Source organism: Thorsellia anophelis DSM 18579, assembly GCF_900111395.1.
GTDB lineage: Bacteria > Pseudomonadota > Gammaproteobacteria > Enterobacterales > Thorselliaceae > Thorsellia > Thorsellia anophelis.
Genome location: NZ_FOHV01000021.1, coordinates 1 through 47,064 on the forward strand (window position 1 = coordinate 1; position 47,064 = coordinate 47,064).

36 protein-coding genes are annotated in these 47,064 nt (G+C 35.9%); 9 read left to right on the top strand and 27 right to left on the bottom strand.

Going from position 1 to position 47,064, the window contains the following annotated elements:
• Nucleotides 1-381 precede the first annotated feature (381 nt).
• From BMW37_RS10820 to ilvD, 4 genes are all read right to left on the bottom strand, one after another.
• Nucleotides 382-1,125 carry an ABC transporter ATP-binding protein gene (locus tag BMW37_RS10820; RefSeq protein WP_093320884.1) on the bottom strand — a complete coding sequence of 248 codons (744 nt, stop codon included), beginning with the start codon at nucleotides 1,123-1,125 and terminating at the stop codon, nucleotides 382-384.
• Between the two features lie 5 nt (nucleotides 1,126-1,130).
• A complete protein-coding gene (locus BMW37_RS10825) occupies nucleotides 1,131-1,955 on the bottom strand; it encodes an ABC transporter permease (RefSeq protein WP_143047638.1) in 825 nt (274 codons plus the stop codon).
• A gap of 337 nt (nucleotides 1,956-2,292) precedes the next feature.
• Nucleotides 2,293-3,852, bottom strand: a complete 1,560-nt coding sequence (gene ilvA, locus BMW37_RS10830; protein ID WP_093320889.1) for a threonine ammonia-lyase, biosynthetic — start codon at nucleotides 3,850-3,852, stop codon at nucleotides 2,293-2,295.
• A gap of 5 nt (nucleotides 3,853-3,857) precedes the next feature.
• Nucleotides 3,858-5,708: a dihydroxy-acid dehydratase gene (ilvD, locus tag BMW37_RS10835; protein WP_093320892.1), complete on the bottom strand. Its 1,851-nt coding sequence runs from the start codon at nucleotides 5,706-5,708 to the stop codon at nucleotides 3,858-3,860.
• 768 nt (nucleotides 5,709-6,476) lie between these two features.
• On the opposite strand from ilvD, the gene BMW37_RS10840 reads away from it, so the two are divergent.
• Both BMW37_RS10840 and BMW37_RS10845 read left to right on the top strand, forming a co-directional pair.
• Nucleotides 6,477-7,622, top strand: coding sequence for a porin (locus BMW37_RS10840; protein ID WP_093320896.1), 1,146 nt, complete (start codon nucleotides 6,477-6,479; stop codon nucleotides 7,620-7,622).
• A gap of 239 nt (nucleotides 7,623-7,861) precedes the next feature.
• A complete protein-coding gene (locus tag BMW37_RS10845; protein ID WP_093320899.1) occupies nucleotides 7,862-8,206 on the top strand; it encodes a RidA family protein in 345 nt (114 codons plus the stop codon).
• 55 nt (nucleotides 8,207-8,261) lie between these two features.
• Here the strand turns inward: BMW37_RS10845 and zwf are convergent, their stop codons facing one another.
• Complete coding sequence (gene zwf, locus BMW37_RS10850) at nucleotides 8,262-9,731, bottom strand: glucose-6-phosphate dehydrogenase (protein WP_093320901.1); 1,470 nt, start codon at nucleotides 9,729-9,731, stop codon at nucleotides 8,262-8,264.
• Nucleotides 9,732-10,348: 617 nt separating this feature from the next.
• On the opposite strand from zwf, the gene BMW37_RS10855 reads away from it, so the two are divergent.
• Complete coding sequence (locus BMW37_RS10855; protein WP_093320904.1) at nucleotides 10,349-10,879, top strand: hypothetical protein; 531 nt, start codon at nucleotides 10,349-10,351, stop codon at nucleotides 10,877-10,879.
• Nucleotides 10,880-10,985: 106 nt separating this feature from the next.
• Complete coding sequence (gene secA, locus BMW37_RS10860) at nucleotides 10,986-13,706, top strand: preprotein translocase subunit SecA (RefSeq protein ID WP_093320906.1); 2,721 nt, start codon at nucleotides 10,986-10,988, stop codon at nucleotides 13,704-13,706.
• 180 nt (nucleotides 13,707-13,886) lie between these two features.
• Here the strand turns inward: secA and BMW37_RS10865 are convergent, their stop codons facing one another.
• Together BMW37_RS10865 and BMW37_RS10870 are read right to left on the bottom strand one after the other, a co-directional pair.
• On the bottom strand, nucleotides 13,887-14,960 hold the full coding sequence (locus BMW37_RS10865) for a glycosyltransferase family 4 protein (protein WP_093320910.1): 1,074 nt from the start codon (nucleotides 14,958-14,960) through the stop codon (nucleotides 13,887-13,889).
• A gap of 131 nt (nucleotides 14,961-15,091) precedes the next feature.
• Nucleotides 15,092-15,910 carry a purine-nucleoside phosphorylase gene (locus BMW37_RS10870; RefSeq protein WP_093320912.1) on the bottom strand — a complete coding sequence of 273 codons (819 nt, stop codon included), beginning with the start codon at nucleotides 15,908-15,910 and terminating at the stop codon, nucleotides 15,092-15,094.
• 512 nt (nucleotides 15,911-16,422) lie between these two features.
• Between BMW37_RS10870 and BMW37_RS10875 the strand changes: the two genes are divergently transcribed.
• The 4 genes from BMW37_RS10875 (at nucleotide 16,423) to BMW37_RS10890 (ending at nucleotide 20,179) form a co-directional block, all read left to right on the top strand.
• On the top strand, nucleotides 16,423-17,649 hold the full coding sequence (locus BMW37_RS10875; protein WP_093320915.1) for an MFS transporter: 1,227 nt from the start codon (nucleotides 16,423-16,425) through the stop codon (nucleotides 17,647-17,649).
• A 116-nt stretch (nucleotides 17,650-17,765) separates the two neighbouring features.
• Nucleotides 17,766-18,377 carry a YigZ family protein gene (locus tag BMW37_RS10880; RefSeq protein ID WP_177168651.1) on the top strand — a complete coding sequence of 204 codons (612 nt, stop codon included), beginning with the start codon at nucleotides 17,766-17,768 and terminating at the stop codon, nucleotides 18,375-18,377.
• Nucleotides 18,378-18,398: 21 nt separating this feature from the next.
• Nucleotides 18,399-19,379, top strand: a complete 981-nt coding sequence (locus BMW37_RS10885; RefSeq protein ID WP_093320921.1) for an NAD(P)/FAD-dependent oxidoreductase — start codon at nucleotides 18,399-18,401, stop codon at nucleotides 19,377-19,379.
• Between the two features lie 71 nt (nucleotides 19,380-19,450).
• On the top strand, nucleotides 19,451-20,179 hold the full coding sequence (locus BMW37_RS10890) for an SDR family NAD(P)-dependent oxidoreductase (RefSeq protein ID WP_093320925.1): 729 nt from the start codon (nucleotides 19,451-19,453) through the stop codon (nucleotides 20,177-20,179).
• 132 nt (nucleotides 20,180-20,311) lie between these two features.
• Here the strand turns inward: BMW37_RS10890 and BMW37_RS10895 are convergent, their stop codons facing one another.
• The 6 genes from BMW37_RS10895 to BMW37_RS10920 form a co-directional block, all read right to left on the bottom strand.
• On the bottom strand, nucleotides 20,312-21,442 hold the full coding sequence (locus tag BMW37_RS10895) for an ABC transporter ATP-binding protein (RefSeq protein ID WP_093320928.1): 1,131 nt from the start codon (nucleotides 21,440-21,442) through the stop codon (nucleotides 20,312-20,314).
• A 59-nt stretch (nucleotides 21,443-21,501) separates the two neighbouring features.
• Nucleotides 21,502-22,353 carry a carbohydrate ABC transporter permease gene (locus tag BMW37_RS10900; protein WP_093320931.1) on the bottom strand — a complete coding sequence of 284 codons (852 nt, stop codon included), beginning with the start codon at nucleotides 22,351-22,353 and terminating at the stop codon, nucleotides 21,502-21,504.
• Nucleotides 22,354-22,361: 8 nt separating this feature from the next.
• On the bottom strand, nucleotides 22,362-23,261 hold the full coding sequence (locus tag BMW37_RS10905) for a carbohydrate ABC transporter permease (protein WP_218139527.1): 900 nt from the start codon (nucleotides 23,259-23,261) through the stop codon (nucleotides 22,362-22,364).
• Nucleotides 23,262-23,324: 63 nt separating this feature from the next.
• Entirely contained in the window at nucleotides 23,325-26,390 is a 3,066-nt protein-coding gene (locus BMW37_RS10910) for an alpha-mannosidase (protein ID WP_093320934.1), read from the bottom strand.
• 76 nt (nucleotides 26,391-26,466) lie between these two features.
• Nucleotides 26,467-27,768, bottom strand: coding sequence for an extracellular solute-binding protein (locus BMW37_RS10915; protein WP_177168652.1), 1,302 nt, complete (start codon nucleotides 27,766-27,768; stop codon nucleotides 26,467-26,469).
• A gap of 74 nt (nucleotides 27,769-27,842) precedes the next feature.
• Nucleotides 27,843-29,156 (bottom strand): extracellular solute-binding protein, encoded by a 1,314-nt coding sequence (locus BMW37_RS10920; protein ID WP_093320939.1) that lies wholly within the window; start codon nucleotides 29,154-29,156, stop codon nucleotides 27,843-27,845.
• 822 nt (nucleotides 29,157-29,978) lie between these two features.
• Between BMW37_RS10920 and BMW37_RS10925 the strand changes: the two genes are divergently transcribed.
• Entirely contained in the window at nucleotides 29,979-31,463 is a 1,485-nt protein-coding gene (locus BMW37_RS10925; protein WP_143047639.1) for an OprD family outer membrane porin, read from the top strand.
• Between the two features lie 199 nt (nucleotides 31,464-31,662).
• Here BMW37_RS10925 and chbR read toward each other — a convergent pair whose 3' ends face one another.
• The 14 genes from chbR to tuf form a co-directional block, all read right to left on the bottom strand.
• Nucleotides 31,663-32,520, bottom strand: coding sequence for a transcriptional regulator ChbR (chbR, locus tag BMW37_RS10930; protein ID WP_093320941.1), 858 nt, complete (start codon nucleotides 32,518-32,520; stop codon nucleotides 31,663-31,665).
• Nucleotides 32,521-32,697: 177 nt separating this feature from the next.
• The gene (locus tag BMW37_RS10935; RefSeq protein ID WP_093320944.1) at nucleotides 32,698-33,966 is read right to left on the bottom strand and encodes a PTS sugar transporter subunit IIC; all 1,269 of its coding nucleotides are present in this window, start codon (nucleotides 33,964-33,966) and stop codon (nucleotides 32,698-32,700) included.
• Between the two features lie 306 nt (nucleotides 33,967-34,272).
• Nucleotides 34,273-35,637: a glycoside hydrolase family 1 protein gene (locus BMW37_RS10940; RefSeq protein WP_093320946.1), complete on the bottom strand. Its 1,365-nt coding sequence runs from the start codon at nucleotides 35,635-35,637 to the stop codon at nucleotides 34,273-34,275.
• Between the two features lie 250 nt (nucleotides 35,638-35,887).
• A complete protein-coding gene (locus BMW37_RS10945; RefSeq protein ID WP_093320949.1) occupies nucleotides 35,888-37,222 on the bottom strand; it encodes an MmgE/PrpD family protein in 1,335 nt (444 codons plus the stop codon).
• Nucleotides 37,223-37,231: 9 nt separating this feature from the next.
• Entirely contained in the window at nucleotides 37,232-38,380 is a 1,149-nt protein-coding gene (locus BMW37_RS10950) for an amidohydrolase (protein ID WP_093320952.1), read from the bottom strand.
• A 64-nt stretch (nucleotides 38,381-38,444) separates the two neighbouring features.
• The gene (locus BMW37_RS10955; RefSeq protein ID WP_093320954.1) at nucleotides 38,445-39,209 is read right to left on the bottom strand and encodes an amino acid ABC transporter ATP-binding protein; all 765 of its coding nucleotides are present in this window, start codon (nucleotides 39,207-39,209) and stop codon (nucleotides 38,445-38,447) included.
• Between the two features lie 8 nt (nucleotides 39,210-39,217).
• Nucleotides 39,218-39,889, bottom strand: a complete 672-nt coding sequence (locus BMW37_RS10960) for an amino acid ABC transporter permease (protein WP_093320957.1) — start codon at nucleotides 39,887-39,889, stop codon at nucleotides 39,218-39,220.
• A gap of 13 nt (nucleotides 39,890-39,902) precedes the next feature.
• Nucleotides 39,903-40,691 (bottom strand): amino acid ABC transporter substrate-binding protein, encoded by a 789-nt coding sequence (locus BMW37_RS10965; protein WP_093320959.1) that lies wholly within the window; start codon nucleotides 40,689-40,691, stop codon nucleotides 39,903-39,905.
• Between the two features lie 38 nt (nucleotides 40,692-40,729).
• Nucleotides 40,730-41,233, bottom strand: a complete 504-nt coding sequence (locus tag BMW37_RS10970) for a GNAT family N-acetyltransferase (protein WP_093320961.1) — start codon at nucleotides 41,231-41,233, stop codon at nucleotides 40,730-40,732.
• 29 nt (nucleotides 41,234-41,262) lie between these two features.
• Nucleotides 41,263-42,645, bottom strand: a complete 1,383-nt coding sequence (gene purB, locus BMW37_RS10975; RefSeq protein WP_093320964.1) for an adenylosuccinate lyase — start codon at nucleotides 42,643-42,645, stop codon at nucleotides 41,263-41,265.
• A gap of 443 nt (nucleotides 42,646-43,088) precedes the next feature.
• Complete coding sequence (locus BMW37_RS10980; protein WP_093320967.1) at nucleotides 43,089-44,447, bottom strand: L-serine ammonia-lyase; 1,359 nt, start codon at nucleotides 44,445-44,447, stop codon at nucleotides 43,089-43,091.
• 401 nt (nucleotides 44,448-44,848) lie between these two features.
• A complete protein-coding gene (nusG, locus tag BMW37_RS10985; RefSeq protein ID WP_093320968.1) occupies nucleotides 44,849-45,394 on the bottom strand; it encodes a transcription termination/antitermination protein NusG in 546 nt (181 codons plus the stop codon).
• A 2-nt stretch (nucleotides 45,395-45,396) separates the two neighbouring features.
• Nucleotides 45,397-45,813, bottom strand: coding sequence for a preprotein translocase subunit SecE (secE, locus tag BMW37_RS10990; protein WP_093320971.1), 417 nt, complete (start codon nucleotides 45,811-45,813; stop codon nucleotides 45,397-45,399).
• 157 nt (nucleotides 45,814-45,970) lie between these two features.
• Nucleotides 45,971-47,064 (bottom strand): elongation factor Tu (gene tuf / locus BMW37_RS10995; RefSeq protein ID WP_093320973.1); only part of this gene is annotated, 1,094 nt, incomplete at its 5' end.

A 47,064-nucleotide genomic window follows, 5' to 3' on the forward strand; every position in this document is an offset into this window, starting at 1 on the left:
GTCTTGTAATAAATTGTCCTCTAAAAAAAAGGATTCAGTGCCAGGCTTCCCCAGTTATTGTGCTGACGCCCTGTATATGACTCCATCCTCAAACACATAATAGATTTGACTAAGTATTGGGCTTTGCGCTATTTTGCACGCTTACCCATCTACTATGCCGAAGCAGGTTCACTTTCGTTATGTGCCATATACTTCCTATGACTTCCTTCAGACCCAACCGTTGGCCAGTTACGCCCTTGTCATTCGGATTTACTTCCCCTTAGTCAGGGTGTTTCCACTTTCTTTCAAGTGGACGGGTTTGCCAGCTTTGCTGGGCAAACAAAAACATATCTAATCTAATAAATTAGATATGCCTGCTGAGCAGTAACTTTTTTTACTTAATTAACCTTTAAAATAAATATCAGAGATTTCTTTTATTGGCCCAAAGTTTTTGACTTGCCCATGTTCTAAAATCATAGCTTTATTACAAACTTTTCTAACTAAACTTTCTGAATGTGATGCTAAAACGACTATATTACTTTCATATACAAGTTCAGTTAATTTATTTTGTGCTTTTATTTTAAATTCTTTATCCCCTACAGATAGCCATTCATCCATAAGCAATATATCTATTTTAAATGCTGTTGCTATTGAAAATGCTAATCTCATTTTCATTCCTGAAGAATATGTCCTAACAGGCTGCTCTATATGATGACCTAGTTCGCTAAATTCAATAATGTCTTTGATTTTTGACTTTACAGCTTCTTTACTTCTTCCCATTAATCTAGCTCTCAGATAAATATTATCTATCCCACTCACATCTTCATGTATCCCTAATGAGATGCTGATCAATGATGAGACTTGACCAACTTTAATAAATTCGCCTTCCGAAGGTTCATAGATGCCAGCCATGACTCTCAAAAGAGTAGTTTTCCCAGCTCCATTATGACCGAGTATTGCTACTCTATCTCCTTTTGTTATATCTAAACTTATGTTTGAAAGTATATTTTTACTGTCAATTACTCCATCACTCTCCTTCTTACCCAAAAGAGCAGACTTGATCAATGATAAAAACGATTTATTCTTGTTGCTACTTAGCGGGTATTTCAGAGATACGTTTTCTAATTTTATGAGCGTTTTTTCCATTATATTTATAACCAAAGAGAAATTTTCGCTCTATACTTGGAGAAAATTATTAAGGTCAAGATCCAGCCTAATATGAGCATTGATAGTGCTAATATAAGATGAATTATTTCTATTCGCCCTATGATTAGCGGCTGTCTAACTAATTCAATTAAATGATAAAATGGGTTTAAGTTTAGCACCAATGCAGGGAGTCTGTCTTTTATCATCCCTGGAATCCAAATAATTGGTGTAATATAATACCCTAGTTGTAGCATATTAGATGTAAATTGAACTATATCACGAAATTTTGTGCTGATTACTCCTAAAAAAAGAGCCATCCATAATAAGTTAAGGCTCAATAGTATTAACCCAATTGGTAAATACACGAATATACCAATCAATGAAACAGGAGAGCCTGTGATTACTAGAATTATCGGTATTAATAAAATACTATGTGCCAAAATAATAAGTTGCCGCAACAATACTTTTAGAGCATGTCCAAAAAGTGGCAATGGAATTTGTTTAATTAGAGGAGATGCTATAATGAACCCAACGCTCCCATCATTTAACATCCCAGTTATAAATCGCCAAAAAACTAAGCCTATCGTAATTGATATTATATATGCGTTTTTATCACCTACCAATATATTACTAAACACAAATCCAACAACTGTGATTAGAATACTTAGATTAATGGTAATCCAAAACACCCCTAAAAATGTTCGTCTATACTGTTGTTTCAAACTGTAATAAGCCAAGCTATAACTGATTTTATAATTTTTCACCGAGCTATAAATATCTATAAGTGCTTTATTCAAAGCGATTACATCAAACATAGTCTTTTTTCCCACGCTACCGCCCTTAGCTAACAGCAGCTACTTAATGCAGTTTATTTTTATTTTTTCACTTTACGCCTTATTTTAAGATTGCAAAGCAAATTTTTAATTCGATATTTAATAATGATTATTCACACTAATTTAATATTTACTTTGATATTACATTCAGAATACGGTTAACCTTTCAAGCAAATAACCCTTTGTTTAAAAAATTAATTTAAATTAATTAAGCGAATTGTTTTTTACTCAATTCGTTCGTCGTTTTCTATTGCAATTTCACTTATTAATTTAGCAAGGTTAATACTATGTGATAAAAAGTTTGTCACAATAATATTTGAGGTTTATAACATCATCAACCTCGTAGAAAAAAATCGAATGCTGGATTATCAGTTTCCTCACAGTATTCATATCCGAGTAAATCTAAATAACCTTTGAATTCTGAGATTGTTTTATCTAATTCAAATGCAGCCAATACTCTTCCATAATCAGTCCCATGGCTTCGATAATGAAATAGTGTGATATTAAGGCGCGTTCCTAAAGTTGCCAAAAATTTCAATAGTGCACCTGAAGTCTCTGGAAACTCAAAACTAAATAATCGTTCATTAAGGGATTTATTCGGTCTTCCACCGACCATGTAACGAACATGCATTTTTGCCATTTCGTCATCTGAAAGATCAACTACTGTTAACCCTTTATTTTTTAGTTGTTCTAAGATTTCTAGCCTTTCCTCTAAACCACGAGACAACCTGATTCCAACAAATACACTAGCTCCATTAATTTTACTTTTTTCTGTATCTGCATAACGATAGTTAAATTCAGTGACAGATCGTCCACCTAGCAATTCACAAAACGCTAAGAAGCTTCCTTTTTCCTCGGGGATCGTGACAGCAAAAAGCGCTTCCCGTTGTTCACCAAGCTCTGCTCTTTCAGATACATATCTAAGTGTATGAAAATTCATATTAGCACCGGACAGAATGTGTGCCAAATGTTCATTTTTAATATTATGTAACTGAATATATTTTTTAAGACCTGCTAGGGATAGCGCGCCTGAAGGTTCAGATACTGCACGTACATCATCAAAGATATCTTTTACTGCAGCACAGATTTCATCGCTGTCAACCAATATGAGGTCATCTAAGTATTCTTTGCATAACCTATAGGTTTCACTTCCTATTCTTTTAACAGCGACCCCTTCTGCAAATAAGCCAACTCTTGCTAAATCTACTGGCCCACTTGCATCAAATGCGGCAGCTAAACAGGCTGCATCTTCAGCTTCTACACCTATTACTTTAATATGAGGCATCAATTGTTTGATTAAAATAGCTACACCCGCAGCAAGCCCCCCCCCACCTATTGGGACAAATATTCTATCTAAATGAGCATGTTGCTGAATCAACTCTAAACCAACAGTTCCCTGTCCTGCTATAACTGCAGGGTGATCAAATGGTGGAATAAATGACATTAATTGTTCTGTTGATAGTTTTATGGCATGTGCTTTTGCTTCATCAAAATTATCACCAAATAACAAAACTTCACCACCAAATGATTTAACCGCTTCAATTTTAATATCAGGTGTGACAACTGGCATGACAATAATTGTTTTAATACCTAATTTTTTTCCTGCAAGGGCCACTCCTTGTGCATGATTACCCGCTGAAGCAGTAATAACGCCTTTTTTGCGTTCTTCCTCACTTAGCCCAGACATCATGGCATATGCACCACGAATCTTAAAACTATGTACTGGTTGATTATCTTCACGTTTAACTAATATGTAATTGCCTAATCGTTCTGATAGTTTAGGCATTGTTTGGAGCTCAGTTTTCTTTGCTACTTCATATATAGGGGCACACAGTATGGCTCTTAAATAAGACTGAGCATCAGGTTTATCAGTTAAAGGTTGTAACTTGGCCACGCTTACTAGCCCCCAAGCTTAGATTTATCACGTACAGCACCTTTATCAGCACTTGTTGCGAGAGATGCGTAAGCTTTTAGAGCAAAAGAAACAGAACGAGTACGGTCTTTAGGTGTCCAAGCCTTATCGCCTCGTAACTCTTCTTCTGTTCTTCTCTTTGTCAGTTCTTCATCTGAAACGGCAAGATTAATCGTACGATTTGGGATATCTATTTCAATTAAATCACCATCTTGTACTAAAGCAATAGTGCCCCCACTTGCTGCTTCAGGTGAAACATGTCCAATTGATAAACCAGATGTCCCACCAGAGAACCTACCATCAGTTATCAACGCACATGCTTTACCTAGTCCCATAGATTTTATGTAGGTAGTCGGATATAGCATCTCTTGCATACCTGGTCCACCTTTAGGACCTTCGTAGCGAATAATGACAACGTCACCAGCTTTAACTTCCTGTCCTAAAATAGCTTTGACAGCATCATCCTGGCTTTCATATACTTTCGCTGGACCTTTAAACTTTAGAATTTCTTCATCGACGCCAGCAGTTTTCACAATACACCCAGCTTCAGCTAAGTTGCCTGCTAATACCGCTAAACCGCCATCTTGACTATAAGCATGCTGTTTTTCTCTTATACATCCATTTGTTCTATCATCATCAAGCGTATCGAATCGGCAATCTTGCGAAAAAGCTTCAGTTGTACGTATTCCTGCGGGCCCTGCTCTAAAGAAGGTTTTTACTTCTTCATTTTGAGTTAGTTTTATATCATATTGATTAAGCTGCTCTGCTAATGTCATACCTAATACAGTATGTACATCTGTGTGTAATAACCCAGCTCTATCTAATTCACCTAAAATACCCATCACACCACCTGCCCTATGCACATCTTCCATATGATAAAGCTGAGTACTTGGCGCAACCTTGCATAAATGAGGGACTTTACGGGACATTTTATCAATATCATCCATAGTAAAATCCACTTCTCCTTCTTGTGCAGCAGCAAGTAGATGCAAAACGGTATTAGTCGATCCCCCCATCGCAATATCTAATGCCATCGCATTCTCGAATGCAGCTTTAGTAGCTATATTGCGCGGTAGCGCTGTTTCATCATTTTTTTCATAATAGCGCTTAGTTAATTCAACAATTCTCGTGCCTGCGTTTAAAAATAATTGTTTACGATCTGCATGTGTTGCAAGCATTGAACCATTACCAGGTTGAGAAAGTCCAAGCGCCTCAGTCAAACAGTTCATTGAGTTTGCGGTAAACATACCAGAGCAAGAACCACAAGTTGGACATGCAGATCGTTCAATTGCATTACTATCTTCATCACTTACATTTGGGTTAGCGCTTTGCATCATGGCATCAACGAGATCGAGTTTAATTATCTTATCAGACAATTTTGTCTTACCCGCTTCCATTGGTCCACCCGAAACAAAAATCACAGGAATATTCAATCTCAATGCCGCCATAAGCATACCAGGCGTAATTTTATCGCAGTTTGATATACATACCATTGCATCTGCACAATGAGCATTAACCATATATTCAACTGAATCAGCAATCAACTCCCTTGAAGGAAGAGAATAAAGCATTCCCCCATGTCCCATTGCTATACCATCATCAACAGCGATTGTATTAAACTCTTTTGCAACACCGCCTGATGCCTCTATTTGCTCGGCAACAAGCTTACCAAGGTCTCTTAAATGCACATGACCAGGAACAAATTGAGTAAACGAATTAACTACAGCAATGATTGGTTTTCCAAAATCAGCATCAGTCATACCTGTTGCGCGCCATAAAGCACGGGCACCAGCCATATTTCGACCATGAGTAGTTGTAGCAGAACGATAAACAGGCATAAACAGCTCCATCAAAAAATGTTATAAAATGGAATAGAAGCTTACTTATAAAGGCTGCAATACGGAATAAAACATTCGTTATTCATATTGATAGCCTTTTGTAGATAATCGCATATGATAACTAATCCTTGCAAAAATGAATAGTCTTAATTACTGATTGGGTTCACTGATTGAGTAAAAATACCTTCGTTATGACTGAGTTTAATAATTAGCATCGCACTAAATTAATCTAGAATATGCCCATTAAATATAATTTAAACCAATAACTTTCGTACTTAAGAGGAATACAATTACTCCCCTCCTGTATAGATAGTTCAATTACACAGATAAGAAATATTTATTAACAATAAATCGAAATGAAAACTCAATTTTAAAAAAGTTCACTCAATAACAGCATTTTTTAGTAAAACTTATGTAAGCTTTTCTCACTTAGAGTCATCTTTTGCAATTAATTACGTACAAATATTACCTACTTTACTTCACTTGAAATCAAAAAAATCATTTAAAACAAACCAATAAAGCCAACCACAAAAGATTCATATAAAAATATTGATTAAATCGAAATTTGACTCTTTTTATAAAATCCACACAATAGCGACAGAACTTAAATGATTTAAGTTTGTACAGCGTGTAGGTGAATGAAATCGATTTAATATTCACCTGCGCGATTTTGCTGTAATGTTTCGTTAAAGACAGATGAATGAAGTCAAATGTTTAACACTCATGCAGCTATTAAATTCATTAAATTAAACATGGAAGAAATAGTTTATGTTAAATCGTAAAATTCTAGCAGTGGCCATCACAACAATTTTAGCAACTGGTGCGGCGAATGCAGCTGAAGTTTATAATAAAGATGGCAATAAAATTAACTTAACTGGTACAGTTGAAGCTAAATATAAATTTAGAGATAAACAAACTCCAGCTACAGAAGGGGCATCTGTAGATAAACATGAAAATGAAGACAAAACTGTAGCAAGATTAGGTTTTATGGGCGAAACCCAAATCAATAGCCAATTAACAGGATATGCTGCGTTTGAACATCAATTTGCTGTAGGTTCAGCTGAAGATGATGAAACTCGCTTAGCGTATGTTGGATTACAATATGCTAATTTTGGTTCTTTAGATTTTGGTCGTAATCATGGTGTTGTAGGTTTAATCCGTGATTTTACTGATCAAGCTGCAGTATTTGGTGGCGATGGATTTGGTGGTGATACTGATATATTTTTAACTGAGAGAGCTTCAAGTGTTGCAACTTACAGCAACAAAGATCTTTTTCAAATGGTTCCAGGCTTAGATGTTTACTTACAATACCAAGCTAAAGATGCATCTGGTGCAGTAGATGAACAACATGGCGATGGTTTTGCAATGACATCTATTTACCACCATGAGCAAACAGGGCTTGGATTTGGTGCTACATACGCAAACAGCGATAGAACAACTGCTCAAAAAACAGCAGTTGGTGCTGCTAATGTTGTAAACAATGGCAAGCATGCTGAAATGTGGGGTTTAGCAGCAAATTATGATGCAAACAACATATACTTTGGTCTTAGCTGGGCACAAAGTAATAATATGATTCCTGTACGTGGTTTAAATGGATTGGAGGAGTTTGCACCTAAAACTCGTGGTTTTGAAGCTGTTGCAAATTATACGTTTGATTTTGGTTTAACGCCTAGTATTGCTTATAATCAACTACGAGCTCGTCATTTAAACGCTTATCATAACGGTAATGCAGAAAATAATAATGCAAACTTGGTTAAATATGTAGCTATTGGTGCTAATTATGCGTTCAATAAGAATATAGATATGGCTGCTGGTTACAAAATTAACCTAGTAAAAAAAGATGCTCTTTATAGCCAAAGAGCTCAAATTGCAACGGATGATCAAGTTGAAATGAGATTGACTTATACTTTCTAATTTAAGTTAATCGATTTTAATTAGTCTTACTTGTACAAAACAGCGTCTTAAGGCGCTGTTTTTATTAGTTTGTTATTTATATATTTTCCATTACATAATCACAATTTATCTCCCACTAATTATAAACTAGAGCAAGTTGAATTATTTTGTAAAGTTTTATAAATAGTTACCTAAGTTCAGCTAAATCATGAAATATTACTCACTTAACATACTAGCAAGTATCTAATAGAGGAGTGTATATGGATATTGACCGAATTTTACCTAGCGACCGATGGTCTGAGGCTATCGTTCATAATAATGTGTTATATTTTACTGCTGTGCCAGAAATTATCACTAATAATATTGAGATTCAAATGCAAAGCCTACTTGATAGCATAGATGATATGCTAAAAAGAGTTGGTAGTGATCGCTCTCGCATATTAGATGCAACTATTTTTTTGACTGATAAAAAAGACTTATCCGGCATGAACAAAATATGGGATAAATGGGTTATTGCGGGGTCTGCGCCTGTAAGATGCACTGTTATTGCATCATTAGTTGTGCCTGAATATTTAGTTGAGATGAAAATCACGGCTGCCATTTAAATCGGCAGCCGTGATTTTCTTAAACTTTAATACTTTTTATTTTAAAAGTTTCTACTTATTCTTCATTCCAAGAACGACCATCTCTGGCAATCATAGCAACTGATGCAACAGGGCCCCATGTCCCTGCTTGATAATGCTTAGGTGGTTCATTTTCAGCCGACCATGCATCCATAATAGAGTCAACCCATTTCCAAGCCTCTTCAACTTCATCTCTTCGAACAAACAGAGCTTGTATCCCTCTCATCGTTTCTAGAAGCAATCTTTCATAAGCATCAGCAATGTGCTCTTGGTGGAATGTTTCTGAAAAACTAAGATCTAATTTTGTTGTTTGAAGTCTATGCTTATGCTCTAAGCCCGGTATTTTATTTAATATCTGAATTTCGATTCCTTCATCTGGTTGTAACCTGATAATCAGTTTATTAGGAGGAAGCTGCTGATAAGAATCACTAAATAAATTTAAGGCTGGGTTTTTAAAATAGATAACCACTTCTGAAGCTTTAACAGGTAAGCGCTTACCTGTCCTCAAATAAAAAGGCACACCAGCCCATCTCCAATTATCAATATCAACTCTAATAGAAACAAATGACTCCGTATTACTTTGCTTATTAGCACCCTCTTCTTCTAGGTACCCAGGCACTTTCTTTCCTTGTACAAACCCAGCTGTATATTGTCCTCTGACTGTATTCTCATGTACATTAGACCTATCAATACGGCGTAGTGAGCGCAGTACTTTAACTTTTTCATCACGTATTCTATCAGCACTTAAATCAGCAGGAGGTGTCATAGCAATCATAGTTAAAATTTGAAGCAAATGATTTTGGATCATATCTCGCATCTGCCCTGCCTGATCAAAATATCCCCAGCGCCCCTCTATACCCACTTCTTCTGATACAGTAATTTGCACGTGATCAATGGTTTTATTATCCCAATTATTCGCAAATAATGGATTAGCGAATCTTAGGGCTAATAGGTTAAGAACGGTTTCTTTACCTAAATAATGGTCGATTCTATAGACTTGTTTTTCAGTGAAATATTCAGCAACTTGATCATTAATTTCTTGAGATGACTTTAAATCTGTACCAAGTGGTTTTTCCATCACAACCCGTGCAGGTGATGCGTTAAGTTTAGCTTGCCCCAAGCCTTTGCAAATTGCACCAAATGTTGTTGGAGGCATAGCAAAGTAGTTAATTGTTATTCTATTTTTTTGATCAAGCATTTTACCCAATTGAACAAAATTCTTTGTATCATTGACATCTAAATTACAAAAACTGAGTCTACTTGCCAATATTTGCCAAATCGCATCATCTAAATTTTTAACAAATGTATCTAAGGCTTCTTTGACTACTTCAGTAAATTTTTCCGTATCCCAATCAGCCCTGCCAACACCAATAATTTTTGTATCAGGATGAATATGTCCTGCTTTTTCTAATTGGTATAAAGAAGGTAATAATTTGCGGCGTGAAAGATCACCTTTAGCACCAAATATTACTAGATCACAGCTTTGGGCAGTACTATTATCAGTCATTATTGTCTCCAGACAAATCACAAATCAATGTAAGAACGACCACTACTTTAAGCAATGGCGTTGAATATTTAATTACGTATATTTATACCTTAATTCGCTTATTTTAACAAATACTCGTAGAGAATTTCCTTGAATTATTTTCCAGGGTAAAATTGAATTGTGCACTATTTACAATCGAAATCAAGTATGTGGGGTTAGAACTGCTTTAACATGACGGAATGGTAATCACAACAGCACCTGCGCTATGATTTAGTTGAAATGTAAGTTATTCCAAATATAAGTACAAATATCTCTATAAAAAATCCATATCCTAGATTGTATTTTTCTTCACCATAGGTATAAATCTCATTTATTAGTATTACTGATATTCGAATTACTTAAATTGTATGTAGTTTTATCATTTTCATCATTCAATCCAACTTAATTATTCAACTTAGCATTAATGCAGCTACATCTACTAAAAATAATCTGCTATACTGACGCAGTAGAACCTGCATCTCAAATGCGCTTAATATTAAAAGATATGTAGATAAACGTCTTATCTAAAGGCTTTAGTATGTTGATAATCGTATAATCATTTATACTAAGTGTAGTACTGCGTAACTTAACCCAAATACATGAAAATAGATAAACTAAAATCTAGCGAAGACTTCGCTCAATTTAGCACTGAACGTAAATGCTCAAGCAAACAGCAGCATTGGTTACGCGCATCCCCTTATCTATTTCTCAGTTGGTTTGCAGCTGGAGTAACTTTACCTCTAATCGTGACGCTACTAGCCGCTACTCAGTTCAACACAGCGATAATAACTGTTACAGCTAAGCAAACTGCTCTCTTTTCTCTAAATGACATTATTCAGACTCAAAAGCTAAGCCAATCTAAACTTTATTTAAATGGCTGGAGTGCATTATCAAACAACACTCGAATATTTAAACTTTCAGCAACAAGATCGTTGCATAAAACCTACATTAATGAAACTAAGCATCTTTCTGAATTAATGTCTATAACTTTAAACACACACTCTACCTCTTGCACGAATACTGCTTTCTATAGCAGTTCAGTTTTTTCAGCGCATCCGCACTTAGATTTATTTTCCATTTTAACTTGGATAGCTATTGCCCTTCATATTAGAGCTGAACCTATTTGTTAAAGTTCATTCTTTAACTACACATTAAGCTCACAATTAGCTCAAACTATGCAAAAAAATATGTTAACTAATGTTTTCAGACTATTTTCCATTAAACAAGTAGGTATATATGATAGGTACAGTACTAACAAAAATCTTTGGCAGTAAAAATGACCGTTTAGTTCGTAAAATGCGAAAAACAGTGCAATTAATCAACCAGCTTGAGCCTGATTACCAAGCTTTGAGTGATGAAGAATTAAAAGCGAAAACTGCTGAATTCCGTGAAAGATTAGCTGCCGGTAAATCCTTAGATAACTTATTAATCGAAGCTTTTGCCGTTGTAAGAGAAGCGAGTAAACGAGTATTTGGTATGCGCCATTTTGATGTGCAAATGCTAGGTGGGATGGTATTAAATACTCGAGCAATTGCAGAAATGAGAACAGGTGAAGGTAAAACTCTTACTGCAACTTTACCAGCCTATTTAAATGCACTCACTGGACGCGGTATTCATATTGTCACAGTGAATGACTATCTTGCAAAACGAGATGCTGAAAATAATCGCCCATTATTTGAATTTCTTGGCTTAACAGTAGGTGTTAATCTCCCAGGAATGCCGCCTGCATTAAAACGAGCAGCTTATGCTTGCGATATCACTTATGGTACTAATAACGAATTTGGTTTTGACTATCTTAGAGATAACATGGTTTATAGTAAGTCAGAGCGTGTTCAACGTGAACTTTATTATGCCTTAGTAGATGAAGTAGACTCCATTTTAATTGATGAAGCAAGAACTCCATTAATTATTTCAGGTCCAGCTCAAGATAGCTCTGAAATGTATATTAAAATTAACAAGCTTATTCCAGCACTCGTACGTCAAGATAAAGAAGACAGCGAAGAATACGTCGGAGAGGGAGACTTTTCGGTAGATGAAAAATCTAAGCAAGTTAATTTTACTGAAAGAGGGTTGATTAAAATCGAGGAATTGCTAGAACAAGAAGGTATGCTTGCAGAAGGGGAATCTCTTTATGCGCCAGGCAATTTAATTCTGATGCATCACGTTTTAGCTGGACTTCGCGCTCATGTGCTTTTTGCTAAAGACGTTGATTATATTGTTAAGGATGGACAAGTCATTATTGTTGATGAACATACTGGACGTACTATGGAAGGTAGACGTTGGTCTGAAGGTTTACACCAAGCGGTAGAAGCCAAAGAGAATGTTAAAATCCAAAATGAAAATCAGACTCTTGCTTCAATTACTTTCCAAAATTACTTTAGACTGTATGAAAAATTAGCTGGTATGACAGGAACAGCAGATACTGAAGCCTTTGAATTTAGATCAATTTATGGACTTGATACGGTTGTTATACCGACAAACCGCCCAATGGTCAGAATCGATCACACTGATTCAATCTTTATGACTGAAGCAGAAAAAATTCTTGCTATTATTAAAGATATTCAAACCCGCACTGCAAATGGCCAACCTGTTCTAGTAGGAACGGCGTCTATTGAAAAATCTGAACTCATTTCAAGAGAATTGCAAAAAGTTAAAATCCCTCACAGTGTTCTGAACGCAAAATTCCATGCTCAGGAAGCAGAAATTATCGCTGAAGCAGGTAAAGCAGGAACGGTAACGATTGCCACAAACATGGCTGGACGTGGAACAGATATTGTTTTAGGGGGAAGCCTGCAAGTAGAACTATCTAAATTCCCTGAGGCAACTGAAGAAGAAATTGAGAAAATGAAAGCTGATTGGCAAATCCGCCATGATGCCGTTCTTGAGGCTGGTGGATTGCATATTATAGGAACCGAACGACATGAATCTCGTCGTATCGATAACCAGCTTAGAGGTCGTGCAGGTAGACAAGGTGATAAAGGATCCTCTCATTTTTATCTTTCCATGGAAGATAATTTGATGCGTATTTTTGCATCGGATAGAATGGTTGGCTTTATGAAAAAATTGGGAATGGAATATGGTGAATCAATAGAACATTCTTTAATTACTAAATCTATCGCTAATGCACAGCGTAAAGTCGAAAGCCGCAACTTTGATATCCGCAAACAGTTATTAGAATTTGATGATGTTGCCAATGATCAACGTCGAGCTATTTATACTCAACGTAATGATCTTCTTGACCTTGAAGATGTCAGTGAAACAATCACTCACATAAGAGAAGATGTATTTAGAACTATCGTCGAATACTTTATCCCACCTCAATCACTTGATGAATTATGGGATATTCCTGGGCTTGAAGCTAAACTCTCTACTGACTTTGCGCTTGATTTACCCATTGCAAAGTGGCTTAGTGAGGAAAAAACATTAGATGAAGATGGTTTACGCGAAAGAATACTGGCTCATGCAATAGCTGCTTATCAAGAAAAAGAAGATATCGTTGGCTCTGATGCATTAAGGCAATATGAAAGAAGCATTATGCTAAGCACACTTGATAATTTGTGGCGCGAGCATCTAGCAGCCATGGATCATTTACGCCAAGGTATCCATTTACGCGGCTATGCGCAAAAAGATCCTAAACAAGAATATAAACGTGAATCATTCTCAATGTTCTCATCAATGTTGGAAGCTCTCAAGTTTGATGTTATCTCCACTCTGTCTAAAGTAAAGGTCAATAGACCGGAAGAAGTTGAGGCTGCGGAAGCACTTCAACGTGAAGCCGCAGAAGCATTAGCTAAACAACAACAAGCTACACACGAAGCAGCCACGGAAGAGGCAAACATTGATGCTCAAAAAAGTGGTAAGCCTATGATAGTTGGTGCAGAAGGTAAAATTGGACGTAATGACCCTTGTCCTTGTGGTTCAGGTAAAAAATATAAACAATGTCATGGGAGTTTATAGTGTTTAATTACCTCAAAATATTAGACATCGTTGTTAGATAAAACATTAAAAGAGAATACAGCTTAAATTTATTTAAGCTGTATTCTTATATAGAATAACCTGCTAATCATAAATCAATTATTTAATATTTCCAAAAAGTCAGCTATAACCATAAAAACTAAGATAAATAGCAACTTCCCCTTAAAAAGAACCATCTGTTAAAAACTCAATACCACACTCTCTAGAAATTGCATTAAGATGCTCAGAACGACTAACTGGATAGCTTATATGTTTACTAGGTTCTTGTATTCTAATTTTCATACTATCAATTTTTTCTAAAAGGCCTAATAGGCTATTTTTCTGTTTTAAATCGAATTTATAACAGACATAATCATCTAAAACCTCTGTTGCGCCAATTACATTCGAAAAAATACAAGGAGTTCCACTTAATACAGATTCAGGCCCGACTAATCCAAAAGGCTCGTACTCTGATGCTAATATTGTGAAATCAGCGGCTTGATATAATGACTGGATATCATTTGTAAATGATTTAAAGGTAATATTTTTCAAATTTATTCGCTTGTCCTCTTTTCCTAAAACAACTAATCGTATGTTAGTATCTGTAGGTAATTGTTTCATCTGTTCAACAATATAAGGTAAACCTTTCCGATTATGTCCTGAAGAAGGAAAAAGCATAACAATTTCATTCTCCTCCCATTGATTAGCTCTTCTAATTTCATTTCTCTTTTGTGCTGAAATCACCTTAAATATTTTATGATTAACAGGTGGATAAATAACCCTGATCTTCTCGGACAAAATTCCGTAATAATTGACTAATTCTTTCTTCGTCTGCAATGAATGGGCAATTATAAATTTAGCATTTGAATAAAGCTGTTTTTCTAATGTAATTTCTCTAGCATCCCAGAATTTTTGATTTTTACCAAATATCTTTAGATAACCTATATGTGTTCCACCACAAATGGCAATATCCGAGCTAGCATTTCTATTACAGCCTAACATTAAGCCTATACCCATTTTTCTCTTCAAACGTTTTAATTTAAAAGAAAAAATATGTATCGCTAATTTACACCATAATTTAGATACTGGAATAATGACAGGGATAAACTCACAACTCTCAGCAAGTTGCGAATCAAATTGGCGAGTAAAAACATACGGTTTAACACCTTCAAAATTTAAGGCAGCAATCAAATCTAGACTATAGCGTTCCATCCCACCAGAGAGGGTTAATTTAGTAACTGTAATGCCTATTTTCATTTTACATCCATTTAAAAGAATTCAGCAAGATCAAAATATACCTTTAAGATTAATTAACTAAATATTTAGTTAATTTAAATATTTACGCATAACTTCCCCGTTTACTGTAAAAAATTATGCAAGACTCCAATTTAAATCTGATGAATAACTTGGCTTACGAGTTTCATAAATGTTTCTCTTACCTTGGCGGCTGTTTCTAATACTTCACTATGGCTTAATGGTTCATCTAAAATACCACACGCCATATTAGTAAGACATGAAATACCTACAGTTTTTATTCCGCTGTGATTAGCAATAATCGCTTCAGGGACAGTTGACATACCAACCGCATCTGCCCCTAAAGTTCTTATCATTCTAATTTCAGCAGGTGTTTCATAAGTAGGTCCACTCCACCATGCATAAACACCTTCTCTTAAAGTGATATTATTCTGCTTTGCTACGTCAAGCACAGTTTGCCTCATGCTTTTATTATAAACTTCACTTAAATCTAAAAATCTTACTCCAAGCGTATCGTCATTTGGTCCGATAAGAGGATTCGCACCCGTTAAATTAATGTGATCTGTAATAAGCATTAAGTCGCCTGGATTAAATTCGGTATTAACCGCACCACACGCATTCGTAATAATTAATTTTTGTACACCAAGGGCTTTCATCACTCGAACAGGAAAGGTTACTTGATCTAAACTATACCCTTCGTAATAATGGAATCTTCCTTTCATCGCGATGACATGTTTATCACCTAATTTCCCAATCACTAATTCATTACCATGCCCTAATGCTTCTGATTTAGCAAAATGCGGAATTTGTCCATAAGGAATAGTCACTGCTTGTTCTAATTCGTCGGCAAAAGCACCTAAACCTGACCCTAAAATGATACCTATTGTTGGCTTACCTGCAAGTTTAGATTCGATAAACGATTTTGCTTCATTGATGTGTGAAATTTGATGCATAATTAGTTAGCTCCTTTAATTTAAAAACGTTACCTTTAGTATACCTCTTTTTTTAACTTTTCACTATTTTGAGAAATCATTGTTAATGGACTTTTATTAGATTCTTTTGAAACACCACTTCTAATAGGCCTGAGTTGGTGAGATTTAGGGTACTTTAAATTCCCCTCTAAACCCAATCACTTTTCAATTTAGGATACTTGTTGTCTAGACAAATAAAAACTCAACCATTAAGACATAACTTAGATGAGCCGTGCACTCTTTGTATATCTAACTTTACTGACTTAGATGCTAGTTTATCCCCTGAACTATAAAAAACGTTTAACCTCAGTAATATCGAATAAAATAGGATCCCTCCTCTCCTTAAAACAAATAAATTTAGTGTGGCCTGATTCACAGAGGCGAAAATCTATGCTAAGTTAGCTCGGCAACATGGAGGTTATAACGCGGTGCTCAGAGCCAAAGATAAGTACTTTAACCACTTATCTATTACCTAAATTTTATAAGTAGGTCAGATGAAAAATACACCTCCAATTGTGCATGTATTGCTAATTTCTTCTCTAGTGTTAACAATTGCACGCGGTGTAACCCTCCCATTTGTGACTATTTATCTAATAGAACATTTTCTACTCTCTCAACAAGCTGTTGGCTTTGTCATGGGCATAGGCCTTGCAATAGCTATTGTTGCTAGTTTTTTTGGTGGATACTTAGTTGATAAATTAAATAAAAAAATATTAGCGGCGGTTACTGTTAGCTTTTTTTCAATAAGTTTTATCCTATTCCCTTTCGGGGATCATCCCGTTATTGTCATTTTATTGATTGCTTTGCTCAATACCGCATATAACGTGTGGAGTATCAATCAAAAAGCCTTTTTTGCCGAATGGTTACCTGTAGATAAACGTATTCGTGTCTTTTCAGCAAACTACACCATTATCAATATCGGCTGGGCGATCGGTTCTGCTTTAGGGGTTTGGGTTGTTGCATTACATCCTTTATTTCCATTCTACTTATCTGCTCTCCTTGCTGTTGCTGTGCTAATATTACTCTTTGCGAGAATGTATCGATATGGACATGGTCCAAATTCAGATACAAACACTAGCTTTCACTTAAATTTCATCTCAACACTCAGTCTCTTAAAATCAGACAAAAGACTGATTTATTTCACATTAGGAAGCACCATGGGAGCAGTTGTTTTTGGGCAATTTACAGGCTACTTATCACAATACTTAATCACCATCACAAACCAAAATTTTGCTTATCAAGCAATAGGCGTCATGATGATAACTAATGCGCTTTTAGTTATCATATTACAGTACTCATTAAGCAAATTTTTTAAAGCTAATAACCTTATGAGATGGTTGATTGTAGGTTCACTCTTTTTCGTCCTTGGATTGGTAGGGTTTATACTAGCAGGTGATACTTTAGTCTTTTGGGCAATTGCTATGGCAATATTCACATTAGGAGAAATCATCGTCATCCCCGTTGAATATCTATTTATTGATTTTATTGCGCCTGCTCACTTAAAAGGTACATACTACGGTGTTCAAAATTTGAGTCAGCTTGGTGGCGCTTTTAATCCTATCATGGCTGGATTTTTATTAACCTACCTCTTTCCAAGCAGTCTGTTTATTGTCTTAATTAGCACAGCTTTTATAGGGTTATTTTTCTTTTATTTAGGGTATCGTCTAGCGCACGAACAAAATCTAGCCGCACAAATAGAAGAAAAAGAAGTACTAACATGATAATCTTCTGAAAAAATAAGTAATACAACTGAAGATTGATTTAATGTTCTAACTTAGACACAATAGGATCATTTTCCAAGAGAATGGTGATTTGATCTCATCCAAAGGTGTATTGTGTGTCTCATTTTAAACTTATCGATTCTATTGAAATCAGCTCAATTATTGAAAAATCTAAATTCATTGCCTATCTTTCTCCCATTGAATCGGAGCAAGCGGCAAAAGAAATCATTTATTCAGTAAAAAACCAGCATCCTAAAGCAAACCACCACTGCTATGCTTATTTATTGACACAGGGCAACCAGTTGCCAATTATGAATCAATCTGATGATGGAGAACCATCTAAAACAGCTGGGTTTCCAATGTTGGAGCAGTTAAAATCAGCCAATCTAATTGATGTAATTGCAGTAGTGACTCGTTATTTTGGTGGAACATTACTTGGTACAGGAGGGTTAATTAGAGCTTATTCTGGCGCTGTAAAATTGGCTATTTCTGAAGCTAAGTATACCCAGACAACTTTGATGTATGGGTATTTATTATCTACTGATTATAGTAATGCAAGACAAATTGAATATTTATTAAATCAAAGCCAGACTGTGATTAAAGAAATTACCTATGTCGATAAGGTTACATTTAGTTTTTACACAAATGACAACTCGCTTATTTTACGATTAAAACAACTTGATGAAAACAATATTACCATCATTCAAACTCCTGAACGATGGGTATGATATTTACTATCGGAGTGAAATATGAATATTGCTATTATTGGTGCAGGGTTAGCTGGGCTTGTCGTTGCGAGTCAATTAAATCAAATCGCTAATGTGACGCTCTTTGAGAAATCAAGAGGTGTTGGTGGTAGGCTCGCAACCCGTCGCCATGATTCTTTTGTTTTTGATCATGGTGCTCAATACTTTACAGCAAGAAGTCATGAATTCAATACTTGGCTAAAGCCTCTTATTCAAGCAGATATAGTGCAATCTTGGCAAGCTAGGTATGCTTCTTTTGAAGGCATTCACAAAATGGGCTCCTCATGGCCAAGCAATGAACCTAGATGGGTCGGAGCAAATAACATGAACTCCATTGCAAAGCATATTGCTTCTGATTTAAATATTATGACTAATACCCGTATCATTAAATTGGAAAGAACAAAACTTTGGATTTTGACCGATGAAACAGGCCAGGAATATGATAATTTTGACTGGGTAATACTGAATTCACCCTCCCCACAAGCTTTAGAACTCTTACCAAATGATGCGATTTTTTTAAATACATTAAGACAAATAGACATGACACCTTGTTTTGCCTTAATGTTAGGATTTCATGAACCATTAACTCTTTCATTTGATTGTGCTCACATTACTCAGTCTGACTTAAGCTGGATTGCTTTTAATCATACTAAACCGAATAGACCTGATCTCACATCACTAGTCGTACATTCATCTGTAGATTATGCACTGAAACATTGGGAGCAAGACAAAGAAGTAACAACTCAAGATTTAATTCATAAAGCTCAAGAACTACTTGGATTTAATATAGATAATATTATGTGTACCATGCTTCATGGTTGGAAATTTGCTAATACAATTGATAGGAAGCAAGATGTTCTTCTTGTCGATCCGAGATTAAAAATCGCTGCTTGCGGTGATTATTGTATGGGTGGTAGAGTTGAAGGTGCATTTTTATCAGCTATGAAAACAGCTAATTATATTAAAAAGTTGATAGCAACTTAATTTTCTCATTCTAACATCAATAAGATACTTTAACTATACACATGCACTATCATTGAAATTTCGAGGTTAACATGGCATTTTCTCCTAAACGTATTGTAATTATTGGTAGTAATGGTGCTATTGGGAAAGCATTTGTTAGCTATTTTGCCAAATATATGCCAAGTATTACGCTCTATGCACTAGCAAGAAAATTACCTACTGCCCCTATAGAAGGTGTGCAATACCATGCATTAGATTATCTTGATGAACAGCAAATTAAATCAGTAGCCGAATCAATTCATCTATTAGGCTCAATTGATCTAGTAATCGTTGCAACAGGTATGCTGCATGATGGGAAAACCAAACCAGAAAAATCACTCAATGAAATTACATCAAGCAATTTAGTAAAATTATTTGAAGTAAACACAATTATTCCAACTTTGATGGCTAAATATTTTGTGCCTAAGCTTTCTAGGGAAAACAAATCCGTGTTTGCAGTATTAAGTGCTAGAGTAGGCAGCATTGTAGATAATAGAAAAGGAGGTTGGTATGCCTATCGAGCCTCAAAATCCGCATTAAATATGATAATCAAATGTACTGCGATTGAATCAAATCGCACCCACAAGCACTCTATTGTTATAGGATTACACCCAGGCACAGTAACTTCAGAACTATCTGAGCCTTTTGTCAAAAACATAAACCAAGCTAATTTATTTAGTCCAGAAGAGTCTGTTTATAAACTTATCTCAGTTATAGAAAATCTAGAAAGTCTTGATACTGGTAAGTGTTTTGCTTGGGATGGGCAAGAAATATTGCCTTAATGACAGAAGGTTGCCCATACCTGAGAATAAATTGCAGAGTTGTATATTTTAAAGGAAATATCTATTAAAAGGATATAAAAGCCTCTTTATATAATGTTAAAGAGGCTTGGTAAAAATATTACAAGATTGTCTTTATGATTCGAGGCCGATATTTTGTTCAGTTTCAAAATCAAAAATATGGGCTTTTTGAAGATCAAACCCAAAATCACATTCAGAACCAAATTCTAAGGATTCAGCCGCTTCAACTTGTATTCTGGCGGTATATTGCTCTTTACCAATCGCGAAATAGACAAATTCCTCATTCCCCATTTGCTCAACAGCTTTAACAACACCTCTTAATGTATTTTCAGGTGTACAGGTCATTGAATTTTTATTACCTATACTTTCAGGTCGTAGCCCTAACCATACTTTTTTACCAACATGCTGCCTCACTATATTCGCTCTTTCCTCTGGAAGAGCCAGCCATTTATTGTGAAGTATGACTCCAATTCGATTATCTTGCTCTGTTAATGTCGCCTCTAATAAATTCATAGCAGGTGAGCCTATGAAACCTGCAACAAACTTATTTGCGGGTTTATTATAGAGGTTTAAGGGGGTATCGACTTGCATGATACGACCTGCGTTTAAAACGCAAATCCTATCACCCATTGTCATCGCTTCAACTTGATCATGGGTTACATAAATCATCGTTGCATTTTGCCCCTCTTGCTTAAGTTCTTTATGCAATTGAGTAATTCTAAGTCGCATTGAAACTCTCAATTTAGCATCTAAGTTTGACAAGGGCTCATCAAATAAAAACACAGCAGGTTTTCTAACAATTGCACGCCCTACGGCAACTCGCTGTCTTTGTCCACCAGACATATCTTTAGGACGCCTATCTAATAGATTGGTAATTTCAAGTTTTTCGGCTGCTTCTCTAACCCTAGCTGCAATACTTACTTTATCCATTTTTGCTAAAGTTAAGCCAAATGCCATATTTTCAAATACTGTCATGTGTGGATATAGTGCGTAGTTTTGGAAAACCATCGCAATCCCTCTGTCTTTAGGCGCTAAACGGTTAACAACTTTACCATCAATCAGTACTTCTCCACCTGTAATATCTTCTAGTCCAGCAATCATTCTAAGCGTTGTGGACTTAGCACATCCTGATGGCCCAACGAAAACCATAAACTCACCATCTTGAATGGTTAAGTTAATGCCATGGACAACAGTTTCTCCCTCTGTATAAGTTTTTACTAAATTTTTTAATACTACTTCAGCCATAATATTTTCCTCAATTTTGATAAATCGCAGTGTGCTTATGCTTGTCTTGTAATGTCAATCTAGCCTTTCGTTGCACCACCCATTCTGAAACCATCAGATAGGTATTTCTGAGCAATAAAATAAAGGATGATTGAAGGGGCTGTATAGAGCAATGAAAATGCCGCTAGTTGCCCATACTCTACCATGCCGTAATTACCAAAAAATTGGTAAATAGTCACAGCGATTGGAAATTTTTCTGAAGAGTTCAAGAAGATAAACGGAGTGAAAAAGTTTCCCCAAGTCCCTGCAAAATTAAAAATGAAGATAGTAAATATACCAGGTAACATGACTGGGAATAAAATACGCCTAATCCCTTGAAGCCTTGTTGCCCCATCAACCCAAGCTGACTCTTCTAGCTCAACAGGAACGGCATCAATGAAATTTTTCATTAACCAAACCCCATAAGGAATCCCCCCTGCTATCATTAAAACAATCGTAAAAAATATCGAGTCGATGATCCTGAGATAGAAAAACATCTGATATAAAGGTATGGTTACCGCCATCGCTGGCAATCCACTAATTAGTAATAAACTATAAAGGATTTTACGCTTATTTTTAAGCTGATACCGCGACAGAGGGTAAGCCGCTAAAATGGCTATCACAACAATGCCAATCCCGGTTGCAAATGCCATTACTAAACCAATTAAAATTGACCGATAATTATCACGCTTACCAAGTACAGCCTCGAAATTATCGAGGGTTAAATTAGGCATTTTTAATATAGTCGAAGCATTTTTATCAAATGCAGTTAAAGCCATCCATAAGAAAGGTAATAAAAACGTAATCGCAATGAGAATCAAAATAATCGACGGTATAATTTTTTGACGATTATGATAGATATAATTCCCTAATTTACTCACAGGTGAACTCATGTGGCCTCCTAAATATCGCTTCGCATTGAACGAATATACAATAAGCTAATCGCAATACCGAGCAAAAGCATGAACAGTGAAATGGCTACACCATAACCAACTTGGTAGCTGACAAAGGCTTGTTTATAGATAAAAATTGAAAGCGTTTCCGTTTTACCACCAGGTCCACCGCCTGTTAATGCAAATATCAAACCAAATACACCTATCGTTTGTAATGTCACTAAAATCATGTTTGTAGTTGCAGTATTTTTGATAATTGGAAGGATGATTTTATAAATGATCTGCCATTTAGATGCGCCATCTATCCTAGCGGCCTCTTCGACTGAATCCGGTAAATCTGCCAATGCAGCTTCATATATCATCATGGAAAAAGCTGTTCCGCGCCATATATTCGCAATGATGATACTAACCATAGGGAAGGTAAATAGCCATTCAATTGGCCTGATACCAATCCAAGATAAAATATAGTTCAGTGTCCCTTCTTCAGCAAAGAAAGCAAATAGGTTAAATGACGCAACTAATTCTGGCGTAACCCAGCCTGCTAAAACACAAATACCGATAAAACGACGAAAATTCTTACCTTTACCTCTCATGAGATATGCCAAGGTAAAGCCAAGTACTTGCTGACCTACAATTGCTGAACAGAATGTAAAAATAAGCGTGTTTAGTATAGAACGCCCTAGATCCGGATCTTCAAACATGGTTGTAAAGTTTTCAAATCCAATAAAATTAAGCGCTCTTGAATTCACTCCTGTCATGGTGTAGTTTGTCATCGAAAACATCAATGCAATTGCAACAGGAATAAGCGTAAATATCGTAAGCAATATAATAGCTGGTGAAAAAAACATCAGCGCACTTTTTGCTTGTGGGGTCAACTGGAATGACTTTGTTTTACTCTGAGCCATCATAAACCAGATCCTCGCTAATTTGATTCATTATCCCTAAAGCAATTGAATGCTTTAGGGTACCTTTTACATTAAACGGATGGTTTTAACTTCATATGGTGTTAAGTGAAGGTTAATCGCATCTTTAGTAAATTTAGTCAAATTCTCTTCCATAAGGTTTGTTTCACACCATGATTGATATGCCACATTGGGAATCAACACAGTATTCGCATCTTGACCTGCAAATTCATGTATCCTAACAATCCATCCCTTACCATCTTCTGCACGTTTAAGTGCATCTAAGACAAGATTCTGACTAGTTATCACAAAAGGTTTATCGATAATAATCTCCCCTTCAATGACAACAAATGGTGTATTTAGACAATGTGCTTCTTGTTCAACCTGACCATCAAACCAGTCGCCTTCATGTGATAAGATAGAATAAGTAAACGTATGCTCACCTTGATCTGCATTTTTATCTGGAGAGACGGGGGATTTGAGAAGTGACATTCCTAAAACATGGCCCTGTGCGTTATAACCATACTTACAATCATTCAATAACGCGATACCACAATCACGCTGTGACATATCAGCCCATTTATGTGCTGATACTTCAAACTTAGCAAAATCCCACTCAGTATTTTTATGGTTAGGCCTTTCGATATTACCAAACTGGATATCATAAGTTGCTTTAGTCGTTCTAATATTAAGTGGGAAATATGTTCTTAAAATGGTATTGCGTTCGTGCCAATCAACATGAGTGATAAAATCTATCCGAGCAGTAGTAGCTTGTAGTACCATTGTTTGAGTCAAAACAGATTGACCAAAGGCCCATTTAAACTCAACCGCTTGATAAAGCTCACCTGATTCAACAAGATGAACGCCTAATAGATAATTCACTGATTTAGGCTTATCTTCATAATAAGGTTCAAGCTCCCATGCATCATACATTCTTGGCATATCTTCAAATAACATGAGATCATTACCTAACTCACCAGCTTTAAGCATCTCTCTATTAAGTTTTTTATCAAAAATAGAGGTCAACTTACCATGAGCATTCCAGACAATATGATATCGTTCGCTTTGTAACTCATTTATTGAGGTACCTTGCACTTGAACATCTACAGATTGATTTGATTGCTCACCGTAAATTTGTGTTGTTTGTAAGGGGAATAATTTGACTTCAACATAGTACCCGCCTAATGTGGCCTGTGAGCGAAGAGGATTATGCTGTTTATCAAAAAAGTTTATGGCCTCAGCAGTTTCAATTTTGACCAGTTGGGTAGTTTCAAAATTAGTGTAGTTCATTACACTCCAGCAACGGGCTTTTATTTGAACTGAACGCCCGAGCAATGAATCTAATTCAGAACTTACGGTTTGCTCAACTTCAGCATAAGTCTTCTCAGCATCTTCATACACTTCCGTGATACTTGATCCAGGTAAAATATCGTGGAACTGGTTTGTTAAAACCTTTTTCCATTCAGCTTCTAATAATTCACTTGGATAATACCCATCGCCTAAAATCGCTGCAGTGATTTCAGTATTTCTAAATAAAATTTCGAGCTTACGATTATATTTTTTTGTTTTTGCCTGAGAAGTATAAGTCCCGCGGTGATATTCAAGATAGAGTTCACCATCCCATTCATTAACTGATTTATCAGCTACTTTTTCATGTAATTCATCAAAAAATTCACCGGCGAAGCCAGTTTTAATTTCATTATTACCAGGTACGATAGAAAGCTTATCGATCATTTCTAGCATTTCACGGTTGACACCGCCACCGCCATCACCAAAACCATAACTGAGAATTAATTCATTGGTCAGTGATTTATTTCTATACCCATCCCAAATACCATTGATTGTGCCTGCGTTAATTTCACCATTATAAGTGTAATACCACCAATTGCCTGTTGGCTCTGTTGGTGTAGTGATAAAATGGGTTAGTACAGATGAACCATCAATACCTTTCCAGTAAAAAGTATCATTCGGTATTCTATTGTATTGATTCCAGCTAATTTTTGTGGTCATAAAGGTATCAATACCAGATTTACGTAATATTTGTGGTAGTGCAGCAGAATAACCAAATACATCTGGTAACCATAAGCAGTTACTTGTGATATCGAATTCTTCTTTAAAAAACTTTTTCCCATAAAGTAATTGTCTTACTAGCGATTCGCCGCTGGTAAGATTACAATCTGCTTCAACCCACATCGCACCATTAGGTTCCCAGCGCTTGGCCTTAATTTGGGCTTTGATTTCTTCATAAAGCTCTGGAGCATCATCTTTGATATATTGGTAAAGTTGAGGTTGGCTTTGAAAAAATTGATAATCTGGATAACGTTCCATTAGTCTTAGGACTGTTGAAAATGAACGCATTGATTTTTCACGGGTATGCTTCAAACGCCATAGCCAAGCAACGTCTATATGGGTATGCCCAACACAACGAATAATAACCTGCTTCAAATCAGGTATAGATTGTAATTCACTGGTCAATGCTGCGTATACTTGTGCTGCATTTTGACGAATTGCACGTTCATTATTAAGTTCAAGAGCGTTGTATGCTTTATCTACTGCGGCAGCTACATCATTGTAAGTTTTACTATTCTTATCCAATCTCTCTAGAGTTTGATAAATTGCTTTAACCAAAAAGTATAGGTCATCAACTGGTTTATCTAAGAGAGCAAATTCAGCTTGCTTAATTTCATGATGTAAATTAACGCCAAACGATTTATCACCACCATCTAAGCCAGCCCAAAGCTTAAATCGAAGCTCACCTTCCATACAATTTTGTGGTAAAAATACTTCTTGGTGATTACTATCTACACCTTGGTAAATTTTGCCATCTAAAAAACAAAGTGCTTCAAATGCACTGTTGTTCCCACCACTTGTCACACCAAAGTTGAATAAGCCTAATTTATATGGATGATCTTTGTACTCAGCTGGTAATCTAAAATCTATTTTTATCCAAGCATAATCGTCATACCCTCCCCATCTGTCGGTTAAGTTGACCTCTTTAAGGTTTGTTGCTTGAAACTCTTCACCCTTACAATAATAAAGTTTGAGATCACTCATAACATTCTCATAACGATAACGATTGAGAATAGATAAAAAGCGTTGAACCTTGCCTTCTAAAAACATCATTTGATTATTCATACTGACTCCAAATAAAGGGTAAGCCTCTTGGCTTACCCAATTGATAACTAAAATAACAACTACGTTTAATAATTAACTATTTACGGATTACATTCTCACTACCAACGATTTTTTCCACTTTAGCACCATACTCTTTCATCGCTTCTTCAGGTGTTTTATCGCCAACTACTACTGCCTCAATCATTCTTTGTAATTCATTAGAAATCGCAGGATATTGCTCCGTTGCAGGTCTAAAATGAGTAAAGTTTAAAAAATCTGAGGCTTGTACACGAATTGGATTTAAACGTTTATAATCCTCTGTATCGGCGACATCTTTACGAGGAGCAATTTGCGCCCCTTCACGGTATAAATCCAACATAGCTTGTTTACCAGCTAAAAACTTAGTTACCTCAAGCGCAGCATCTTTATTTGGATAAATAGATGGGATAGCAAACACCATTCCGCCTGACATGGTTGTAAATCCATCGCCATTTTGCTTTGGCATCTTTGCAAAACCATATGTTTCAAAAGCTTTATCCATGCCTTCTTCATAGAATCTAAAGTTAGTACTACTCCAGATACCATCAAGCATCATAGCAACTTTATTTTTCGGAAACATTCCTTCCCAAATTGTTTTATCGGCTTGCTGTGATGTTGCTAAAGACGGCTTAGCTGATAACTCTTCTTGTGTCATCTCTTGAATGAATTTAAATGCAGCTAGCATGCCTGGACTTTCTGCAACCCATTTGCCATCTTCATACATTTGGTCATTCGTGCCATACATTAACATCTGGAATGTTTGCATTGTTGAAGATTCACCTTTACCACCGTAAAACCAGAAAGGAAGAACATCTGGATACTGCGCTTTTATTTTGACGGCAGCAGTTTTAATATCATCCCAAGATTGCGGTTGCCAATCACGACCTAATCCTATTGATTCCATCATATCGCGATTGTAATAAATGCCTCTCACATCACTGCTGTAGGGAATGCCATAAAATTTACCTTCAACTTTACCGGCATCTTTAACTCCATCGTAAAACTGAGACCATTCGGACCACTCTTCTACCCCAGGTATTTCTGAATAAAATCCTGCAGCAACATTAGCTTGTAATGTGAACGTATCTTCAATCACTACACCAATAGAATCATCTGTTTTTAATAACAATGCCAATTTTGCGTAATAATCTGATTCAGAGGCGGTAATTGGCGATGGAACAATATTAATTTCTGGATTTATCGCTTTGTAATCTTCTACCATCTTGGCAAGCCAAGGATCGTCAGTCCCATAAAATCGGTAAGCAACTTTCACATCAGTAACACTGAAGGCGGCGAATGATTGGCCTAAAATTAGAGCTGATACTGCTGTTAATGCAACGTTTTTAATTATTTTCTTCATATTCATCTCCAAATTCAGCTCACTTTTAATTAAAGTAAGCTGAGTGACATTAAGTTAAGGATTATTCACTTTTACTAAAGAGCTTTACGAATTACATTCTCAGAACCAACCGTTTTCTCAACTTTTTTACCATACTCAATCGTTGCTTCTTCTGGTGTTTTATCACCAACAACTACTGCTTCAACCATACGCTGTAACTCAGTTGAAATTTTAGGATAGTCCTCAGTCGTTGGGCGAAAATGCGTAAACTCTAAAAATTTAGATGCCTCAACACGTAGTGGATCCATTCTCTTGTAGGCTTCATCTTGTGCAACATCCATACGAGGGGATAACTCACCTGACTCAGCCAATAAAGTCGTTAAATTATCTTTATTTGTCATAAATTTAATTACGTCCAAAGCAGCTTGTTTATCTTCGTATGTTGATGGGATAGATAAGACGTAGCCACCCGACATACTAGTAAAACCATCACCATTTTGTTTAGGCATTTTTGCTAAACCCCAATCTTCAAATGCAGCATCACGACCTTTGTTGTAATGTTTAAAGTTAAACGTATTCCAACCTCCGCCTAGCAACATAGCCACTTTGCCTTCTGCAAACATTTTTTCCCAAATGGTTTTGCCTGCTTGCTGATTTGTGGCTAAAGAAGGTTTAGCTGATAAGCCTTCTTGAGTCATGTCCTGAAGCATCTTAAATGAGTCACGCATACCTTTACTTTCTGCAACCCACTTACCATTTTCAAACATTTCATCATCAGTTCCATACATAAACATCTGGAATGTTTGCATCGTTGATTCTTCACCCATACCCGCATAGAACCAGAATGGTAAAACATCTGGGAATTTCTCTTTAACTTGTCTTGCAGTCGTTAATATGTCATCCCATGATTTTGGTTGCCAATCATCACCGTAACCTAACTCTCTCATGATAGGTCTATTAAAAAATATACCGCGAGTATCACTAGTAAACGGAATGCCGTATAATTGACCATCAATACTTCCTGCTTCTTTTACGCCCTCATAAAATTGCCCCCAATCACTCCAGTCAGCTATTCCCTCGATAGGTGCATAAAAACCACCGGCAACATTTGCTCGTAGGCTAAAAGTGTCTTCACGTACTATTCCTATAGAAGGATCAGTTTTGAGAAGCAAAGATAACTTGGCGTAGTAATCAGATTCAGAAGCAACAATTGGTGCTGCGATTATATTGATATCAGGGTTAATCTTTTTATATTCTTCTGCCAATTGGTTAACATACTTACTCATGACTTCTGATTCCCAGTATACGATCTTGACATCTTGTGCGTATGCAGAGAATACACTGCCAACTAACAAACTCACTAGACAAGCTTTTTTAGATAAAGACTTCATAGAACTCATTAATTTCATATAACCTCTCTTAAGATAAACAACCTTCAATTAATAACGCATGCTTACCAGTCATATTGAAAAAATCCAATTAATATAAATCACTGGATAAAAGTATTAATGAATATATCAATATAACAATTTATATTTCATCCTAATGTTAAATTTCACTTACCAGTTAATTCAATATATTTTATTTATTGACTAGGTAAGATGATGCTAATAGAAAATGATACAAATTCGTAAATTTATTTCTTATTATGTGATGTACATCTCTAAAATAATCAATTTTCCAATTGCCAGTACAAAATAATAAATGCATTATTATACCGCTATTCAAAAAGTGCTTTTTTTATATCCTATTTTAGAATTATTTTTAAACATCTAATTTACCAAATATGATTTATTAAAATTATCACAAATAACAGTAGCCAATAAGGTCACTAAAATAAAAATCATAAAAACTATATAAATCAACAAAATAAAAAATATAAATATTATGATTTTTATTATCAACTTAATAACAAATAAAACTGCTATTAAGGATAATTAATAGTTCCTTATTGATTTATAAATCACTCAGTGTTGACATTAAATTTAAAATCAACAAAAACACTTTTCAATAGTCTTACATTGATTATTTAATTGTCTGAGATTGATTATTATATTTTTAATTATTTTACTTTTTTGAAAATTGTTAAATATTGATATTTAAATTGGTTAACATTGATTAATAATTTATAAGTTTTTAGTTATTTTTAGGATTGGTATTTACTTACCTAAATATGATGAAAGGAATCATACCGACTCTGTTAAATGATTTTCACTTCAAGAGGAATGCATATGAAATTCAAAAATACACGTTTAAATAAATTAACCTGTGCCGTCGCTAGCGCAGTAGTATTCTCTACTATCGGGTTAACACTACCTGCTAGCGCCAATCCAAGTCCTAACATTCCAACTTCATCAAGCTTAAACCCATTTTTCGATGAATCTAAACTAACTGGTGGCTTATATTTTTGGTCTCGGGAACGCACACGTAAAAATGTCGCTTGGGGAGATACTGTTTACAAACCAAACTTAGTACACACCGCTTCCAATCTCGTCTTAGATTATAAATCAGGCTATGCTGCCGACATGTTCGGTATTGAACTTGCAGGTGTAGGCGCTCTTAGTATCTCTGACACAACACCATATACAGTCAATGAAATTGCCTTATCAAATTGTAGATCTTGGTCCCAAAAATTTGACCATGGTGGAGATGAAAATTGTGGAGGCACAAATCGTTCCGGTGCTAAAATTTTTAGAGCAGCGGCAAAATTCAAATCAGACCCTATTTGGATAAATGCAGGTTATATCCAACCACAAGGCCAAACAATCTTAACCAATAACTGGAGTTTTACGCCAGGCGCTTATCAAGGTGCTGAAATTGGTGGTAATTTTGACTTTGGTACTGCAGGTGCATTAAGTACTTCTTATATGTGGGTCAACCGTTACATGGCGCCATGGCATACTAGAATGGATAAATTTTATCAAAAAGATGGGAGAAATACCCGGGTTTCTTATGCTCATTCGGCTGGATTCAAATATGATTTTAAAAATGACTTTTCAATTGAGTCTGCTTTTGGACAAACAGAAGGGTTCATAGATTATTATCTTGGCCGTGCCAACTATAAATTTGATGTGATGAATAGACCACTAAGTGCAAGCTATGGGTTTTATGCAGCAAATGATAAAGCTGAAGATAACACCATTAACGATGTATACGATGGAACTGCTTGGAAACAAGCACTCATGTTTGGGTATAAAGTTGATGATGTTTCTATTCGCTTAGAGGGGACCTGGATTCATGCTGAAGGCCGTTCTGGTGAATTTGGTGGAAACCTATTTAAAAACTATGCTTCTGGTGATGGTAGAGGAGATATCTGGTGGGATAACCGCTCTGACTTTAATGCTAATGGACAAAAAGCAATTTTCTTAGGACTAAATTATGCACTTGATGACTGGGACTTAAAAGGCTGGAATGTCAATACTTCTGGTGTATACGCTTGGGATGCAAAACCAGTTACATGGCGCTTTGATGAAGCATTAGGTCAAAGAGTTGATGATATTGATCAAAACCAAAGAATCAAAGAAAGAGCATATAGTGTTGGCCTAAATTACACGGTTCAAGATGGTCGAGCAAAAGGAACTTATTTTAGTTTATACTATACTCAATTCTTCAATGATAATAGTAAACTTGGCAGCTATGATGCAAGTTTCCCAAATATTTTCCAAGATGAAAAAGATTTCAAAGCAATGGTTATCATTCCTTTTACCATTATTTAATTTGAAATTTTAGAACAATGACAATGATAGCATCAGCCCACCATCTAAAAGGGCTGGTGCTTCATATGATAATGAAGGAAAACTAAATACATATCATACCTACAAGCTGTATTATTCTCACCGAAGACTCACATAGACTATCTATTTACTTAAATAGACCTACTGAATTCATCAGTTATATTGCCTAATTAATTGATTATTAATGCTCATCTTTTTGATAAATTTTATTAATTTTGCGATAATGATTAGGCGTGTCATTCACAAGCAGTTTAAAGTGCTTAATGAAAGCACTTGAATCACTATACCCACATTCGTTTGCAATATCCGCAACGCTTTGATTAGTTGCTGAGAGTAATGTTTTTGCGTAATTAATCCGGATTTCATTGATAAGCTGCATAGGAGTTTTATCATAATACCGTTTCATGCTTCTTGTTAGGTATTCTTGTGATTTATTAGAAAACTCAATCATATAATTGAGTGCATTCTCTCTAAAATAACGCTTATCATGTAACTTATTAACGGTTTCTACAAGCCAGGTTGGCATCGTTTCATTCGGGACTTCAGAGCTACGTTTTAACCGATTGGCGAGATAAAAAATGATATTTTCAATAAATTCTATCACTGTATTTTCTTGAGCTGCTGGTATAGAGTGATTTAGAGCACTTTGAATATAAGAAAAAAAATGTGACTCAACAGTTGCCACATAACCTGCATATGCATTGATCGACAAAAAATTAGGAAATAGTGATTCAAAGGCTATTTTACTCATGCCAATATTTAAGACTGTCGTCACCCCTAAATCATAAATATTCTCATGTACTGAGCCCAATGGAATAAACGTGAATTCACTTTCATTCAGTAGTATTTTTTTACCGTCAACAATTTGATGGTATCGTCCTGCGATTGTAATCGTAAACTCATAAAAATCGTGTTTATGCCTACCTGAAACACTTTTTTCTTTTGTCAGTAGAAACCAATAGTAATGCTTACCATTAAACAATCCCTTTTCGGTTAAAATTTTCTCAGGGGCTGCGATATCCAAATCAAATTTATCCATGTTAGTATTTTGCCTACCTCGTATTATAATTAATTAAAGTTTCCCAATACGCTACCGAGTTTTTATCGCTTTGTCAAAAGTGATAAAAACATAACCGTAGTATTTTACCGCTAAACCGGCTTTAACAATTATTAAGAACTAACGATTTTGGTATTTAACAATTAGTACAGCTGGTACTCAGCCCTGCTGTAGTCGCATAATTTTCTCACTGTATTTCATAAATGGTAAATAGATAAATACTCCTAGAATGATAAGAACAAACTGTAATACAACAGCTCGAAAATCACCTGCAGTCGCAATGTATCCACTGATAAGCGGTGGAGTTGTCCATGGTACCATGACAACTGTTTTGCTTACAAAACCGTACAAAGTTGCATAATAAGCCACAGTCGTACTTATAAGAGGCACCATAACAAATGGGACTATCATAACTGGATTAAACACGATTGGAAAACCAAAAATCATAGGTTCATTTATAGCAAAAATACCAGGCATGACTGAAACTTTAGCAACGTCTCTAGAAGGTTGATAACGCGAAAAAATGAAAATTGCAATGATTAACGATAATGTCCCTCCCGATCCACCCATTTGGGTATACATAATCTGAAAGCTGTTTGTGATGATATGATTTAGTTCCTTTCCTTCTGCTAGAAGGTTAATATTTTCATTTATATTTAACAATAATAAAGGGTCAAGCAAAACACTATTAATTCCTGTTTGATGTATGCCGAATGAGAACAATAATGAACCAAAACCATAGATAATATTATACCCCCACAAGCTAGTATTAATAAGTTGTAATGGGCTTTGAATCCACGTTTCAAACAATTGGAACAAGCTCAATTTGATTGATACATTCAGAATCACACTAATGATTGAAAATAATAACAATGTTATTGCATAAGGAATCAGGCCAACAATTGAATTGCCGACCTGAGGAGGAACGTTTTGGCCAAATTTAAGTGTTATATTCCGTTTGACCAGCATCATATAAGTATCTGAAGCTAATAATCCGATAACAATACCCACTAACATGCTTGGTGTGCCAAAAGGAGTTATTTGATTACTCAACCCTTCCTGTAATGAATGAATACTGATGATTTGATTAATTGGAATAAACACAAAAAAGACTGAAATAGCAATTAAAGCTGCACTAACTGGATTATCAAACCCTCGATGTTTTGCCAATGCAAATGCCACTGATGGTGCAATCAATAACCCCATGATAGATAAAGAACCTTGCCTAATTGCTTCAGCTATTTGCTGTGCAACGGATAATGCGCCGGAATCAATAATAAGCGGACAGATAACGTAGGCTAATAAAATAGCAAAACTCGCAGCAAAGAAAAATGGTACAGTTGCACCAACGCCATCTCTAAGTGCTCTAAAGTAAATTAAATCACTGAACTTAGCCACTGCTAGGGTTGTTTTATCGATAACACTCATAGGTCTTTCTCTTCTTAATTTTACTAGCTAATCTTTTATTTAAATAAAGTAATTCCTGTATTTGAATCTGATTGCTACAATTGAACTAAATTTTCATCACAATTTTCAAAGTGGATTGTTAATATTTTTATTGTATATAAGGCTTAAATAGATTTACGAGTAAACACAACTCATTTACGATTCAAGTAATCTAGTTTATTCTATTATAATAATAAGAAATCCCTTAGATATAAAAAGCCATACACTTTGTATGGCAAGTTATACAGGGTATATAGTTATTCTTAAACCATTAACTATTTGGCAATCCTACTCTAAATTCAGCCCATTACTAGCAATCACACGTTTAAGCCAATGATAACTTTTTTTAGGAACACGTTTGAGATCTTTTAAATCATGGTTTTCACGATTGACAAATACAACGCCGTAGCGTTTTCTCATATCTCCTTGCGAGCTTAGAATGTCAATTAAGCCCCACCCCAGATATCCCATCACATCAATACCATCTTGGTACATCGCATCATAAATAGCTTGAAAATGCTTTTTATGGTAATTGATTCGGTAATCATCCTGTATTTCATTTTTACCGTCCCATGACTCTATGACTCCGATCCCATTTTCGATCGGGAAAATTGGGCACTTATAACGCCAATAAATTTTGTTTAGGATATCTCTTATACCAATCGGATCAATTTGCCAGTTCCACTCTGTCGTTTCAAGATATGGGTTATCTTTTTTACCATAATCCATATATTCATTCACAATTGTACCAGCCGGAATTTTAGTGTGATCGATTGTCGTACTTGCATAATAGCTAAATGAAATATAGTCATTACGAAGTTTAGATAAAGTTTCAAGCTCACCAGGTAAAATATTCATATTAATGTTGTGGTTTTTAGCTAATGCCATCACAAAGTTTGAATATTTACCCGTTGTAAATGCTTCGAGTAAGTTGTGATTAAGCACCTCGTCCCACTCTCTTGCCATACGAATATCTTCGGGATGACAAGTCGCTGGGTAAACCTCTGAGTAGGCTAGCATACCTGTAATTTTACAATCAGTGTGTTCGTGTATGTAATTAGCAACATAGGCATGCGCCATCATCACATTATGTTGGATTTGATAAAGCTCTTCGGTTGTTTTATTGCCTTGTCTATACCCAGAGATAATGAATGTTTCACGCATATGATAAAGATTTTGTTCATTAAACGTAATCCAGTGTTTAACCTTATGTCCAAACTCTTGCACCATACGAGTGCCGTAACGAGCAAATGCATCTACTACTTTTTTACTCATAAAACCATTATAAGTATTAGCTAAATGAAGTGGCATATCAAAATGATATAAACAGATCATAGGCTCAATACCACGAGCAATTAAATCATCAATAAAGCGATGATAAAAATCGATTCCAGCTTGGTTGAAATCACCTTCCCCTAAAGGGCATACACGACTCCATGAAATTTGGAAACGATACATATTCATTCCCAAATTTTGCATATGATCAAAATCTTCTTGATAACGGTGATAACTATCTGTCGCAACTTTCCAATCAGATGCAAATTCTGATGGCTCACGAATATCATAAACCGACATTCCTTTACCATCTTTATCCCATGCGCCTTCAGTTTGCATACTTGAAACTGAATTCCCCCAATAAAAGCCCTCTCTCATAGCGTCTCCTTATGAATTGACTTAATTAAACAATTAGTTGTGATAAAAATAATAAACGAGTAGTTAAAGAGAAGTATAGCGATCTTAAGGAGTTAATTGATAGAACACTCATTGCTGGAATTGTCTTTAATTGACATAAAAATGTGACAGAGATCACACTTCTGCATTATCGGTAGGGGCAATTATAAAATGAAACTTAAAATCATGACATAGCTTGATTTTATTTATTAATTAACCTAGTAATGACAATTTAAGCATCAACAATTTTTGTACATAACATAGCTACAATACGTCCTATTGTACCTGGTTGCCGAAATTGACATAAAGCAAACCAATTTTTAGCTAAAACCTTATCTGAAGCTAGGCAAGCTATCCATTTATTCAAAGGTTCATTAGCTAATTGCAAAACAGATTGACGATCACATCTGCCTTCAATAACTTCCGCGCTGTTTAAATATACCTTGATATGATGAAATCTTTTGGTTGGATCTTCCCTATCTTCAGGAACAGTTAAATCGACCTTTCGCTTAACCTTATTTGCTAAGCTAACAATCGTAGGATTAAGGTGTGAAGAAAAATCTGCTAGGTACAACTCATTTTTAAGTAGCATCGCTGCAATAACGAATTCAAGACTGAATCTTGCTTCAATACCATCTTTAGGCGAGACGATTGAAGCTGCAATATCAGCCCCTTTAGGGAAACTGACTTCTATTTTATCTATTGCAGTAATTGCTTTATCTATATGACCATATCTAATAATTAAATCAGCTCTAAGCCATTTTGCACAGAGCGCAGCTGAGTGTGTTCCTGCACAAGTAGGGAAAGGTTTAAATTCCAAACCAGGCTTCACTATTTGTAAATCAGATTGTGGTGAATCAAAAACTGATAAGTTCCCTTTTCCATTAGTTGTTGTAGTGATTAAGGCAGGGATAATATTTTCTTTATGACCAAACAAATCTGTCTTAGCTAACTCAAAAGCAAAAACTGCATTTTTAGCAGCTAAACCAGCATGCAATGGTTTAACGGCAGAACCAAACTGAGCTCTAAGGCCACTTGATTGAGTAGCTGCAATCCCTAAAGCTTTTGCTGTGATAATTGCATCTGTATTGTGAAAAAAACACAATGCAGCCGTCGCTGCCACTACTCCAAGCATACTTGTTGCATGAAATCCAGTTTCATATTGCCAGGGCATTACCGCAAGTCCCAAAAGACCTGCAATTTCTATCCCAAAACAGTATGCAGATAAAAATTGCTTATCATCTATCGTATCTAACTCTGCCTTCATGCAAGATGCAAATAAAGCAGGCAAAACGACGGTTGATGGGTGACCTCGCATATTAGGATGGTAATCATCAAAATCTAAAGCATGACCAGCATAGCCCAATATAAGCGCTATTTCTTGCTCTGTTTTATATTTGTTCAATGATTTTAATGCTAACCAGCCCTCATCAAAAGAATATTCCTCTATTACAGCAACTGTTACTGCTAAAAAATCACTTATTCCTAATTTTGCCAAATTCAGTGCCTTTTCATCTGGATGAAAAGCATTCATTTTAGATACAATAGCTGAGGTAACTGTGTCCACTGAATACACCTATTTAACAGTTTGATACGCATTAAGCACAATTTCAGCCAAATAGTGTGCAGTTGGATAAAGAACAGCATCATTTACACTAAATTTTGGGTGATGTAAAGGATACTGGCCAGAGGTACCAATCATTAAAAATGCACCAGGTACTTGTTCTTGGAAAAACGCAAAATCCTCGCCAATAGGACTTGCCTCAACAATTTGTGGTTCAAACTGATTAGCCTTAGCATGACTAAGGGCATACTCGACAAGATAATCGGTATTCATCACAGAAGGTGGTCCTGCATGCCATTTAAGCTCAATATCTGCATGAAATACTATAGCGAACCCACTGAGTATGGTTCTCATTTCAGTTTCTATTTGAGCCCTCACGCTTGGGTTAAATGTTCTCACGGTGCCTTGTATATAAGCGCTATCTGGAATCACATTCCAAGTATTGCCACTTCTGACTTCTGTAATTGACACGACTGCGTTTTCATTTGAGGCAACTTTTCGGCTAATGATGGTTTGTAGGGTCGTAATAATCTGCCCTAAAATAATGATGGGATCATTACCTTCATGAGGCTTAGCCGCATGCGCCCCCTTTGCATTAATCACAACCTCAAATCTATCAACACCAGCTGTTAATGCCCCTGATTTTGATCCTACTATACCTATAGGGAGCATGGGGTCGTTATGTATCCCAAAGATTGCACTGACATTATCAATTACACCTGCTTTGATAAATTCAGGTGCGCCTAACCCTGTCTCTTCTGCAGACTGGAAAATGATTCGTATCTCTCCTTTAATTTGGGTTCGATTTTGATTAAGTAAAATCGCAGCACCTAGTACGGCTGAAGTATGAAAGTCATGGCCACATGCATGCATTACGCCATTAACTTTGGAGCGGTATTCACTTCCTGTTTCTTCGGTAATAGGCAACGCATCAATATCACCTCGTAGTGCAATAACAGGTCCTGCTTGCTCACCTTTAATGACCGCAACTAAGCCTGTTTTAAGTTCATAGTCTCCGATTTCAATACCATGACTAGACAAAGCATCTTTAATTTTTTGAGTTGTTTTAAATTCTTGGTTAGAGAGCTCTGGATACTGATGCATATCTAATCTGAAAGCTAATATTTCCTTTGCGATGGTTTCATTTTGCGCTAATCTCATTAATTATGACTCCTATCCTTTTGTGTGCTTAGAATATTGTCTAAATGGGGTAAACTTTAGTGAATTAAATAGAAAAGCTCTCTTGTTCTATTGGCTTATCTGTTAACTGTCTCAAAAACTTTCGAGTGATAGGGTTATCTGAGTGGCAAATCACATGTTCTGGTAACCCTTCTTCTACAACTTGCCCATCAGCCATAAAAATGACTCTGTCAGCAACCTCTTTGGCAAATTCCATTTCATGGGTCACGATTACCATTGTGGTTTTTAATTTGGCTAATTCTTTAATAACATGCAGTACTTCATAGACTTTTTCAGGATCTAACGCTGAAGTAGGCTCATCAAATAATATCGCCTTAGGATTAATCGCAAGTGCTCTAGCAATAGCAACTCTTTGCTGTTGACCACCAGATAATGTAATGGGATATTGGGAGGCTTGCTCTAACATCCCTACTTTGGCAAGTAAAGTTTTACCCACCTCATTGGCGGCAGATTTACTCATTTTCTTAACAACAATCAGTCCTTCTGTAATGTTTTCGAGTGCTGTTTTATTCTTAAATAAATTATAGTTCTGAAATACCATTCCTGTTTGGGCTCTTAAATTAAATACCTCTTTTTGTGTATAAGAAGCAGTATTTAAGCTTACGCCACCTATCATGATTTCACCACTATCAGGGACTTCTAATAAGTTTAGGCATCTCAATAGTGTTGATTTACCCGATCCTGATGGTCCTATAATCACAACAACTTCACCTTTTGCGATATTGATGGATACGTTATTTAATACTTTTTTTCCAGAAAAACTTTTGTGAATATGTCTAAGCTCGATCATAGCCCGCCCTACCTATCTAATCCATAACGTAATTTTGACTCAATGAAGGATTGAATCCATCCATAAACGACAACAGTGAGCCAGTAGATAACGCCAACAACAATAAAGGTTTCAAAGTAACGAAGGGACTCAGCAGCAATCATTTTACCTTCGGCAAATAATTCAGTGACACCTAATGCGAATGCAACAGAAGTTTCTTTAATCAAAGAAATAAAGGTATTTCCAGTTGCAGGTAACGTATTTAGCATGGCTTGTGGAATAATAATTCTTCTAAATACTTGCCCTCTTGTCATACCTATCGTCAATCCTGCTTCCATTTGTCCAAATTCAACTGAACTTAATCCAGCTCGATAAATCTCAGCCATATAAGCAGAATTTTTAAGGCTAAAACCAATGATCGCTGCGGTTATCGCATCAATCCCATTTAATATAGGAAATAGTTGAGGTAAACCAAAATAAATTAAGAACAGTTGCACTAAAGTAGGAATGCCTCTAAAAATCGAAATATAAAAATCTATAATTGCATTAATTACTCTCACTCCCTTCAGTTTGATCAAGGCCAACATAAGCCCAATTGACATTGCAAAGAGCATTGAGATGAGTGCCATCCATAAAGTCGTAGGCAAATATGCAAGAACTTTAGGGAAGATAAGTACGATATAATCGAAATCGAGATTCATTCCTACTCCATAATTATTGAACTAAATTCACAGTAATGTCTTCACCAAAATATTTTTCTGAAATATTTTTTAATCGACCATCTTGGCGCATCAATTCTAATTGTTCATTAAATTCAGTCTTTAACTTCTCCCCTCTCTCATCTTTCTGAAATGGGAAACCCACTGACTCAACCACTATTGGTTTATCAACTAATTTAAGAGGTAATTTATTTTCTCTAATTTCAGCGAGCAAAATAGGTCTTGAGTTAACATATCCATCGACGCGCTGATTAATTGCATCTGTCATAGCAGCATCCCTAGTTTCAAATGTTCTAATGGTAACTGAATCATCTGGAAAGGTTTTTTTGAGATTATTAACATGGTTTGACCCTAACACGCCTGCGATAGTTTTACCTTTAAAATCGTCTTTAGTATTGATGCTATCATTTGCCTCATGTGTCACTAATTGACTTCCGTAATAACCATATGGAGTTGAAAAATCATATTTTTCTAGTCTTACAGGAGTAATAGCAACAACATTTGCAACCGTATCGAGTTTTTTAACTTCAAGCTGCCCCATCAATCCGCTAAAATCAGAAGTCACCCAATTAATTTTATAATTAAGGCCTTTTGCGATTTCTTCTGCAACCTCTACATCAAAACCAACCAATTTATTATCTTTCTTGTATGCACTAGGGAAACTCAATCCCGTTGCGCCAATCGTTATCTCTTGAGAGGCTGTCTCAGCTTCTTTTTTATCACCACAACCAACTAAAGCTGTTATGGTCAGTAAGATTGCTAATATTTTATTAACAGGGTTCATAGTGTCTCCTAAAAGTTAATTTTGCGAATGCAATGCCCTTATGGGGTAAGTGTTAAAAGTGTTTTTTTCATAAATAATGTTTTGTGTGGCTTACCAATATCTTTAATATATAACTCAATGAATCCAAACTGCTTATAATACTCAACTAACCATGGATGATTTGATGCAGTCCCTAAGGTATACTCTTTAGCTTTGAGTGTTTTCATGAGTATTTCAGTTTCTAAGCAATTGAGTAATGCCAGCCCAATTTTTTGGCCTTTATACGTCTCTTCGACAGCAAACCAGCCAATGTGTGGTAATGCTTCTGGTCCAGGTTTATTACTCCACGGGAACCGTATTGTGACTGTCGCAATTAATTTTGCCTCTTCAAATAAACCATATACTGCATGGGATAATATTTGTTCTCTAGCGTCATCATGCGTCATAAACGAAGCATCAAATTGAATACCTAACGCAAGATTTTGTGCATAAGAGCGGCTAATTAGTGAGGCTAAATTCTCACTATCCTCTATAGTTAATTGCTTGAAAATGCGATGGGTCATATATATTCTCTCTTTCTGGTAACTTAGTATCAGTAAGTGGTAACGTTAGAAGTTTTACTCTCTAAGTAAGTCTTACTAATTTTGAGAATATACTCATTTTTTAAAATAGCAGCGCCAACATATGACTCAGGCTTTAACCATAAATCTAGCTCATCTTGATTTAAAATAGCCTTCAATTTAGGATGAGCCATTAAGATATCTTTAAAAGGTCTATCAGTTTCAAATGCTAGCATTGCGGCTTCATACACCAATTGATGCGCGGTTTGTTTACCGAGTTTTAACCCTATCTCAAACATGACTTTTTCAGACAGCAATAAACCACCTTGTGATTGCAAATTCAAAAGCATACGTTCTTTATTAACTTTGATACCTTGAATAATATGGATAGCGCCTTTTAATTGAGCGGAAAGATATAAGCAAATTTCTGGCAAAGCAATCCATTCAGCTCTCCAGCTCATTGCATCTCGTTCATGTTCGACATGCATAGATTGAAACAATAACCCTACACTACTTAAAATAGGCTGGGTTAAACTAGCAAGCCCCTCTAATAAAGCAGGATTACGTTTATGTGGCATAGTAGTAGACCCTACTTTTCCTTCACTAAACGGTTCTTCTATTTCATTAATTTCGGTGCGCATCAAATTATAAAATTCATTGCCAATCTTACCTAGTGTTCCACTAATTAATGCACATATCGATCCAAACTCACTTAATCTATCTCTAGCTGATTGCCACCCGATATTTGGCGTCCCTAATTCTAAAAGTGTTAGTGTACGATTTTCTACCTCTGGCCCTATTTCACCAAGCGAGGCATAGGTACAAATTGCACCACTAACATTACCAACAAGCACCCTTTGCTTGATATTAGCTAAGCGTTCTGCATGGCGAAGAAATTCATCTAACCAAATAGCAACTTTGAATCCGAAGGTTGTCGGTAATGCCTGCATGCCATGAGTACGACCTACCATAAAAGTGTGTTTATGCTTTTCACTTAGAACAGTAAGCTCTTTTATTAAAGAGTTCACATCCTGTTCAATGACATTAAACGCTTCCTTTAATTGTAGTACCGTTGCCGTATCAACAATATCTTGCGTAGTAACGCCATAATGAATAAATTCACCAGCTTGTCCACATTGAGCTTGAAGTGCTTTGATAGTAGCCATCAAAGAATGCTTCATTAGTGCACCGTCTTTTGCCATCGCCTCTAAATCAAGCGTATCAACATCAATTGCGAAAGCAATAGCATCTGCTGCCTCTTTTGGTATCACACCAAGTTCACCTTGAGCAACGGCAAGCGCAACCTCAACCTTGGCCTGTTTTTTTAAACGGTTTGTTTCCGACCAAATCGTCCTCATTTCAGGTGTGCTAAAATTATTTCCCAATAAGCTAAAATCAATTACATGCGATGCCATAAATTCTACTCTTTTATAATCATGAAATTTCAAAGCCCAGAGGCTTTATGCAAGTCTGTAAGGCAAACAATTTACTGAGTAATGAAGAGTAGCGCTAATAACAATTTGATATGTTCTAGACAAAAAAAGCATAATGGTATGAAAAGTGGATTATTGATCTGATTGAATATATCTTTAAGCAACTTATCTTGATTTTTAAATCTATAGCTAAGTATTTATAGATCAATATGATAAATTTTGAATAATACAATTTTACAACTAATACAGTTGATGATTGTTGGGAGATGCGATAAAGACGGCGTTTGCATAAACAATATTGCTAAGTATTGACGAGTAGTGAATTCAAATCTCAAGTATTCTTCAATAATTAATTAAGATGTTAAGAATAATACACGGTAGGATATTATCCTTAACATTTAAAGAAATACTCAAACTTAATTTTATTATTCACAAGGCATAATAGGAATTAAAGCAAGGCCACCAAGTGATGTTTCTCGATATTTTTGATTCATATCCTTTCCTGTCTTATACATAGTTTCAATGACGTTATCGAGTGATACAACCGTTTTTTCTTGACGTAAAAGTGCCATTCTAGAAGCATTAACTGCCTTTAAGGCACCCATTGCATTTCGTTCAATGCAGGGAATTTGAACAAGCCCCCCTATAGGATCGCATGTCATACCTAAGGAATGTTCCATCGCAATTTCAGCTGCAATACACATTTGATCGTTAGTTCCTCCCAAAATGGCTGTTAAACCTGCTGCAGCCATAGAGCTAGAGACACCTATTTCACCTTGACAACCTACCTCAGCGCCTGAAATAGACGCATTAACTTTGTATAAATACCCTATCGCCCCCGCGACCATTAAAAATTGTTGAACCTTCTCTGTCGTCAAAGATTCTACAAATTGGTTATAATATTTTAATACTGCTGGAATAACACCTGCTGCGCCATTTGTTGGGGATGTCACTACTTGCCCACCATCAGCATTTTCTTCACTAACTGCAAATGCATATAGATTAATCCAGTCTAAAACCGATAATTCATCTGTATGTGTTTGCTCTGATAGATATTTATACAAGTTCGCTGCTCGTCTTTGAACATGTAATCCACCGCTTAATACCCCCTCAGTTGCGATTCCTCGCTCGACGCATGCTTCTATGACCTGCCAGATTTGTTGGGTTTTTACTTTAATCTCTTCTGCACTATGAAACTGAAGTTCGTTTAGTTTAATCATTTCATGTAATGATAAACAAGCTTCATTAGCCATGTTAAGCAACTGTTTTGCATTTGAAAAAGGATAAGGTACAGCGACTTTATTTAACTGTTCTTTATTTTTAAGCTCATTCTCTGTATACACAAATCCACCGCCGACAGAATAGTAGGTCTGCTCAAAATAATAATCATCTTTTCCATATGCTTTAAGCGTCAATGCATTTTCATGCAGCGGCAATGTATTAGCATTAAATATGACATCACGGCTAGTATTAAATTTAATAATAGTCGTGTCATTAAGTCTTAAATTTTCCGTTTTTTTAAGCAGTTCAATTGCTTGATTAGCTTTATCAATATCAATCGATGAAGGTAAGTTCCCCATCAATCCTAATAATACTGCCTTATCTGTATGGTGCCCCCTACCAGTCAAAGAAAGTGAACCGTATAAATTAACCTCTATGCGTATTAAAGTATACGACTGATTTAACACTTCTGTAATGAATCGGTTAGCCGCCACCATAGGGCCATTTGTATGGGAGCTTGAGGGTCCAACCCCTATTTTAAAAATATCAAAAATAGATAGCATATTTATATCCTTATAAAAAATTCACCTGAGCTAAATATCAATGATTTGTAGTAATACAATTGATGAGTGTCTATGATCAGGCGCTTAAAAACGTTTAACTACAATCAGTTAATGATTTTACTAAAAATAGATAACATTTTTAATATTAAGGCTTAACAAACAACTTAATTATTGTGACACAGAATGATGATATCAAATATTGCGTCAGGAAGGTTTCATCAGGTAGAAAATAAACACCGCCTTTATAACTGAGCAGCTATTAATTTTTGTTAGTGTGAGCGTTAAATATTCTCAATTCAGTCTCCATGCTACTTAGTTAAATCGTTTAACACCAAAACAAAAAGCCCTACTATCTCAGTAGGGCTTTTTGTTTATAGTTAGAAAAGAGTAATTATACTATTCTAAGCTTTCTCAACTTGACCAAATGCTAACTCTACAGGTGTAGAACGGCCAAAAATAGAGACAGATACCTTTAAGCGGCTTTTTTCATAATCAACTTCTTCAACTGTTCCATTGAAATCAGCAAAAGGGCCATCATTAACTCGTACCGTTTCACCTGGTTCAAACAATGTTTTAGGACGTGGTTTCTCACCATCTTTCTGGAGTCGATTTAAAATCGCATCAGCTTCTCTATCACTTATTGGCGCAGGTCTATCAGGCGTCCCTCCGATAAATCCCATAACGCGCGGTATGCTTTTAACTAAATGCCAACTTGCATCATCCATTGCCATATGCACAAGCACATAACCTGGGAAGAATTTACGTTCACTTTTACGTCTTTGCCCAGATCTCATTTCAACAACTTCTTCAGTTGGAACAAGAATCTCACCAAAAGAATCTTCCATTTTATTTAATCTAATATGCTCTTGTAAAGATTCTTTAACTCGACCTTCAAATCCAGAAAAAGCCTGTATCACGTACCATCTTTTTTTAATCTCTTCTGACATGATTAAGCTCCTACTCCAAATTTAGTAATCCATGTAACAATTCTAATTAAAATACCATCTAATCCCCACAGTATAAGTGCAATTAGAATTGTTATAGCTGCCACAATTAATGTTGTCTGTGTTGCTTCCTGTCTTGTTGGCCAAACCACTTTTTTAAGCTCAATTCTTGCTTCCCGAGCTAAATTAATAAATGATTTACCTTTAACCGTAATAAGTGCAAGTCCTATTGCAAGGGCCATGACAATAATCACTGCAATGATACGGACAATTGGGAACTCATAACTATCAAAATAAACATTGCCCACAATAGCAGCAGCAACTAATGCAAATACAGCTGACCACTTAAAGGCATCAGATCCTTTACTTGGGTTGTTATCTTTTATTTCTTTATTTTCTATTTTTTTTGCGTTCGCGCTCATTGAAAATTAACCACCTAAGTTATCGATTATTATTGGAATATACAATTACGTTTAAACTATTCTAGTTTGAAAGAAACACAATCAAAATGTATATTCGAATAATTTAGAATATGCCTAGGGTAAAACCAAAATTACCCTAGGCAAAGGTTAAATGTTATTAAGCGATAACTTTCGCAACAACACCTGCACCAACAGTACGGCCACCTTCACGGATCGCGAAACGTAAACCGTCATCCATCGCGATAGGTGCGATTAATGTCACAACCATCTTAATGTTATCACCAGGCATAACCATTTCTACGCCTTCTGGTAATTCAACTGCACCTGTTACGTCTGTTGTACGGAAGTAGAACTGTGGACGGTAACCTTTGAAGAATGGAGTATGACGACCACCTTCATCTTTACTTAACACATAAACTTCTGATTCAAATTTTGTATGTGGCTTGATTGAACCTGGTTTAGCCAATACTTGACCACGTTGTACATCATCACGTTTTGTACCACGTAATAATACACCAACGTTCTCACCTGCACGGCCTTCGTCAAGTAATTTACGGAACATTTCAACACCAGTACAAGTTGTCTTAACTGTATCGATAATACCGATGATTTCAACTTCCTCACCTACTTTAACAATACCACGCTCAACACGACCTGTTACTACTGTACCACGACCTGAGATTGAGAATACATCTTCAATCGGTAGTAGGAATGGACGGTCAATTGCACGCTCTGGCTCTGGAATATAGCTATCTAACGCTTCTGCTAATTCAACAATTTTTGCTTCCCACTCAGGAACACCTTCAAGTGCTTTTAACGCTGAACCACGGATGATAGGTGTATCATCACCTGGGAATTCGTATTGTGAAAGTAACTCACGCACTTCCATTTCAACTAATTCTAATAACTCTTCATCATCAACCATGTCACATTTGTTTAAGAAAACAAGAATGTAAGGTACACCTACTTGACGACCAAGTAAGATATGCTCACGTGTTTGTGGCATTGGGCCATCTGTTGCCGCAACAACTAGAATTGCACCATCCATCTGTGCTGCACCTGTGATCATGTTTTTAACATAGTCAGCATGTCCTGGGCAGTCAACGTGCGCGTAATGGCGAGTTGGTGTGTCATATTCTACGTGTGATGTATTAATTGTAATACCACGTGCTTTTTCTTCTGGTGCATTATCAATTTGTGAATAATCACGAGCTTGACCACCATAAGTTTTTGCTAATACTGTTGTAATTG

Excerpts from the sequence above, each read along its gene's own strand:
- BMW37_RS10820 (WP_093320884.1), bottom strand. The coding sequence starts at position 1,125 with ATGGAAAAAACGCTCATAAAATTAGAAAACGTATCTCTGAAATACCCG.
- ilvD (WP_093320892.1), bottom strand. The coding sequence starts at position 5,708 with ATGCCTGTTTATCGTTCTGCTACAACTACTCATGGTCGAAATATGGCT.
- BMW37_RS10840 (WP_093320896.1), top strand. The coding sequence starts at position 6,477 with ATGTTAAATCGTAAAATTCTAGCAGTGGCCATCACAACAATTTTAGCA.
- BMW37_RS10845 (WP_093320899.1), top strand. The coding sequence starts at position 7,862 with ATGGATATTGACCGAATTTTACCTAGCGACCGATGGTCTGAGGCTATC.
- zwf (WP_093320901.1), bottom strand. The coding sequence starts at position 9,731 with ATGACTGATAATAGTACTGCCCAAAGCTGTGATCTAGTAATATTTGGT.
- BMW37_RS10855 (WP_093320904.1), top strand. The coding sequence starts at position 10,349 with ATGAAAATAGATAAACTAAAATCTAGCGAAGACTTCGCTCAATTTAGC.
- secA (WP_093320906.1), top strand. The coding sequence starts at position 10,986 with ATGATAGGTACAGTACTAACAAAAATCTTTGGCAGTAAAAATGACCGT.
- BMW37_RS10865 (WP_093320910.1), bottom strand. The coding sequence starts at position 14,960 with ATGAAAATAGGCATTACAGTTACTAAATTAACCCTCTCTGGTGGGATG.
- BMW37_RS10870 (WP_093320912.1), bottom strand. The coding sequence starts at position 15,910 with ATGCATCAAATTTCACACATCAATGAAGCAAAATCGTTTATCGAATCT.
- BMW37_RS10875 (WP_093320915.1), top strand. The coding sequence starts at position 16,423 with ATGAAAAATACACCTCCAATTGTGCATGTATTGCTAATTTCTTCTCTA.
- BMW37_RS10885 (WP_093320921.1), top strand. The coding sequence starts at position 18,399 with ATGAATATTGCTATTATTGGTGCAGGGTTAGCTGGGCTTGTCGTTGCG.
- BMW37_RS10890 (WP_093320925.1), top strand. The coding sequence starts at position 19,451 with ATGGCATTTTCTCCTAAACGTATTGTAATTATTGGTAGTAATGGTGCT.
- BMW37_RS10895 (WP_093320928.1), bottom strand. The coding sequence starts at position 21,442 with ATGGCTGAAGTAGTATTAAAAAATTTAGTAAAAACTTATACAGAGGGA.
- BMW37_RS10900 (WP_093320931.1), bottom strand. The coding sequence starts at position 22,353 with ATGAGTTCACCTGTGAGTAAATTAGGGAATTATATCTATCATAATCGT.
- BMW37_RS10905 (WP_218139527.1), bottom strand. The coding sequence starts at position 23,261 with ATGATGGCTCAGAGTAAAACAAAGTCATTCCAGTTGACCCCACAAGCA.
- BMW37_RS10910 (WP_093320934.1), bottom strand. The coding sequence starts at position 26,390 with ATGAATAATCAAATGATGTTTTTAGAAGGCAAGGTTCAACGCTTTTTA.
- BMW37_RS10915 (WP_177168652.1), bottom strand. The coding sequence starts at position 27,768 with ATGAAGAAAATAATTAAAAACGTTGCATTAACAGCAGTATCAGCTCTA.
- BMW37_RS10920 (WP_093320939.1), bottom strand. The coding sequence starts at position 29,156 with ATGAAATTAATGAGTTCTATGAAGTCTTTATCTAAAAAAGCTTGTCTA.
- BMW37_RS10925 (WP_143047639.1), top strand. The coding sequence starts at position 29,979 with ATGAAATTCAAAAATACACGTTTAAATAAATTAACCTGTGCCGTCGCT.
- chbR (WP_093320941.1), bottom strand. The coding sequence starts at position 32,520 with ATGGATAAATTTGATTTGGATATCGCAGCCCCTGAGAAAATTTTAACC.
- BMW37_RS10935 (WP_093320944.1), bottom strand. The coding sequence starts at position 33,966 with ATGAGTGTTATCGATAAAACAACCCTAGCAGTGGCTAAGTTCAGTGAT.
- BMW37_RS10940 (WP_093320946.1), bottom strand. The coding sequence starts at position 35,637 with ATGAGAGAGGGCTTTTATTGGGGGAATTCAGTTTCAAGTATGCAAACT.
- BMW37_RS10950 (WP_093320952.1), bottom strand. The coding sequence starts at position 38,380 with ATGAGATTAGCGCAAAATGAAACCATCGCAAAGGAAATATTAGCTTTC.
- BMW37_RS10955 (WP_093320954.1), bottom strand. The coding sequence starts at position 39,209 with ATGATCGAGCTTAGACATATTCACAAAAGTTTTTCTGGAAAAAAAGTA.
- BMW37_RS10960 (WP_093320957.1), bottom strand. The coding sequence starts at position 39,889 with ATGAATCTCGATTTCGATTATATCGTACTTATCTTCCCTAAAGTTCTT.
- BMW37_RS10965 (WP_093320959.1), bottom strand. The coding sequence starts at position 40,691 with ATGAACCCTGTTAATAAAATATTAGCAATCTTACTGACCATAACAGCT.
- BMW37_RS10970 (WP_093320961.1), bottom strand. The coding sequence starts at position 41,233 with ATGACCCATCGCATTTTCAAGCAATTAACTATAGAGGATAGTGAGAAT.
- purB (WP_093320964.1), bottom strand. The coding sequence starts at position 42,645 with ATGGCATCGCATGTAATTGATTTTAGCTTATTGGGAAATAATTTTAGC.
- BMW37_RS10980 (WP_093320967.1), bottom strand. The coding sequence starts at position 44,447 with ATGCTATCTATTTTTGATATTTTTAAAATAGGGGTTGGACCCTCAAGC.
- nusG (WP_093320968.1), bottom strand. The coding sequence starts at position 45,394 with ATGTCAGAAGAGATTAAAAAAAGATGGTACGTGATACAGGCTTTTTCT.
- secE (WP_093320971.1), bottom strand. The coding sequence starts at position 45,813 with ATGAGCGCGAACGCAAAAAAAATAGAAAATAAAGAAATAAAAGATAAC.